The 57,671-nt window shown below is 52.4% G+C and carries 56 protein-coding genes and 8 tRNA genes (2 of these 64 cut by a window edge); 57 read left to right on the top strand and 7 right to left on the bottom strand.

Translation table 11 applies throughout. The features are described from left to right. The 10 genes from WC734_03165 to WC734_03120 form a co-directional block, all read left to right on the top strand. A protein-coding gene (locus WC734_03165; protein MFA6198126.1) for an AMP-binding protein crosses the window boundary here: on the top strand, positions 1–779 show its 3' portion. The gene continues 679 nt to the left of window position 1, outside the view; only the last 779 of its 1,458 coding nucleotides appear in the window; its start codon lies beyond the left edge, outside the window; it ends in the stop codon at positions 777–779. A 240-nt stretch (positions 780–1,019) separates the two neighbouring features. Then, on the top strand, positions 1,020–1,325 hold the full coding sequence (locus WC734_03160) for a hypothetical protein (protein ID MFA6198125.1): 306 nt from the start codon (positions 1,020–1,022) through the stop codon (positions 1,323–1,325). A gap of 459 nt (positions 1,326–1,784) precedes the next feature. Continuing rightward, on the top strand, positions 1,785–3,086 hold the full coding sequence (locus WC734_03155) for a DUF3048 domain-containing protein (GenBank protein MFA6198124.1): 1,302 nt from the start codon (positions 1,785–1,787) through the stop codon (positions 3,084–3,086). Positions 3,087–3,444: 358 nt separating this feature from the next. After that, on the top strand, positions 3,445–4,740 hold the full coding sequence (gene tig / locus WC734_03150) for a trigger factor (GenBank protein MFA6198123.1): 1,296 nt from the start codon (positions 3,445–3,447) through the stop codon (positions 4,738–4,740). Between the two features lie 5 nt (positions 4,741–4,745). Further along, on the top strand, positions 4,746–5,582 hold the full coding sequence (locus WC734_03145) for a deoxyribonuclease IV (GenBank protein ID MFA6198122.1): 837 nt from the start codon (positions 4,746–4,748) through the stop codon (positions 5,580–5,582). Beyond that, positions 5,579–6,901 (top strand): folylpolyglutamate synthase/dihydrofolate synthase family protein, encoded by a 1,323-nt coding sequence (locus WC734_03140; GenBank protein MFA6198121.1) that lies wholly within the window; start codon positions 5,579–5,581, stop codon positions 6,899–6,901. The genes WC734_03145 and WC734_03140 overlap by 4 nt, the downstream gene beginning before the upstream one ends. A gap of 12 nt (positions 6,902–6,913) precedes the next feature. After that, on the top strand, positions 6,914–7,765 hold the full coding sequence (locus tag WC734_03135) for a hypothetical protein (protein ID MFA6198120.1): 852 nt from the start codon (positions 6,914–6,916) through the stop codon (positions 7,763–7,765). Between the two features lie 40 nt (positions 7,766–7,805). Beyond that, positions 7,806–8,474: an MBL fold metallo-hydrolase gene (locus WC734_03130; GenBank protein ID MFA6198119.1), complete on the top strand. Its 669-nt coding sequence runs from the start codon at positions 7,806–7,808 to the stop codon at positions 8,472–8,474. Further along, the gene (locus tag WC734_03125) at positions 8,471–9,088 is read left to right on the top strand and encodes a uracil-DNA glycosylase (GenBank protein MFA6198118.1); all 618 of its coding nucleotides are present in this window, start codon (positions 8,471–8,473) and stop codon (positions 9,086–9,088) included. Before WC734_03130 ends, WC734_03125 begins: the two co-directional genes overlap by 4 nt. Before the next feature lie 53 nt (positions 9,089–9,141). After that, positions 9,142–10,071 carry a cyclic nucleotide-binding domain-containing protein gene (locus WC734_03120; GenBank protein MFA6198117.1) on the top strand — a complete coding sequence of 310 codons (930 nt, stop codon included), beginning with the start codon at positions 9,142–9,144 and terminating at the stop codon, positions 10,069–10,071. A 61-nt stretch (positions 10,072–10,132) separates the two neighbouring features. Here the strand turns inward: WC734_03120 and WC734_03115 are convergent, their stop codons facing one another. The 4 genes from WC734_03115 to WC734_03100 all read right to left on the bottom strand — a co-directional run bounded on the left by WC734_03115 (position 10,133) and on the right by WC734_03100 (position 12,461). Continuing rightward, a complete protein-coding gene (locus tag WC734_03115) occupies positions 10,133–10,681 on the bottom strand; it encodes a hypothetical protein (protein MFA6198116.1) in 549 nt (182 codons plus the stop codon). 546 nt (positions 10,682–11,227) lie between these two features. Then, a tRNA-Leu gene (locus tag WC734_03110) sits at positions 11,228–11,313 on the bottom strand. A 158-nt stretch (positions 11,314–11,471) separates the two neighbouring features. Then, positions 11,472–11,933 (bottom strand): RNA methyltransferase, encoded by a 462-nt coding sequence (locus tag WC734_03105; protein ID MFA6198115.1) that lies wholly within the window; start codon positions 11,931–11,933, stop codon positions 11,472–11,474. A gap of 90 nt (positions 11,934–12,023) precedes the next feature. Then, positions 12,024–12,461 (bottom strand): NUDIX domain-containing protein, encoded by a 438-nt coding sequence (locus tag WC734_03100; protein MFA6198114.1) that lies wholly within the window; start codon positions 12,459–12,461, stop codon positions 12,024–12,026. A 1,143-nt stretch (positions 12,462–13,604) separates the two neighbouring features. On the opposite strand from WC734_03100, the gene WC734_03095 reads away from it, so the two are divergent. The 31 genes from WC734_03095 to WC734_02945 all read left to right on the top strand — a co-directional run bounded on the left by WC734_03095 (position 13,605) and on the right by WC734_02945 (position 42,271). Next, positions 13,605–13,829: a hypothetical protein gene (locus WC734_03095; GenBank protein ID MFA6198113.1), complete on the top strand. Its 225-nt coding sequence runs from the start codon at positions 13,605–13,607 to the stop codon at positions 13,827–13,829. Between the two features lie 485 nt (positions 13,830–14,314). Further along, positions 14,315–14,905, top strand: coding sequence for a hypothetical protein (locus WC734_03090; GenBank protein MFA6198112.1), 591 nt, complete (start codon positions 14,315–14,317; stop codon positions 14,903–14,905). A gap of 1,866 nt (positions 14,906–16,771) precedes the next feature. Beyond that, positions 16,772–17,380 carry a hypothetical protein gene (locus tag WC734_03085; GenBank protein MFA6198111.1) on the top strand — a complete coding sequence of 203 codons (609 nt, stop codon included), beginning with the start codon at positions 16,772–16,774 and terminating at the stop codon, positions 17,378–17,380. 1,519 nt (positions 17,381–18,899) lie between these two features. Then, the gene (locus tag WC734_03080; GenBank protein ID MFA6198110.1) at positions 18,900–19,370 is read left to right on the top strand and encodes a hypothetical protein; all 471 of its coding nucleotides are present in this window, start codon (positions 18,900–18,902) and stop codon (positions 19,368–19,370) included. 933 nt (positions 19,371–20,303) lie between these two features. Next, entirely contained in the window at positions 20,304–20,837 is a 534-nt protein-coding gene (locus WC734_03075; protein ID MFA6198109.1) for a hypothetical protein, read from the top strand. After that, on the top strand, positions 20,834–21,289 hold the full coding sequence (locus WC734_03070) for a hypothetical protein (protein ID MFA6198108.1): 456 nt from the start codon (positions 20,834–20,836) through the stop codon (positions 21,287–21,289). The genes WC734_03075 and WC734_03070 overlap by 4 nt, the downstream gene beginning before the upstream one ends. Positions 21,290–21,580: 291 nt before the next feature. Continuing rightward, entirely contained in the window at positions 21,581–21,823 is a 243-nt protein-coding gene (locus WC734_03065) for a hypothetical protein (protein ID MFA6198107.1), read from the top strand. A 13-nt stretch (positions 21,824–21,836) separates the two neighbouring features. Next, positions 21,837–22,238 carry a hypothetical protein gene (locus WC734_03060; GenBank protein ID MFA6198106.1) on the top strand — a complete coding sequence of 134 codons (402 nt, stop codon included), beginning with the start codon at positions 21,837–21,839 and terminating at the stop codon, positions 22,236–22,238. A 274-nt stretch (positions 22,239–22,512) separates the two neighbouring features. Continuing rightward, positions 22,513–23,223, top strand: coding sequence for a hypothetical protein (locus tag WC734_03055; protein ID MFA6198105.1), 711 nt, complete (start codon positions 22,513–22,515; stop codon positions 23,221–23,223). Positions 23,224–23,390: 167 nt separating this feature from the next. Further along, on the top strand, positions 23,391–23,582 hold the full coding sequence (locus WC734_03050) for a hypothetical protein (GenBank protein MFA6198104.1): 192 nt from the start codon (positions 23,391–23,393) through the stop codon (positions 23,580–23,582). 286 nt (positions 23,583–23,868) lie between these two features. After that, on the top strand, positions 23,869–25,242 hold the full coding sequence (locus WC734_03045) for a hypothetical protein (protein ID MFA6198103.1): 1,374 nt from the start codon (positions 23,869–23,871) through the stop codon (positions 25,240–25,242). A 165-nt stretch (positions 25,243–25,407) separates the two neighbouring features. Then, positions 25,408–25,875, top strand: a complete 468-nt coding sequence (locus tag WC734_03040) for a hypothetical protein (protein ID MFA6198102.1) — start codon at positions 25,408–25,410, stop codon at positions 25,873–25,875. Continuing rightward, positions 25,862–26,101 carry a hypothetical protein gene (locus WC734_03035; GenBank protein MFA6198101.1) on the top strand — a complete coding sequence of 80 codons (240 nt, stop codon included), beginning with the start codon at positions 25,862–25,864 and terminating at the stop codon, positions 26,099–26,101. The genes WC734_03040 and WC734_03035 overlap by 14 nt, the downstream gene beginning before the upstream one ends. 415 nt (positions 26,102–26,516) lie before the next feature. Further along, positions 26,517–26,705, top strand: coding sequence for a hypothetical protein (locus WC734_03030; protein ID MFA6198100.1), 189 nt, complete (start codon positions 26,517–26,519; stop codon positions 26,703–26,705). A 30-nt stretch (positions 26,706–26,735) separates the two neighbouring features. Further along, a complete protein-coding gene (locus WC734_03025; GenBank protein MFA6198099.1) occupies positions 26,736–27,209 on the top strand; it encodes a hypothetical protein in 474 nt (157 codons plus the stop codon). Next, on the top strand, positions 27,134–27,736 hold the full coding sequence (locus WC734_03020; GenBank protein ID MFA6198098.1) for a hypothetical protein: 603 nt from the start codon (positions 27,134–27,136) through the stop codon (positions 27,734–27,736). The genes WC734_03025 and WC734_03020 overlap by 76 nt, the downstream gene beginning before the upstream one ends. Before the next feature lie 84 nt (positions 27,737–27,820). Next, positions 27,821–28,087, top strand: coding sequence for a hypothetical protein (locus WC734_03015; protein ID MFA6198097.1), 267 nt, complete (start codon positions 27,821–27,823; stop codon positions 28,085–28,087). Between the two features lie 368 nt (positions 28,088–28,455). Then, positions 28,456–28,911: a hypothetical protein gene (locus tag WC734_03010; protein ID MFA6198096.1), complete on the top strand. Its 456-nt coding sequence runs from the start codon at positions 28,456–28,458 to the stop codon at positions 28,909–28,911. A 10-nt stretch (positions 28,912–28,921) separates the two neighbouring features. Next, positions 28,922–29,449 carry a hypothetical protein gene (locus WC734_03005; protein ID MFA6198095.1) on the top strand — a complete coding sequence of 176 codons (528 nt, stop codon included), beginning with the start codon at positions 28,922–28,924 and terminating at the stop codon, positions 29,447–29,449. Between the two features lie 563 nt (positions 29,450–30,012). Beyond that, the gene (locus tag WC734_03000; protein ID MFA6198094.1) at positions 30,013–30,759 is read left to right on the top strand and encodes a DsbA family protein; all 747 of its coding nucleotides are present in this window, start codon (positions 30,013–30,015) and stop codon (positions 30,757–30,759) included. 325 nt (positions 30,760–31,084) lie between these two features. Next, complete coding sequence (nrdR, locus tag WC734_02995; protein ID MFA6198093.1) at positions 31,085–31,537, top strand: transcriptional regulator NrdR; 453 nt, start codon at positions 31,085–31,087, stop codon at positions 31,535–31,537. Positions 31,538–31,562: 25 nt separating this feature from the next. Beyond that, positions 31,563–33,851, top strand: a complete 2,289-nt coding sequence (locus WC734_02990; protein ID MFA6198092.1) for a vitamin B12-dependent ribonucleotide reductase — start codon at positions 31,563–31,565, stop codon at positions 33,849–33,851. Positions 33,852–33,855: 4 nt separating this feature from the next. Beyond that, positions 33,856–34,392: a cob(I)yrinic acid a,c-diamide adenosyltransferase gene (locus WC734_02985; protein MFA6198091.1), complete on the top strand. Its 537-nt coding sequence runs from the start codon at positions 33,856–33,858 to the stop codon at positions 34,390–34,392. Positions 34,393–34,423: 31 nt separating this feature from the next. After that, on the top strand, positions 34,424–34,882 hold the full coding sequence (locus WC734_02980; protein MFA6198090.1) for a DUF4430 domain-containing protein: 459 nt from the start codon (positions 34,424–34,426) through the stop codon (positions 34,880–34,882). Between the two features lie 8 nt (positions 34,883–34,890). Then, a complete protein-coding gene (locus tag WC734_02975) occupies positions 34,891–35,472 on the top strand; it encodes a DUF6580 family putative transport protein (protein ID MFA6198089.1) in 582 nt (193 codons plus the stop codon). 24 nt (positions 35,473–35,496) lie between these two features. Next, a complete protein-coding gene (locus tag WC734_02970) occupies positions 35,497–35,679 on the top strand; it encodes a ferredoxin (GenBank protein MFA6198088.1) in 183 nt (60 codons plus the stop codon). Between the two features lie 221 nt (positions 35,680–35,900). After that, positions 35,901–36,440: a hypothetical protein gene (locus WC734_02965; GenBank protein MFA6198087.1), complete on the top strand. Its 540-nt coding sequence runs from the start codon at positions 35,901–35,903 to the stop codon at positions 36,438–36,440. A gap of 428 nt (positions 36,441–36,868) precedes the next feature. Continuing rightward, positions 36,869–37,396: a hypothetical protein gene (locus WC734_02960; protein ID MFA6198086.1), complete on the top strand. Its 528-nt coding sequence runs from the start codon at positions 36,869–36,871 to the stop codon at positions 37,394–37,396. Positions 37,397–37,834: 438 nt separating this feature from the next. Continuing rightward, a tRNA-Cys gene (locus tag WC734_02955) sits at positions 37,835–37,909 on the top strand. 32 nt (positions 37,910–37,941) lie between these two features. Continuing rightward, positions 37,942–38,016, top strand: a tRNA-Gly gene (locus tag WC734_02950). A gap of 352 nt (positions 38,017–38,368) precedes the next feature. Next, positions 38,369–42,271, top strand: a complete 3,903-nt coding sequence (locus WC734_02945; protein ID MFA6198085.1) for a 6-bladed beta-propeller — start codon at positions 38,369–38,371, stop codon at positions 42,269–42,271. 79 nt (positions 42,272–42,350) lie between these two features. On the opposite strand, the gene WC734_02940 is transcribed toward WC734_02945, so the two are convergent. Next, positions 42,351–42,923 (bottom strand): hypothetical protein, encoded by a 573-nt coding sequence (locus WC734_02940; protein ID MFA6198084.1) that lies wholly within the window; start codon positions 42,921–42,923, stop codon positions 42,351–42,353. A 237-nt stretch (positions 42,924–43,160) separates the two neighbouring features. On the opposite strand from WC734_02940, the gene WC734_02935 reads away from it, so the two are divergent. The 16 genes from WC734_02935 to WC734_02860 all read left to right on the top strand — a co-directional run bounded on the left by WC734_02935 (position 43,161) and on the right by WC734_02860 (position 55,495). Next, complete coding sequence (locus WC734_02935) at positions 43,161–44,414, top strand: S1 RNA-binding domain-containing protein (GenBank protein MFA6198083.1); 1,254 nt, start codon at positions 43,161–43,163, stop codon at positions 44,412–44,414. Between the two features lie 174 nt (positions 44,415–44,588). Then, positions 44,589–46,433: an ATP-dependent zinc metalloprotease FtsH gene (gene ftsH, locus WC734_02930; protein MFA6198082.1), complete on the top strand. Its 1,845-nt coding sequence runs from the start codon at positions 44,589–44,591 to the stop codon at positions 46,431–46,433. Positions 46,434–46,505: 72 nt separating this feature from the next. Beyond that, positions 46,506–47,480, top strand: coding sequence for a hypothetical protein (locus WC734_02925; protein ID MFA6198081.1), 975 nt, complete (start codon positions 46,506–46,508; stop codon positions 47,478–47,480). 231 nt (positions 47,481–47,711) lie between these two features. Further along, positions 47,712–47,787: transfer RNA gene (locus WC734_02920), tRNA-Ile, on the top strand. Between the two features lie 186 nt (positions 47,788–47,973). Beyond that, positions 47,974–48,050: transfer RNA gene (locus WC734_02915), tRNA-Val, on the top strand. Between the two features lie 358 nt (positions 48,051–48,408). Further along, a complete protein-coding gene (locus WC734_02910) occupies positions 48,409–48,744 on the top strand; it encodes a hypothetical protein (GenBank protein MFA6198080.1) in 336 nt (111 codons plus the stop codon). Positions 48,745–48,856: 112 nt separating this feature from the next. Beyond that, positions 48,857–48,930: transfer RNA gene (locus WC734_02905), tRNA-Val, on the top strand. A gap of 328 nt (positions 48,931–49,258) precedes the next feature. Continuing rightward, positions 49,259–49,483 carry a hypothetical protein gene (locus tag WC734_02900; protein MFA6198079.1) on the top strand — a complete coding sequence of 75 codons (225 nt, stop codon included), beginning with the start codon at positions 49,259–49,261 and terminating at the stop codon, positions 49,481–49,483. Next, a complete protein-coding gene (locus WC734_02895) occupies positions 49,476–49,808 on the top strand; it encodes a hypothetical protein (protein MFA6198078.1) in 333 nt (110 codons plus the stop codon). Before WC734_02900 ends, WC734_02895 begins: the two co-directional genes overlap by 8 nt. 84 nt (positions 49,809–49,892) lie before the next feature. After that, entirely contained in the window at positions 49,893–51,398 is a 1,506-nt protein-coding gene (locus WC734_02890) for an HD domain-containing protein (protein MFA6198077.1), read from the top strand. After that, complete coding sequence (locus WC734_02885) at positions 51,349–52,269, top strand: RluA family pseudouridine synthase (protein MFA6198076.1); 921 nt, start codon at positions 51,349–51,351, stop codon at positions 52,267–52,269. The genes WC734_02890 and WC734_02885 overlap by 50 nt, the downstream gene beginning before the upstream one ends. A 115-nt stretch (positions 52,270–52,384) precedes the next feature. Continuing rightward, positions 52,385–52,744, top strand: a complete 360-nt coding sequence (gene rplS / locus WC734_02880) for a 50S ribosomal protein L19 (GenBank protein ID MFA6198075.1) — start codon at positions 52,385–52,387, stop codon at positions 52,742–52,744. 99 nt (positions 52,745–52,843) lie between these two features. After that, positions 52,844–52,931: transfer RNA gene (locus tag WC734_02875), tRNA-Leu, on the top strand. A 974-nt stretch (positions 52,932–53,905) separates the two neighbouring features. Then, a tRNA-Ala gene (locus WC734_02870) sits at positions 53,906–53,978 on the top strand. Between the two features lie 274 nt (positions 53,979–54,252). Beyond that, on the top strand, positions 54,253–54,771 hold the full coding sequence (locus WC734_02865; protein ID MFA6198074.1) for a hypothetical protein: 519 nt from the start codon (positions 54,253–54,255) through the stop codon (positions 54,769–54,771). Positions 54,772–54,844: 73 nt separating this feature from the next. Continuing rightward, entirely contained in the window at positions 54,845–55,495 is a 651-nt protein-coding gene (locus WC734_02860) for a histidine phosphatase family protein (GenBank protein MFA6198073.1), read from the top strand. Between the two features lie 96 nt (positions 55,496–55,591). Here WC734_02860 and WC734_02855 read toward each other — a convergent pair whose 3' ends face one another. Together WC734_02855 and WC734_02850 are read right to left on the bottom strand one after the other, a co-directional pair. Next, positions 55,592–56,698 carry a hypothetical protein gene (locus tag WC734_02855; protein MFA6198072.1) on the bottom strand — a complete coding sequence of 369 codons (1,107 nt, stop codon included), beginning with the start codon at positions 56,696–56,698 and terminating at the stop codon, positions 55,592–55,594. Between the two features lie 247 nt (positions 56,699–56,945). Continuing rightward, on the bottom strand, positions 56,946–57,671 hold the 3' portion of the coding sequence (locus tag WC734_02850; protein MFA6198071.1) for a DEAD/DEAH box helicase. 738 nt of this gene lie beyond the right edge of the window; 726 of the gene's 1,464 nt are visible here — the last part of the coding sequence; its start codon lies off the right edge, out of view; it ends in the stop codon at positions 56,946–56,948.

The following is a 57,671-nucleotide window of genomic DNA, read 5'->3' as shown; positions in this document are numbered from 1 at the left end:
GCTACCACTTACTACGCGAAGCGGTGCATCAGAACCGAGATTTTTCCAGTGTTAAACAAGTCGTGTTCGGTGGCGAACGGGTCAGCCAGGGTTTACGCGATAAGGTGCGCGAATTGTTGGTTCAATTAGGCGCCAAAGAGCCCAGCATTCTGGCTACGTACGCTATGACCGAAGGTAAGACGGCCTGGATTCAATGCCACGAGAAATCCGGTTATCACACTTATCCCGATACCGAGTTTTTTGAGGTGATAGATAAAGAGGGTAATCGTGTTAAAGACGGTGAGCCGGGTGAATTAGTCTACACGGCTTTGAACTGGCGTGGCTCGGTAGTATTGCGTTATCGCACGGGCGATATGTGCCCGGGCATGGAATACGGACCGTGTCCGTATTGCGGTAAAACCGTTCCGCGAATTAAAGCCGACATACAGCGTACCTCCGAGATCAAAGAATTTCATCTCACCAAAGTAAAGGGCGAGCTGGTAAATATGAACGCGTTTTACCCATTGCTGTCCGGCATTCCCGAAATCGAAGAATGGCAGGTGACGATCCAAAAGAAAAATAACGACCCGTTCGAAGTCGATGAACTCGTAGTTGAGGTGGCATTGAAAGAGGCGGCGCAGTTTGATCAGTACGCGTCCAAGCTGCAGAAAGTGATTGTAGATGAAATTGGCGTTGGCATCACGTTAAAACAATGCCCCATAGAAACGTTGATGCAGAAGATCGGCTTGGAAACGGAATTGAAAGATAAGCGAATAATAGACGCTAGGCCGAAACATTAACTAACCCTCGTAACAACCGCCCCCTATTCTTAATAGTTGGTTAGTAAGACAGTGGTAACGTAAATTTCCAGTGTGCCCCCTCCTTAGAGAAGGAGGGGGCCGTTTGTAGTTGATGTCGGTCCTGGGAATTGTTGCTGGACATATTAGCACGGGGGCGGTTGAGATTATATTCAATACGGACATCTTGACACTTACTGTGATACACATCAGCTGGAAATGTCGGAATGAGGTCTAGCGACATTGGCGAAGGCAAACCCGGATCGCACCCGCGGAAAGGAGGCGCCGATGGATCTTGATGAGTTCCTGGGCACTTTACCCGAAACGCTAGAGCAGATTCGGGATAGAAATCCCGACTGTCGGGGCGAGATACGCGGACTGTTGGCGATACTCCGGCAGTACCAAGCCAGCCCGACCAACACGCGCCTGCGGTCACAGGTTTACGACAAACTACTGGCTCTCGAAGCCGGTTTGGAGCCTGGCACTACCGATCAGCGACTTGTCGCCGGCATTCTGACAACGTTGCAGAGCGGTCAATTGATTTCGTGATTGAGCGAGTAGTCCCAGTCTGTCTCCAATATCCGGAGCGCGGCTCTGACCCGGACCCGGTTTTGACCGGTCCGCATCGTGCGCAATCTGCTGTACGACCAGATGAGGTCTGGTGTCTTGTTCCATGGTGGTTTGGCATATCCCATCGTGGCAACAAACAAGCCCAGCCCGCGTACGTGCGTCGGGCCGCGCCTCCACTTGTTCGGGCGGGACGTGCAAACCAGCGGGAAATTCCCAATGGTTGTAAGTCTACCCAACCGTTCCGCCCGTTCACTCCCTGCCGTGCGTCTACTCCAATGGATGCGCGGCATTTTTTTGAAGTGGAGAAATAATAACCGATTTCACCACAACTGTCTTAGATATATCATCGTCATTGCGAGCGAGTCGGCGAGCGTGGCAATGACGGAATTAAACACGGGGTAGGGGCTTGAAATATTCTGGAAAACGTGCTACACTTAGATGGTGATAAAACAAAAAGAAACACGAAACAATTTGCGCAGAATAACCATTAGCGCGATAGTGCTAAGTGTTTTTGTTGTCTTTTGGGCTAAACAGGCGCTGGCACTATCAGCTCCCACAATTCTTTCGCCTAAGAATAATCAGCAGATAGTCCGGGATCAGCCGATTATTGTCACCGGCTTAGTGGCCAATAACAGTTCGGTATTCATTATCATGGACGGTAAAGTGATCGGCGGTACTAAAATCGCCAACGGTAAAAAGGGTACGGCTAGTTTTCGCTATCAGTCGAAATTGAAATACGGTCCCGGTAAGCACACCATTCAAGCCCAGGCGATATCCGGTAAAATCAAGAGCGCCTTTACGGCCAAAATAACCGTGCAGGTGCCGAAAGTCCTACCCAGTCGGTTAAACGGGGTAATGATGGATTCTAACCAGGCCAACGAGCCGCCAGTGGCGGTGATGATTGAAAATACCCCCGAAGCCCGGCCGCAGGCGGGGCTGGCGTCGGCTGGTGTCGTGTACGAAACGCTGGCCGAGGGCGGTATTCCCAGGTTTGTCGCGCTGTATAATCGTGATGATATGCCCAAGGTCGGCCCGGTGCGCTCGGCTCGGCCGTACTATGTCGATTGGGTGAAAGAATACCAGGGCGCCTACATGCACGCCGGCGGCAGTTACGACGCGTTTCAGGAAATTGGCCGGTTGAAAGTGCGTAGCTTGGACGCGCTGGTAAGCAAGACGGCTAAATATTTTTTTCGCACGAAAAACGCGGCGCCGCACAATCTGTATACCTCGGGCGCCAAGATGAAACAGGCGAAAGTTGATTATAAAGTCAACACGATACAAGCGACATATGAATCGTGGAAATTCAAGAACGATCTGGAGCTGAAGAAAAGACCGAATGAAAAAAGACAGCTGATCGTCGACTTCAAGTCCGGCGCGGCTTTTATTGCCACCTACAAATACGATAAGGCTAGCAATAGCTATCTGCGTTACAACGGCGGCCGGCCGCAGTACGATGCCAATTATTCCAAGCCAACCCAGGTCAAAGCTAAAAACGTAATCGTCCAGCTGATTCCCAAAGAGAAGATTTTGGACAGAAAAAAACGTATCCAGCTGGATATCACCGGTACCGGCAAAGGCTATTTGTTGATAGACGGCAAGCTGCAAAACATTACATGGAAACGTCCGAACATGAATTACCGGACGAAGTACTATTACGCCAATGGGAAAGAGATTGAGCTGAACCGCGGTAACATCTGGATCGAAGTGGTGCCGAAGGATCGGACGGTTTTATATAAGTAACAAGTAAGAAGTAACAAGGAAAAAGGCCGGTAGCTCCCGAAGGGAGCTATTTAGGATTATTAAATTATTTGATAGGGGGCTGGTTAACTAAAGAGATGTGGCGGGGACATAAATGTTTCTATCAATAATAATCGAAGATTCCTGAGACATGAGTTTTTGTGTTTCCGAAGACCTAGCTTAAGCTAGGGTTTGTCGGTTTTAGCCGTTCTCGGTTGTTTTCGGGCTAGAGTCCTATTCACCAGCACTCAAGTGCTGTCTTAGGAAAGAGAAGAACAAACATGTCGGCATCTTTACAAAGAACGCCGATTACGCTAGGATAAGTTAGTTATTTATTACTTATTACCGTATTATCACCATCATGAATGTCCAGATCGAACACCTGCACAAGAATCAAATCAAGCTGACTATTGAGCTGCAGTCTGACGAAATAAAGTCGGCACTCGAAAAAACCGCCCAGCATATTTCCGAACACGCCAACTTCGCCGGATTCCGACCGGGCAAGGCGCCTTATAATATGGTAGTGCAAAAATACGGTGAAGCGGCGATTTACCAAGAAGCGGCTGAAGAGATCGTGCGCCAAACTTATCCTCAGGCGGTGATTGATAATAAACTGGAGGCCATCGGCCGGCCTGAAGTGGCGCTGGTGAAGGTGGCGCCCGGCAACCCATTCGTTTACACGGCCACAGTGGCGCTCATGCCGGAAGTAACACTGGGCGACTATAAAAATATCAAGGCGCGGAAGAAAGATATCAAGCTGGACGAGAAAGAACTCGAGCGGACGCTGGAAGATTTACGCTGGATGCGTTCGAAGGAAGCGCTGGTGGATCGTCCCGCCCGCAAGGGTGACCGGATCGAAGTCGATTTGCATCTCTCTCTGGATGGGGTGGCGCTGGAAAACGGCCAAGCCCATAACCAGTCGATAATATTAGGCAAACAACAAGTGGTGCCCGGCATGGAAGAACAACTCACTGGCATGAAGAAAGGCGACGTCAAGGAATTCAAGCTGTCCTACCCGAAGGATTACTTTCAAAAACAGCTGGCCGGCAAAGAAGTGAACTTCAAAGCCACGGCTAAGAATATCTATCAGATCGATCTGCCGGAAGTGAATGATGAGTTCGCTAAAGCGGTCGGCAAGTTCGAGAATCGGGCGGCACTAGAAAAGCAGATCAATGCCAATTTGCATCATGAGCACACCGAAAAAGAACAACAGCGATTTGAAGTGGAATTGATCAAAGAAATAGTGGCCAGCACTAAGTTCGGCGAAATACCCGACGTGTTGGTCGAGTCGGAATTGGATCGAATGCTCTCGGAATTAAAGCAGGGCGCTGTACAGCAGGGATTGTCCTGGGAAAATTATTTGCAGCAGCTGAAAAAAACCGAAGCCGATCTGCGCCAGGAGTTTGTCGAGCAGGCGCATCATCGTATCAAGAGCGCCTTAGTACTGCGCGCGATCCAGCAGCAGGAGCAGCTGACCGTGTCACCCGACCAGATTGACGCCGAGATCAAGCACCAAAAGGAGCATTACAAAGACGACGTGGAGACCTACGGTAAGATTGATTCACCGCAGTACCGCGACTACCTGGAAAATGTTATGCTGAACCGGAAGGTATTCGAATTCTTAGAAGGGTTAGTTTACCCAATCGCAGCTAAATAGTCACTATGCAAATCGGAGCCCATGTCTCCACGGCCGGCGGCTTAGCCGAAGCACCAGCCCGCGCCCAGGCGCTGGGTTGTGAGTGCTGCCAAATATTCAGTCGGTCACCCCGGGGCGGTGCCGCGCCGGCTTTGACTGCCGAATCAATCAAGCAATTCCAACAAGCCATGACCGCAGCCGGTCAGTCGGCTTGTTATATTCATACGCCTTACTATATTAATCTCGCTTCACTTGATGAGCGGATTCGCGGCAACTCGATCCGGATCATCCGAGAGGAATTAGAACGAGCCAGTGCGTTGGGCGCGGCGGCGGTGATGACTCATCTTGGTTCCGCCAAGGACGCCGGCGAAGCTGAGGGGCGGCGATTGGTAGTGGATGCGGTAAAAAATATACTGAATAATTATACTGGTTCATCGCAGTTTCTGATTGAACTATCAGCCGGCGCAGGGGCGGTGATCGGTGATACGTTTGAAGAAGTCGCGGCTATTATCGAACAGTCGGGCCACGATGAGATTGGCGTCTGTTATGACACCCAGCATACATTTGCTTCGGGCTATGACATTCGAACGCCGGCCGCGGCGCGGGCGACATTCGATGCATTTGACCAGATATTGGGATTGAAAAGGTTGCGATTGTTTCATATCAACGATTCCATGGTGGAAATTAATTCGCACAAGGATAGGCACGAACATATCGGACAAGGGAAAATCGGCCGGGCCGGTTTCGAGGCGATAATGTCAGACCCGCGGTTACAATACTGCGATCTAATTCTGGAGACCGAACCAGATGGCGTGGTCGCGGATATAGCCGTGTTGAAAGAAATCCGCGAACAGATGACATGAGCCCATCAAAGTCAGAACAATCGGCCATTGATCAATATATTGAATACTTAAGATCTTTCCCGCGGTTCGGCGCTAAAGAGTATTTAAAATTGGAACGCGTTCGATTATTGCTAAAATATCTCGGTCAGCCGCAGCGTAAATTAAAAGGTTTCCAGGTGGCCGGTACGAACGGCAAGGGTTCAACTACGGCGATGATCGCCAGCATATTGCGAGCTGGCGGGCATCGAACCGGTGCGTTTTTCTCGCCACATTTGGTGTCATACACCGAACGGATCCAAATCAACGGCCAGCCGATCGCGGAACGAGACATGGCGCGAATTTTAAAACGCATCCAGCCAGCCGTGGCCAAAGTCGAGGCCGAACTTAAAGATCGGCCGACGTGGTTTGAGGTACTGACAGCCGCGGCTGCGTTGTGGTTTGCCGAAAATAAAGTCGCTTGGGTAGTTTTTGAAGTTGGTTTGGGCGGCCGGCTGGATTCAACCACGGCGCTGGGTTTGAAATACAAAGTGATTACCGATATTGACTTAGATCACACGCACACACTGGGCCGGACGATACGGGTAATCGCGGGCGAAAAAGCCGGCATTATCCAGCCAGGCTCGGTGGTGGTAACTAGTAATACTGGGACAGCGTATAAAGTTATCCAAAAACGCTGCCGACAAGTAGGCGCACGCTTGCTGCTGACCAGTCGCGTTCGGTTAAATAGCGTCTCGTTAAAAGGCATCTGTTTTAATCTGATCAACCAATCAACTAATCAACCAATTAGCCTGTCTCTCGTCGGCCTAAAACAACCAGCAAACGCCTGTTTGGCATTTGATATTACTCGGCGCGCTTTACGATTACCCATCCGAACAACTATTCAGGGATTGGAACAAACCAATCTGCCGGCAAGATTTCAGATTTTACGTCGTCGACCGTTAACCATCTTGGACGGTGCGCACAACCCTGCGGCTATGAAAGAGTTGATAAAAACGCTTACAAGGTTGCACATAACAAATAACAAGTTATGTAATGAAGGAAGAAGTATTGTTACTATATTCGCAGCCAAAGACACCAAGGACTATGCTAGGATGATAAATATGTTAATAAAATTATCCCCGGATATTTACTTCCCCAGACTCACTATCCCAGGTATGGTTCCACCAAGTAGATTGCGCAATATATACTCTCGTAGTCGAGTCGTACCAGACTTGAAAACCGCTCTCAAACAGGCTACACTCAAGGCGGGATCGCGGGGAATGGTGCTAATCACCGGCTCGCTGTATCTCGCGGGAGAAGTCTTGAGAATGGACCATTACCGACCTAAGTTAAAAGTATAACATCCGATCATTATGCCCGAGAATCAGAACAAACCAGCCGCGGTTCCCAAGCCATGGAGCATGGAGACGTTTAATGCCTATCTTAGGCGGACCAGCCGGACGCCCCTGTTGCTGTTAGTAGTGGCGTTGGTTCTCGTGACAGCATTGATCGTCTTCAATCGAAATGACGCTGTATTTCTCACGATGACGACCAATGGTCTGCCGTACTTGATTGTCGCATTGGTTTTGTACATGGTATATCGTCGAAATGAATACCGTCGACTGTTTTGGATCGCATATTCGCAATACCGCGGCTGGACATACCTGCCCTATGGCCAGCCCGATGTTGAAAGTGCCATGATGTTTCATCAGGGTAACTATCGCGTTATGACGGACGTGGTCAACGGCCGCATACTTAACCACCCAATGACGCTGTGCAACTATAAATTTCGGATTGGTTATGGTAAAAATGCCAAAATATATTCTTATACGGTGGTAATGGTTACTTTCACCGGCAAGTTTCCGCACGTGTATGTCAATCGGACGGACATGGGTTATGGCATGAGTTTTGGCCGCGCGCTGCCCCTGCCAACCGAAGTAGCCAAGTTATTCAAGATCTATACTCCGCCGGAATATGAGATCGAAGCGTTGGCGATATTCGATCCGCAAATATTGGAGCACCTGCTGGATTTGAAATACAATTACGACATGGAACTGATTGACCAAAAGCTCTATGTCTTCATGCCGCAAATGATTAATACCAAAGAGGCGCTCGAGCAAAAATTAAATCAAGCCGAGGCGCTGTTGGAGCACATGATTCCGCAGCTCGATCGGACCAGTTATCAGCCGATTCCAAATACGCCGGACAAGCTAGGTAACAAATAACAGATAACAAGCAATAAGTAACAAGGAAGAAGTACTGTTTATGAAAATCACCAAGTATCCCCAATCATGCGTACTGATAGAAATTAAAGGCAAGCGAATCCTGATTGACCCTGGCTCGTTTGTGTATACCCAAACAAGCATGACACCGAACGATTGGAAGGGTATCGATGTGCTTTTGTTAACCCATCAACACAGCGACCACTTTGATCCGGCCGCCGTGGCCGCTATCGTGGCCAACAATCATCCGGCTATTATAACCAATACATCGGTGTGCGACATATTATCCCAACAAAACATTGATTCGGAAATAATCCGGCCGGGAGGAGAAAAGGTCATTCAAGGAATAAGTATCAGGGGTGTCAATGTTTACCACGGTCCGCTGCCGGCCGGTCTGGAGGTCAGCGGTTCGAAGCCGCCCGAGGTGATCGGCTTCTTGATTGATAATGCCATACTTCACCCTGGTGATTGCATTTACATTGATCCGGAAGTCGGCGCCCGGGTGCTATTGCTGCCGATGTGCGATACGGTCACGTTCTCGCCTCATCAAGCCGCGGCATTTTCACTGATTGCCAAACCGAAGCTGGTTATTCCCATCCACTATCATAACACGCGATTCAATGTCGATACGGATGAATATGCCCGAGTATTCAAAGAATACGGCGTACCTTACCGCCGGTTGAACGAAACCGAAACGATTGAACTAGAATGACGATGCCATCTAATAATGAAGACCAATTGAAAGAAGTTGCCGCACAAGTTCAGGCTTGCCAGCGGTGTGTCCTGCATAAAACTGCCACCCAGGGCGTGCCGGGTGAGGGGAGTGCTACCGCCCATGTATTTTTCATCGGTGAAGGACCGGGCGCGGAAGAAGACAAACAAGGGCGGCCATTTGTGGGCGCGGCCGGTAAATTCCTCACACAGATGATCGAGCTGGTGGGCTGGAAGCGGGAGGATGTTTTCATTGGCAACGTAGTCAAGCATCGCCCGCCCGGCAATCGCGACCCCGAGCCCAATGAAATCGACGCCTGCTACCCGTATCTCGAGCGACAATTAAGCGTAATCAAACCTAAGTTGATCGTACTATTAGGCCGGCACGCCATGGGACGTTTCCTGCCGTCAAATTTCAAAATCTCCCAAGAGCACGGCCGGCTGTTCCGACGTAACGGTCGTTATATCGTACCGCTATACCATCCAGCCGCCGCGCTGTATCAGGGCAGCCTTAGAAAAACCCTGGAAGCTGATTTCCAGAAACTCCCCAAGATGCTGATCAAGATCGCCGAAGCCGAGGCGTCATCGATTTCAACGCCGGACGCAGATCTCTAACCAAGTATGCGGCTTGGTGGTATAATAAAGCATATTACCAAATCAACAACAATATGATCGACACAAAAATCTTGCGTGAAATTCCGGTTTTCGCATCTTTGGCCGACCCGGAATTAGCCGCGGTGGCCAAAATCGCCCAGGTGAAACGTCTGGGCAAGGGTGAAATGCTATTTGAAAGCGGACAGAACCGGACAACCTTTTACGTTTTGTTAAGCGGTCAGGCGCACATCTATCGAATATTCAATGATGAGCTGCAAACTTTGGCTATTTTGGATCGATACAATTTCGCGGTCGAGAGTGCCCTGAGCGATCCATCGCAAAAACACGACCACAATGGCGAAATGAGCGGACCGGGCGATGTGTTGGCCATCGAGGGAAAGGATTTTCTCAAACTGACCAAAGACTATCCGCAGGTCACGCTCCGAATCTACGCCAACATCATTTCAAACCTGACTAGGCGGCTGCACCACGCCAATAATAAATTAGTAACAATTTATAGTACGGGTAAAATTGCTTCGGTTTACTCGGACTTGGATCATTTATCGGTCTTGATTCTGGATACGATACTCAAGGTCATTATTGCCAAGAAAGCGCTATTTGCATTGTTTCATCCTGAAGAAGGCCAGATCACCATCCAGGAGGCTCGAGGGTACGGCAATAATCAGCAGGTGCGAAATATGAAGATTGATCTTTTCAAGGATCCGATTTTCGGGCAGGTTTACCAGGCGCATCAGCCGGTAGTCGTTACCAGCGAACGGTATAAGAAACAAAAATCTCTTCATACCGAATATGCCAGCCCAACCATGCTAGCCGTGCCGTTACAAACCGGCGCGAAAGTAATTGGGGCAATCCTGCTGGGCGACAAAGCCAACGGGGAAGACTTTAGTTACAATAATCAATTGCTATTAGATATTATTGCCCGGCAAATCACAGCCGCGGTGGCGATGGCGCAAACAACCGAAAAAGACGTACCGGTCATGTAGTAATGGTGCTATATAAGAAAGAAAGCGCCCCACTCAGCCGAAACTGGGTGGGGTGTATTGGTCAGGTGTGAGCGGCCATGGCTGACGATCTGTGCTCGGCGTGGATCGACGTGACCACACCGTCGCACAGCCACTTGCGGGCGGTATCACCTTCAGGACCACCGCGGCGCCAGGTCTCGAGAATGGCATCGAACACATCGCTGGGCTCCATCGGCCGAACCAAGATACTGTGGGGCACAGTCTCGTCGCTGTGGTAGACGAAGCCTGACCCGTCGGGCAGGAACATCAGCAGGCTGTCGAATCCCCAGTAGAGCATTCCGTTGGTCAAGCTAGATACCAGCAGGCTACGGATCTGGTCTACCAGCCAGCGGGTCATTTCGGTTCTTGGTCCGGGGAGCGGCCAGTTGATGTGATTGGACCAGGTACCGAATCGAAGTAGCAGCGCCGCTTCCTGGTCCCGAACCAGATCCTGCATCGCCGGATAACCAATCAGGCTCGGCCAGATGACCAGATCAGGTTCGGAGGCGACACGCTGATCATCGAACCACTCGGACTCGAGCCCGATGGACCGTCCGAGCGTCGGCGCAGTGGTGTCAGGAACTGAGCTCATAACAGTGTTCCCTCCGTTTGAGCCTGGCGCGACCCATCGAATCTTTTCCGATGATACGGCTACGGTATACAAAAAACACCTTTTTGTCAAGGGTTGATAGTTTAACAGATGTTGATAAAATTTGGTAACGAGGGCGGAATTGTTAACAATGTGCGGATATTCAACCCAGCACCTTACACGGTGCTGGGCGAACCCGCATGAATTGACAACAAGCTCTCACGATACATTAAACGTAGGGTGGTGCGCCCCTTGGTGGTTTTGAAATACCGCTCACGTCTAACAGCGTCATCCTTAGAATTAAATGCCTCGTAACCTATAATAATAAACTCACCCATACGTGATGTGGTGTAGCATTTACCACGAAGGTGTTCGTTAATTCGCCTAGGAAGATCATCTGTTCGTCCGATATAAAATCGTCGTTGAGATGGAGAAAACAAAAAGTACACAAAATGCATGATTGCTCCACCTTTCTCCCTGACGTCTTGTATTCAACCCAGATGGTACTGGAGGTGGGATTGTCAACAAAGTATGGTTATTCAATTCAGCTGGTACCGGGAGTGGGACTCGAACCCACAAGACCTTGCGGTCACAGGATTTTAAGTCCTGCGTGTATACCATTCCACCACCCCGGCCCGTCTATTGATTCGTAGCGGAAACCCTTATGTTTCCACAACGGTTTATGATGGAATCCTACCACCACCAAAGGCGGGATCCCGCCTTCCTTTGAATATGCATACATTTGGTGGCAGGAAAGGATTCCGTTACGCTTACTTTAACACCTACGCAGATATTATTTCAATATGTGAAAAATAGCAACCCCGGCCGCCACCGATACGTTAAGCGATTCCTTCCGACCGCGCATGGGAATGTCGATCACGGTGTCGCATAGACTTAGCCATTGTTTTGGCAGACCGGTAACTTCATTGCCCAGCACCAAAGCTATTTTACCCTTTGGCCGAAAAGATGTATAGAGAATGCTGTGCGCGGATTGTTCGAGCGCCACAATATGATACGAAGCATTTTTCAAACGTTTCAATAGTTGTGCCGTTTGACGCGCGTATTCCCACGGCACAGTAGTTTCGGCGCCCAGGGCTACTTTGGCAATTTTATCATGTGGCGGTGTGGGCGTGATACCGCATAAATATATTTTATTTACACCCGCGCCGTCAGCGGTACGGAAGATGGAGCCAACGTTAAATCTACTCCGAATGTTTGGTAACACCAATACAAGTTCAATCTGTTTCGATGGCATAAAAGTAACAAGGAAGAAGTAACAAGTAACAAGGACGGAAGCTCACGAGGCGCGAGCTTTGATTAGAATTTAAATCCACGAAAAATAGAATTAAGCCGGCAGGAATTTGGAAACGTATGCGTCTACAACCTTATTCTGACTTCCAAAATTGCACGAATGATAAGTAAGATTGTTTAGCCATTCGTATTTTACTGATTCTTCGTTGAGAATAATATCTCCAGATTGAAATGTGGCCGTATAAAAAACCAAAAATAGATTTAGGTTAGGCGCGATTTTATTATTTGATTGGACGCGGAATTTGCAGACATCAAAAAGCTCGTTTACTTCTATACATAGATTAATGCCTAACTCTTCCAGTAATTCGCGGCGTAGGCACTCGGTTACCGGTTGATCGATCTCCGAACCCTCGATCCGGCCACCGGGAATATCCCAGAATTCACTATAGGCATCTTTAAGGGCCAAAAATGAATCACCTTTTCGAATGAATGCCTTCAAGCCGACGTTGAAATTATGATCTTTTTTGGGCATGGAAAAATACTCATTAATCCGTGAATGGGGTGACGCTTATTTGCCAACGATAGCACAGAATACTCAACCAGTAAACCGTGAAACACACCGTGTGACACCCCCCCCTGTCATTGCGAGCGAGTCGGCGAGCGTGGCAATCCCATTGTCCATTGGCACGAACCAGGGGGTTGCGTCGTCCCGATTCAGACATCGGGACTCGCAATGACGGGCGCTTTACTTGTGATTGGTATAGGTACATACGGCTAATATTAGCCTAAATACCTGATATTAGGTACGTGAGCTCTTGACAGTTTTCAGCGGTTGCGCTATACTGCTCCATTAAGTAAGGTCTGAACGCACCTTGCAAAGAAGTGATGGAGAGAGCTTTCCAACGCCAATCGGCGATGGGAAGAAACCGACCGCCGTGAGAAAGCGGTCAACCAACAATCTTCTACCTTTATAACGGGTGGTGGTTTGCTGTGATGCTCTCTCTTTCTATTGAAGAGATCGTCGCCGCGAATCACCACCTTTTTGTTTGCTCAAGAGCCAAACAAACTACCGAAATTCGAGACAAGCAGCCGGTCATACACTTACTATGGACCGCCGCTGATACTTGTCTCGAGCTTTGGTAGGCTTGATGAAAGGAGCAGACGATGAAGAAGCAGGACAAGTGTTCCTCGGTGCCGTACATGTTCGCGATCGCGGGGTTGCTGATTCTCATCAGTGGACCGCGGTGGGTGACGCTGATTGCCCACTGGCTCGCCAAGTAGATCTTTCTAAGGTGATGGATCACCTCGTGTGTCAACGGAACACCAAACGATCCAGCCGAGACACTCAAATGTTTCGGCCTCTCACCCGAGCGTTTCTGTGCTTTTGTGCAGCAATGCTCGGATGAGGGAACAATTTAAAAGTAAGAATTCAAAATTCAAAATGAAGGAAGAAAATGGAGTTCCGCTCATGCGTGGTGTGGCCTCTGTCATAACATGCATGAGCGGGACAGGCCATACCTGATCTCGCCGCCGCTTGAACGTTGACAATTTGTTCTCCCAGAGCCCAGCACCACGAAGTGTGCTGGATTGCGGGAGAATCCTGACAATAGGGTCAGGGTTGATCGAACCGTCGATCGGAACCGAATAGGTTGTCGATCCGACAAGAAAGGAAGCGATGGGAAAGTTTACCTGTGTGGTTGCGGCGATTGGCACGGTGTGTGCGTGGGCGCTGGCCTACATATGGCACACTAATGTGCCGTTAGGACCTTGGCCGGAGGTGCACAAGTTCGTGGTGGGTTTCTACATCACCGTTTCACCGGCGATGTTCTGGGGATCCGTGATTGCTGACGCCCGGACTCGTCGACACCCCGTGGCTTGCGTCGCCAATACGGCACGCTGACCACGCCAAGGTGATGGATCACCTCGCGCTTTAAGGCGCGCTTAACGATCCACCCCGAATTTACGCTTGCGTAAACTTCGGGGCTTTCACCCGAGCGTTTCTGTGCTTTTGTGCAGCAATGCTCAGATGAGAGAACAATTCAAAATTAAGAATTCAAAATTCAAAATGGCGGAGGCTCGCGAGACGCGAGCAGACAACAATTATCCGTATCAAAATGGAGGAGAGAAGAGAGTCGGTGTGCGGAGTTGATCCGGACGGGCTTACCCTCGACCGCTTCAACGAAGTATGTCGGTTCACTGAGCTTCGGCTCAAAAGTGAACACTACTCGCCTCCAGCTTGGTGCGGGGAAACAATTCAAAATTAAGAATTCAAAATTCATAAGGAAGGAAGATTTCCAATACCAACATGTCCGCGTCAAGTGACGTGGTCAGCTGGGTGTTGGAACTAGGTCCAAGTCGGAGCCACATTGTGGCAAGGGGGATAAGATGAAGAAGGTGTCTCTGTTCACCCGTTCGCTCATCGCGCTGGGCGTATTCGCTGTGCTGACGGTCGCGGTTACGGACTACGTGCTCGCGGACAACATTGAACTGCAGAGCCGGGTGGTCGAGGGCAAGTATTTGCCCACGGTCGACTGCTTCGTCAGTCGACCGATCATCGGCACGCTGGGCTGGTCCGGTTTCTTCCTCACCTGTGGAGGGTGGGGGGAAGCTTACGTCGGGCCGACCTATAGCCCGGCGTCGTGGCTGACGCTCAGTGGTTCGCTCGGTGTCGAAACCGATCCCCAGCAGACCAGAGTCGCCACCTCGATCTGGGCGGGCAACGATGCCGGCTCGATCATCTTCATCTACGAAGACGGTGGGAGTGGGCCGTGGACCAAGCTGGTCGCGACCCATTCAGTCGTCTCGATCGGCGGCTACAATCTCGGTGCCGGCGTCCATGGACAGCGGTTCCTTGGATACGGCCCGCAGATCACCATCAAGAAGGGAGAGAAAGGGAAGCTCGGCCTCTGGGCGAGCAACCTCATGCTGGACGGTGCCAAGCCGACCCAGGTCATCGGCATCAAGCTGGACTACTAGTCCGGCCTGCGCTGATACATCGCGGTAACAATGTATCCGTGTCAAAGGAGAAGCGACTCGAAAAAAAGCTTCTCCAATCACCCGAGCGGTTCAGTGCTTCTGCATTGGATTGCTCAGGTGAGGAGGAATAATTCAAAATTAGGAATTCCCGCCTACGCGCAGACGCTTCGGTGGGCAGGCAAAATTCAAAATTGCGGAGGCTTGCGAAACGCTTAGCATTTCGGGAGACGCGAGCGATAATTTGGAGCAACGACTTGAGTTTCTTGGAATGAAATTCAAGCGGCTGCTCCACTATGAACAGCGGTCGCTACACTTCGGTGTAGGTTCAAAAACCCCCTGCGGATTATCACCGCGGCGCCCCCCAGAACGATATCTGGCGGAGGAAGTATGCAGATCAATGAGCTTCGGGCAGGTTCACCGGATGAGGGTTCCCGCTACCTCTTTCGGAGATCGCCAGTGATCATTATCTGGCTCGAGTCTGGCCTCTGTACGTGGCGAGGCGTCGGCCAAGAGCTCCCGGCGGGAAAGTTTGCCGGGTCTGCTACGGTCTACCTGTCGATCGACGGAAGTGAGGGTGGGCCCACGGAAGTGTGGCCGAGCTGTAGTTACGTGGAGTTGGATCCTGGGATGGAGCAGGTCTTTTACGAGGTCAGGTGGGAACCCCACTCGATTAGTCGGACTACTCGCCGCGTGGGATGGTGGGAGAATCCAGCCCAGTTTCAGCACGTTCGGTAAGCTCTTTTGGTTGAAGGTTATCCATGCAGCAATGCAAAAAACCTTCGTCCATTTCCCGATGTGTGTCGGGACTGATGAGCTCAAAAGAGCGAAATGGAAAAACAACATTCTCCACACCAATATGGAGGAGAGAAGAGAGTCCCGCCTACGTCTGACTACGCTAACGCTTCGTCAGACTACGGCGGGTTAGACGGCGTGCGGAGTTGATCTGGTCGGGCTTACCCTCGACCGCTTCAACGAAGTATGTCGGTTCACTGAGCTTCGGCTCAAAAGTGAACACTACTCGCCTCCAGCTTGGTGCGGATGACAATTCAAAATTAAGAATTCCCGCCTACGCGCAGACGCTTCGGTGGGCAGGCAAAATTCAAAAGGAAGGAAAATTTCCAATACCAACATGTCTGCGTCAAGTGACGTGGTCAGGTGGGTGTTGGAACTGGGTCCAAGTCAGAGCCATATTGTGGCAAGGAGGGTGACATGCGGATTGGATCGTACTTGTTGGCGGGGGTCGTTGGGCTCGCTGGCGCGGGCATGGGCAGCATTGCCCTGCTGGTCTGCGCCTTCGGGTTCTTGGGCGCGGGTCTTTGGATGACCTTCCGGCCTGCGCCGCGTCCGACCGCCTAGCGAGTTCTTTTCCCACGGCAAGATGTGGGACACGATTACGACAGCGCGGAGAAGAATCAAGCCTCTTCTCCTCTCGCCCGAGCGTTTCAGTGCTTCTGTATTGGAATGCTCAGATGAGAGCAGTGTCAAATAAGTATCGCCACAGGGGAGACCCTGAAACAAGTTCGGGGTGACAGTTTCGAGTGCAGAATGTCAGTCCGTGGTCGGCGCCGTCGAGGCCCCAACTCTCTCTCCGGGGTTTCGACAGCGTTGATCACTGCGGGCCAATTCAAAATTAAGAATTCCCGCCTACGCGCAGACGCTTCGGTGGGCAGGAAAAATGCAAAATGAAGGGAGCTCGCGAGGCGCGAGCATAAGGAAGATATAAGAATAATGACACGAGACGCGGCAAATTCAATGATGATTGAAAGTGCGACGTCTCTTGTCACAGTGGTGGCGGAGAAAGGTGTCACGTTCCACAGCGCCGGGTGGTGTTGATGTGGACGCGGCCGCACGGAAAGGAGCACGGAGATGAGATACGTCGGGATTCTGGTCATGGTGGTTATGATGTTCGTTGGAGCCGGACAGGTGCTAGCGGAAACCGTCACGACCGGCGTGCAGGGGCATCTGGTCGCGTCGATGGTGAAGCCGACTCCGGTCGGCAACGCCACCATCTGTCTGCAGAAGCTGCAGACTCCGCGCACGGGCGGAGACCAGACGTTCGTTCATATGGGATTGCGCCGGGTTGCGAAGCTTGGGCAGACCGAGTTCGCCTACGAACCGGTTCTCGGTTGGGTAGGTGGTTGGTATCCCGGCTCGGACGGATACACGGCGGGCTCGAAGTTCACCATGAAGCACGGAGCGTTCTCCGTGAACCTAGGTTTCGAGTGGTTCACCAAAGTTCGTGACCGGGAGCTGCATACGCGGTTCCATAGCCACAACGCCGGGTACACTACCCACGGCTGGACGGTCGGCGGGGTTTACCAGAACGTGGACCTAGTCCACAAGGTGGCGCCTTTCGTCGCCTACAAGTGGAGTCCGCACGTTGTGATGGAGGGTCGGTGGTACCAGTCGTTGAACGACGATCCGAAGTTTCGGGCCCGTGTCAACAACGGCAGGTTGGTTCTTAAGATCTCGTAGTCCGTGTCCCGACTGGGACAACGCGCACGAGACAAGGCGGACGGGATTGGTTCAACCCCAATCACCGCCCGCCCCTATTCCTAGGTTCTCAAAAGATTGAGGGTCGAGAGATGGGAGAAGTGGGAAATTAAGAATTGAGAATTTAGAATGTAGAAGAAAGGAATGTTGCTCGCAAGACGCGGGCAATAATTTGGAGCAACAACTTGAGTTTCTCGAAAAGAGATTCAAGCGGCTGCTTCAAGAAAGACAGAAGTAGTCGAAACCGAAAGGCCCCCTAGGGGATTGCTCACAGGAGAGCCGAGAATTCGGTTTTCCAAACAAGGTTTCTGGAGCCCGGTCTCAAGGAGATACGGGTGAGGAGATGACGATGGGACGGATCAAGATTCACGTTGAGTGTCCGAGCTGCCAGGCCCTGCTGTGCAAGGCCGAAGTCGCCACTGTTCCGCCCCCGCCGCCTCGTCCCGAAGGCGCTGTGGCACGGGAACCACACTCCAACTTCAACTGGTTGGCCAGCCTTCAGGAGTGGGCGATCTCGCTCACGCCCGAGCAGGTTGTACGGCACTCCCTCGATCATCGCATGATCGAGGTTCGGGGTGAGCACGCCTGTCTGGCAATGCCGGACAAGGCGTACGGAACCACGCGTGTCCAGCGGGATTTCCCGCCCGTGTGCGTGGCGGATAGGTTCTGGGAGCTCGGGGCGGTCGCCTACGAGTGCGTGGTCGGAGCATCCGATTCCGAGTAACGGTTCTTTCCCGCGGCAGATTGCGGGGACCTCAACGCGACGGAGAAGAAACTGCCTTTTTCTCCAAACTTCCGAGCTTGGAAGAGACTCCTCGTGAACTCGGGGCAAGCCTTGCGAGCTCAGAAGTGGTTATGAGAGCAATTAAGAATTTAGAATGTAGAATTAAGAAAGGAAGACTGAAACAGCCATCCGAGTTGTTCAAATGGACGATTTGGATGGCTGCTTCACTGATGCTCGGAGTTCGGGTTCGAAGTCTAGCGACATTAGCTGGGTGCAGTTTCTTTCCAGGGGGTACTAATCCAATCGGGGAGGTTCTGAATGCGTCGGAATGACTTCGAGGGAAAAGGACGGGCACGGAGGCCTATCAACGGTCGGCGCGGTCGGTACGAGAAGGGCAACGGCAAGGAGCGCAAGCCCATTCACCTGCTCGTCGGTCGTCGCGCGGGTCAGGGCGAGCTCACCGGTGACGCCTTGGTGCCGCCTAACGTTCACCTCTTCCACCAGTGGAAGCGGGCGCAGGCGGCCTAGACATTGAGGGTGATGGATCACCCGCGCGACACGCGCTTAACGATCCACCCCGAATTTACGCTTGCGTAAACTTCGGGGCTCTCACCCGAGTGTCGCAGTACTTCAGTATTGAAACACTCAGATGAGAGTAAATAATAAAAGCAAATATCACAATCCAGTCTCAATCGATAGAGCTCCACACTGATCCGAACGATTCGTTTCACTCAAACTGGGAGGTGTACTGTGTGTGAAAATCCGTTCTCAATCTGTGTGCGTCAGCCGGAAGGTAGGGACGATGTCATCCTTGATGCCCTGCGCGTCCGGCGGTTGACGGTTCTCGAAGACTTCCGGGGCGTGGTGCTTTGGTGCAATGGTTATCGCGGCGTCTTTGGCCTCGAATACATGGTCAACCCCGATCATCGTGAGACCGGTGGTGCTATCGAACTGTTCTGTTCGGCCTGTGGCCAGCGGGTCAAGAGGGAGCGGAACATCGGGCTGTACCACTTCCTCGACACCATCCGGTGCGCTCTCAACGCGTGGGAAGCCTGGCAGGTGGAAATGCGGATGCGGCAGGAACGGCGGGACAAAGAAACCCGCTGGATCGCTACCCAGTTGGCGCGACACTTCGTTCCGCCGACGGAGCCGGCTCCGAAAGCGCCGAAACCGCTCAGCCGTGACCAGCGGCGGGCCATCGCCAACAGGCAGAACGGGTGGGACCCGAAGCGTTACGCGACCGTGTAGTAGCGTCGCCCGATGTGAGCGTCTTCACATCCGTGCCGAGGAGCACGTGGTCGAGTCGCCTTGGCCCGACCAACTCTTCTACCCAGAACCTTTGCGCAAGCGAATGGTTCTGGGCTCACTCGAGCGGTTCAACAAGATGAAAGTCGGAAGTCGGTGTTTAGAAATCAGAAATTTCTTCTGATATCTGACCACAAACCTCCGACATCTGTTGTGTTGGATTGGTCGGGCGAGCCTAGATCGCGTTGTAGATAACAGACAACAGACACGGTTCGACAACAGAAGTTGAGCGGAGGTAGAGACATGGAGCCGAACTTTCTTGAGACCATGTTGGTGATGGTCGTTGGTGTGGCGTTCTTGCTGGGGACGCCCTACTGTATGAGGAGGGTGGAGTGTTGCCATCATCTGCGTCATGTGACGCGGGTGAAAAACCGACTTAAGGAAGCCAAGTGGATGTTAGGCGTCTTCGCCTGCATGTTCGTCAGTCTGGTTTTTCTATTGTGGGTCGTGCTTTCCGGTATTTTGCGCTGATTTTCAACCGCCGTTAGATACACGCGGCATAGTGTATCCGTGCCAAAGGAGAAGCAGCACGTACAAAAAAGTTTCTCCAACTTCCCAGAACCTTTGCGCAAGCAAATGGTTCTGGGTTCATCCGAGCGGTTCAGTGCTTCTGCATTGGATTGCTCAGGTGGGACGAAAGCAATTAAGAATTGAGCCTGCCCGCCATCGCTTCGCTTCGTGAAGCTCTGGCGAAGCGGGCGGGAATGTAGAATTATGGAAACTGGTCGGTAGCGACGACGTCGTAATAATTATGGCGTGATCGCTGCCGTCCGTGGTCAATCACACCGATTGATTCAGCGGATATCAGCAAACCCAACGGTCCCGAGCCGGACCAAATACCCATGACGAGAGAACGTCGCGGGGAGGGAGGTTCTGATGAAGGTCAAGAGCTGGAGCTGCCGATTGTTCCGGTGGCTCAATGAAAGGGAGCTTAGCCACTTCTTCGCTCCGTTGTGGGCGTGTGGAGTAATGCTGGCTCTGGCTGCTGGGCTGACCTGTGCGGTGGTCTGGCAGTGGACGGGGGTCATCCTGAACTCCAAGATGGACAATGGGCTACGCGTCTTCTCTGTGATCACCAACCCGTTTGGGTGGGCGATAGTGGCGGCGTTCGTATTTACCGGACTATCTACCTATCTGTATCGTGGACTGACGGTGATCTGGCGCTCGCGACTCGATCAGTGCTTCGGTAACGACGTTGCGCAGGCAACCAAGGGTTTCGGCTACTGTGACGACAGAGAAATCGTCGGTATAGTCGACCGGAAACTGGCCGAACTCGCGGCAACCGTACCTGGTGGCGACGCTATCAATCGTCGACGGTTCTGGCGAGCGAATAACGCCGCATGGGCGTTCGGCTTCACCGTACACGATCTGGGATACCACATGGGCATGGGGAAGGGAGGGAAGAAATGAAAACCCTCCTGCTCCTCGTTCTGGTGTGCCTGGTGGTAATCACTGGGTGCAACAAGGACAAGTCCGAGAAGGTGATCTGCAGCTACGGAACGGTCACTCGGATTCGTGTCCCGATCGGTGAGGGCGAGTGGATTCCCAGAGAATTGTACTGGGAGGTCAATTGTAGAGGATTGGTCTTGGAGACCTTACTTGTGAAGGTCGGGCCGGACACGCTCCTGCAGGTCAACTACTTTCTGACCGGAGGGAATCGACTGGATGGCACCAAGCGGTTCACCCTGAAAGAGATGACTCACGCCAGCCGCAGTCGGGATAAGGACGACATCCTCAACTACGATCTGAGCTTCGAGGGTGGGTGGAGCTTCGGTGACCACTCACAGAACAAACCCGTTGCCTGGTTCTTCCTGCGCTCTCGTGGCGACAACCGTGCGGCAGCGAAGCTGATTGGGTCATAGGAGCCATCAATCACATTGTTCATTCGACAGTTAGGCAGGAGCGAATGTTAATTCGCCCATTCGTTCTCGGAGAGTGTTCCTGCCGCATTCTCCCCAATTCCGAACTTGGAATGTATACAAACATTGTAAGCTCAGAAGTGGTTATTGAGAGCAATTTAGAATTAAGGAAATCATACAGAGTGGGAACGCTATATTTTCTATACCAATATGTTCGTGTCATGAGATGCGGACAGGTAGGTGTTGAAAACAAGGACTGTTTCCAAGTTAATACTTGTCGGCTGACACTGCGCCATGATAATCTTGGCGTGGCCATTTCGCGATGAATCAACTAGACTGGCGTTACAGGCCAGAAAGGGGGTAGAGATGTGGATACCCATTGGGTTTGCCGCGGTCGTGGCAGCAGTTAGCTTCAAGGATGGCTATGGAGCCAGAAAGCGGGGCAAATCGCTTCTCTGGTCGGTTGGAAACGGGCTAGCTGTCCCCGTTTGTGTCGTTCTGCTGATCAGTGGAATCGTCGCTGTGGTCACTTTCTAGGGGAGGAGAAGAAATGAAACAGAAGTGGATGGACGCTCTCATGGTGCTGGCAGCCGCGGCCGGCGCAGTGTTGTTCTACTGGCCGATGCCACCCATGGGTGAGCTGGTCGGTCTTGCATCGACGGAAAAGGTGGCTATGTACGGACAAAGATTGTCCGTTACCGGACCACTGATCGTTCCGCTTCTCCTGCTCGCCTGTTACTTCGGCTACTGTCGTCGGGTGGTAGTGTTGACCTGGCTGGTCAGTCTGGCTAGCGGGATCACCCTGCTGGTCATGTGTGATCTCGGTGCGGTTCGGCCATGGGGGTTCCTCATCGGATCGGCTCCGGGGTGGCTGATGGTGCTGACATTTGGGCTTGGGGGGTTGCTAAGACAAGAGACCAACCCCGTCCAGGCCACGCTCGTGATTTCGTAGTTCGTATTCGGCGCGGATCGCACGGTTCCGCTCAGCAGGTCAGGCGGACGGCATGGGTTCAACCCCAATCACCGTCCGCCCCTATTCCTGGGTTCTCAAAAAGATTGAGGATCGAGAAACAGGAAAAAGCAATTTTGAATTAAGAATATAGAATGTAGAATGAAGGAAGCTCGCGAGACGCTAGCTAAGAATTAATAATATACAATAATTCTCAATTCTAAATTGTTCTATCATGTGATAAGCGGCATTGAGACATTATCACGATGATGTTTCGATGGCTCTTAGCACTATGTGCAAGAGTTCCGATGTCGCGCTGATTATGGGCGCTGGGGTAGCGTTCGAATATAGCGCGGGTCGCACAGGGAGGGATACGATGCGGACTCTGTTGGTTCTCTCGGTGTTGGCGTTTCTGTTCACAGCCGGTACGGTCGCGATGGCGGCCGAATGGACCGGCACGCAGATGATGGTCGGGGCCGACGCATCAGCCGTGCTCTGGTCGTCTGACCGGTGCTACTACCCTACTCCGGGGGCTCCGGAGGATACCCTGTCGGTCACGGGTAACGTGACGTACTACGACTGCTCGAAGTCGGACAGCGGCCCGATCTACTTCGCCTACGCCGGGGTCAAGCGCACGGTGGGCACGTTCTACATCCACCCCCGCATCGGTTACGCGGGGGGTTGGTTCAAGGATGACGCAGGTATCGGAGCCCTCGAGGTCGGTGGGCCGTTCGAACTCGGATTCGGCGGTCCGTCATTGAAGGTGGACTGGTCGCTGGACGAGGAGTACATCTTCGACCGACATCTTCAGACCTGGTACACCTTCGCTCAGGTTACACGAAAGGTCGGTGTGTTCACGTTCGGTGTCCACGCCGAGGGCAACGACATGCACTGGCAGTTCGGCCCGTCGGTCAAGTACGATGGGTTCAAGATCGCCGGATACGGAGGTGAGGGTCGGTTCGCGACGCGAATCAGCTTCACCCTGTAGCTGGCGATGATCGTGCGGCATCTTCACGGATCGCCGCCCCCAAGGTAACCCGGGGTTAATGGGTTACATCGGAGAGACCACGTTACTATGCACGTGCGTCTCTCCTTCCTCCGAGTCTCGATGAAAATCGGAATTCAGAGGAGGCGACATAACACAGGAGGATCGCAATGGGACGTTGGATTCGGTTCTTCTTCGGTACGCCACGTCGGTTATTGGTCACCGTCGGTGTGCTGGTGGGGTTGAAGGTCACGGGCTTGCTTCAGCAAATCCTCTCGGCTGGCTACCACCTCGGAATGACGATAGTCATAATGGTTGTGGCTGGCATGTTCGTAATCGGTCTGCTGCCTAGGAGGAGGTGAACGGTGCCGACGGTCAGATTGCCCGCCGAAGCTTTTGTCCCTGACAGAAGCTAGGCGGGTTTCATCCAGATATCTGAATCAAACGATTGAGATCTCTGAGTGGAGTAATAAAATGGAAGGTGTCGGAGTGGAAATATGTTAGTATTTTTTCACCCCGATCCTTTCCAGGATCTAAGTGGCAACGAACCAAATGAGTTTCGTGCCGCGAGATTAACCGACAGTGGCTTCACTCCAGCCCATGGAGGGCTGGCCTTGAACGGGGGGATCTTTCGAAAGGAGCACGGGAATGAGGAAGCTCATCCTGCTACTCGCACTGGTCATGCTGACTTCCTTCGGGATGGTCGGCGTGGCCACGGCACATGGCACCCCGATGCCGCATGACCACTATTATCTCCAAACGCCCGATAGCCTCGGGTTGTGGGGGATGGCCGGCGGGGACAAGGGGGTCTGGGTCATTCTCCGGTACTTCAACCCGGGGGTGACTAACGAGAACGACCGCCATCTACGGATGGGGTTCCAGGTCAACGTACCGCCGGGGTTCGAGATCACGCACGGGATTGCCCGTCCGGTCACGACCCCAACCAAGCCCGTCGAGGGCGGTGGTGCGCCTCCTTCGCCAGTCCAGCAGGCGGGCATCGGCCTGCCCGGATGGCTTTGGGCGCTGCTCATCGGCATCGGCGTGATCGTGCTGCTGCTGTTCGCGCTTCTGAGTCGCATGGGAGGCATCGCCGCCCGACACGCCGAGGAAGCGGGCAGACTCCAGCAGACGCTCGTGGATACCCACCGACAGCATCAGATTGATCTGGTGGAGGCCGAGGCGGATGCGATCGAGCAGGAACGTCGGCAGCGTCGGACTCGTGTCCGACAGAATCCCTACGCTGGGCCAGCCGTGATTGCCTCCGGTCTTCCGACGGGCAACATGGCTGCGAACTACCTGATCGATCTCTATCGCCGGCGTTATCCGAACCCGGATGGTGCCGATCGCCTCGTGCAGCTGCTGCGTGTCGAACCTATCTGGGTCCGGGGCGCGAACATGCAGGTCGGTTACGCAGGGGATGTCACGCGCCGTCGGGATCTGGTCAGTGAGCAGCCTTCCTGGCGCGGCATCTTCTCCAACGGCGTGGTGCTGGATGTTCTCCAGCGCTGTGCCAATGGTCTCTTCAGCGAGATCGGACAGCAGCTGCGTGACGACCAGGTACGTCAGCGCGATGGCGTGCCGGTGGTGGAAGTCAATCGGTTGGTCTGGCCCGAGCCGGTCAATCAGCCGGTGGTCTCCGAACCGCCGCCGACTCCGCCGGTCGTTGCCACTGTGGTGTCGACCGAACCGCCGATTCCTCCGATCCTCCGCACCATCTTGCCAGTCGACGACTCGTTGCCACCGAACCTGGTCACGGTCAACGAGTTGCCGGTCTATGACGGCATCTCGAGCGACGAATCTGGTACGCGACTTCATCGCGTCGGTACGGAGGTCTGGGATACGTTCGATTCGTACACGTTCCCCGGTGCGGAGATCGCAATCGTCGATGGAATCGTCGGCCTTCGGGTGGGCGATGGAGCTAGGACGATCGGACGCTGGCAGAACCCGCCCGAAGTCGGCAACGATGGCGATCACCCGGTGATCGCCGAGGCGCCGACCAGCGTCCCCGGGACGAACGGTTAGCCATCGGGCTACTCTCACTTCGAGTCATTCGACTCGAGGCAGATGTGAGAGCTGTTCTTTCTACTTCAGTTGGAGAAGTTCTGCCGCTTCTCCCCCTTTCTTTGCTCTCGAACAGTTCGTAAGCGAAGAGTCGGAAGCAAGAACGCAATCGACGAGGAGGTAGTCATGTGGCTGGGTGTGCTAGTGTGTCTGATGGTGGGCGTCTGGCTGGGTTTGACCAGCCGAATCCGCCGACGCTGGAAGGTGCTCGGCGTGGTGGGTTACTGTCTCATTATGAGCGCGACGCCGCTCTGGAAAACAACCTGGGCGTCGGTCACCATGGGCGGTCTTTTAGTCGGGTTAATGCTGTCACGAGCCCGGTTCTTCCGTGCCCTGGCCGGTAAGCCCGTCCAACAGCCACCAGCCGGCCAAGCTGACCAGCGCGATGGGTCACGCCAACAGCGCCGGCCACGCAAGCCATCTGGCAGCCAGAGAATGGCTGGTGATCTGCACCGAGCTGGATCCCAGTTCGGTGATCGTCTACGTGAGATCAGTCAGCACTACCGCGAGTCCTGTGCCGTACGCAGTGTTCATGTCGAGGATAACTTAGAGCCCAGAACCAATGAGGAGGACAGGTCCGATGAAGAGGCGTAGCAGTGGTAGGGGTGCCTTCGGTCGTTCGCGGTGCAATCGTCCGGCTCACCGGCGCGCGTCGCTCGGCTTCAATACGGCTGCGGGGATCGTCCTGATCGCCGCCGCCGTGCTGGGCGTCCTGCTCAGCGGTCCCAAGGCGGGCGTGATCACGGCCGGCATCGGCGGGGTGATCTGGGGCGGTGCGGTGCTGTACCGGGCCCAGCGGCGGAGTCTTCAGCAGTCGTAGCGTTTTCTGGGAGAACGCGGAATCCGCCTACGCTCCTTCGAAGCTTCGGTGGACAGGTCTCCCCAACTCCGAGTCGTTTGCGCGAGCAGATGATTCGGAGATCTTTCCGAGATTGTCACATTGGTGATAGTCTCAGAAGGAGAGCAACCAAGCAACAAGTAACAATTAAGAAATAACAAAAAAGAATAATACACATAGAGCAGCTTTTTCCCGCTACCGAATATATACATATTCAAAGGAAAGCGGCCTGCCCGCCAGACTTTCTGTCAGGTATAGGCAGGCGGGGACCCCGCCTTAGGCGGTGGCAAAACTGCGACGCTGGTCATATGAGCCATTTCTTCCGTATCAATTGGCATTTGAACCATCGAATGCGGATCGATACGGAAGAACCCGTAGCTTCATCAGGGAGGTAAGCATGAAGAAACTGTTATCTTGGCTGGTGATTCTGCTGCTCGTGGTCGGTGGACTAGAAGTTCTCTGTTGGCAACAGCAGATGGAACGGGAAAAGCTGCTGCGTGAGTGGCAGCGCCAGTTGGGATTGTATCGGGATCAGCTGGTGCCGGATTACATCTGGCGCAAGCAGGACCGGGTAATCTCGGTGTAAGGGTCGGTTCGAACGGACAAGGAGGAATGTATGAGGTGGCGAGAGTTGTTGGTGGGAGCGGTACTGATTCTGTTGTGCGCCGCAATGATTAACCATTACGGCGCCAAGATGCCTCCGGTGAGTCGGGATGAACCGGCTCCGGCGCGGGTGATCACCATCTCGAACGAGTTCTTTGATCGCCAGGCGGAGTTCGACAATGCGTTAGCTCATCTCGATGGTACCGCGCCTGTGCAAGCGGAAGCTTCGCGCGGCCATCGGATCGATGAGTGCATGGCGGCGGCCAAGTCGATGCTTAACATCGTCGAGGTCGGCAACGACCCGAAGGATCAGGCGTCAATCGTGGCCGGTCTCATCAGGCGATTGGACGCACTCTACGTCGAGACGCGCGTCGGCAGTGATCGACGCAATCTCGAAGAGGTCTATCGCCAGTGTACGAGAATGTTGGCACGGCCGGTCGACAAGAATGTCGAATTCCAGCCGGTGTCGACACACCATACCAGGTAACGAACGGAAAAGAAGGAGGAAGGGTTATGAAGTTTCGTGTTGTTCACGTGCTGGCGCTTGGGTTGGCTATCGTTCTCGGTGGCTGCATCAAGCATCGGGAGCCCAATCAGCAAGCCGAACAGCCCCAGATCGTGGCGGCCGACACGGCCACCTACGGTTACCCGGTCGTCGAGGCCAAGGTGAAACGTTGTCTAGCCGACTACGACAGTCTACTCGCTCTCAAGGGAGCCAGGCAGGACGGTCCGGGTGGCAAGTACATCGCCACCGGGATCTACAGCTGGAGCGGACAATACTTGCTCGAGGCGATCGATACCATCGAACAGGCCGGCCACGTGGTGCCGCCGGACTACATCGGTCTGGCAGAATTGGCCAGAGCCACCTTCGGGCCGCGGTATCGCGAGTTTCTAAGCTTCATCACGGATGAGCAGAACGCCGGCAACGGCAAGGATCAGTACCTGCTGGCACTGATGGGTGCCAAGTATGCCACCGTGCTCGAGCGCGGACTCGGCCAGGCTACCCGCAAGTAACGGCAGAGCACTGGTCAACAGACCGGCAGGTCGAAACAAACAGGAGGAAACGTGGATACGCTCTTTATTCGGGTACTACGCGAGATGCTCAACGAGATCCATGCTGGTCTGACAGCAGGTCATCCTGGGATCATTGACATCAACGAGTGTTCTTTCCGGCGTGTCGAGACAGCACTTCGGGAGCAAACGCCCGAGGCATTCGCCGCGGCCCTCGGCGGCGGTTTCTTCAGGACGGGCAGGTCAGGGGTCGGTGAGTTGGACGACGCTACAACGCAGTCGATGCGCATGATGCTGGCGGCCATGGTTGCCAACCTGTCCATGGGCGCGCGGTCCAATCGGCCCTGTCCGTAACGTCAAAATGGTTGTAGGTTAACCATCATCTCCTAGCAACAAAAACCTTCGCTATCCCAGCACCAGTCGTCTCTCGAGACTTCCAGTGCTGGGCCTCTTTCCGAGATTGTCACAAAAGTGATAGTCTCAGAAGGAGGAATAAAGCAAGGAAGAAGTAATAAGGAAGAAGGAAGGACGTTCATTTCAATATTCTCCGCGCCGATACATCTCTCAACTGCTGGGATGTGAATCGGTTCGGAGAATGCACACAGGCAGAACAAGGCTGGATCGAATCCAGCGGGAGGTAGGAAGTGTCGGATAACGGTATCACAAACAGGCAGTGGGCGGGCGCTATTGTCGCCCTTTCGTTGATAGGATTGGTATTTTGCGTGGGTCTGCGGGTGGTGTTTCCGGTTCACACCCCAGCCACGACGGTTCACGCCAGCTCGATCGTCGAGTCGCCTACGGTCAGCTCGGATTGTGAGTGGCCGCCCACCTCTCTCTACGCCGGGTTCGATTCGACGTTGGCGCAGGGGCAGATCGGGAAGACGAAGTTGATTGACGCGCTCACAGCCAATGTCTGCATCGGCTATCTCGAGTCGATGCTGACGGAGTACGAGTTCGTGGGTGATCTGATCCCCGTTACTCCCGTCATGGTCAGTCGGGAGGCGCGCGCCCAGTTCTGCTCGCGCTTTAGCCGACTCGAGGAGTTCAAGACCATCAACATGGATGGTATTTCGATCGATGCTCGGCTGCGGCTGTTGCGTCGGTACGTCAACTTGGTCAATCGGGGGCTCGATGCCGCCGATCAGGCGTCTCGAACGGAAGTCAACTTTCCGAACTAAGGGGGATCTCATGGATGGTCTGTTCCTGATGATGCTGGCGTTCGGAATTTTCACCGGCGCATCTTTCTTCACGGCGAACATGCATATCCGTCGGAACCAACCCGAGGCGGCAATGCAATGGTTGCATCGGGGCGGGTGGTTCTTCATTCTGATGGCGCTAGGGGTTCTGGCGGGCATCTTGTCTCGCCATGGCCTGATCAGCCGACATGTGGCGGGGGCGTACTACTTTTTCCTCCTGTTCGCCTTCTGGGTCGCGGCTGGCATCGGTCGACTGATTACCCAGATTCCTGGTCTCAAGTTCGGACGGCTGCCCACCGTCGTTCTCTCGGTCTTTCTGTTCGTCCTGGGAGGGTTCATCTGCTACTGCGTCGGTATTGTGGCGGATATGATCCTCCAGGTTTCGCTGGTCTGCCAGGGTATTGCCTGGTTGCTTGGCTTCTGGCTTGGCCTGAAGCCGGCGATCCAGCGGTACCGAGTAGCGCGAGCAATCGTGCGAGCACGGCTGGAGGAACGAACGGCCCGATTTATGGGCGAGTAGAGCTTCATCCGGCGCAAGCGGCATTGCGTCAATCCCCGTCGGCCAAACTCTTCGGAGCGATGGCGGACGGGGCTCTTTCTGAGATTTTCATAACCTATGGAAATTTCAGAAAAAGGTTGTATGATAATAATAAGTATCTTCCCTCCTAGCCGGCGGAGTGTCTATCCCTGCACCATGGCTAACGCCAGATGCGGGACACGCGGATCTGACTGTACGAGATGAACGCAGCTTGTTTCTCAACAAGTTGTCCCCTAAAAAAGGGCTGGCGGCTCTCTCCCCAGCGGTCACAAAGCACAGTTGGCATAATCCCGTGTGGCTCCGTCGGCCAGGGAGGAAGAATCAAGTTGTATAACCGGGTCAAAATTTGAGCCGGCTTTTTGGCGTACATTTTAATGCAAGGAATATTTAAGAACAAAACGTAGGCGAGGATGCCTGCCCGCCATCGCTTCGCTCAGGCGTAGCGGGCGGGATCATCCTCGCCTACGGAGTTGATAAATACTAGCCAGCCAGGTGGCAATTTTCCAATGCTCGGGCTATAATATACGGGCAATCACATTAAACCCATGCCAACGTTATCCGCACCAAAACCCAAATCACCACAATCAAATCCCCAACCCGTCCACTGGTATGCTTCCGGCTGGGGGGTGGCGTTTATAGTATTGTTGGTTATTGTCATCGCACTAATCGGCATACTAGCTTGGCAGGTCATTATATTCATGCAAAATGAGATAGACAATTCTTCCAACACCAATACCCGGCCGTCAAGTCTGGTGGAAGAATCGAGCACGAACTATATCGTGGCTGATGCGCCCAGTACCGGTTCACCGGCGGCTAAAGTAAAGGTGGTCGAGTTTGGCGATTTCCAGTGCCCCTACTGCCGGCAGATGTATCAGATCATCCGCCGGATTCAAGCCGATTATGGCGACCGGATCTACTTCGAATTCCGGGATTTTCCGGTTAGCGACATCCATCCCGAGGCCGAAAAAGCGGCCGAAGCCGGGCGGTGTGCTTTTGACCAGTCCAATGCCATGTTCTGGGCATTGCATGACAAAATGTACCAAAACCAAGAACATCTCGCCATCGCTGACTTGAAGGAATACGCCATTCAAGTTGGGTTAGAGCCGGTACGTTTCGATTCCTGTCTGGATTCAGGGCGGATGGCAGCGCGGGTGGCGGCGGATTTTCAGGTCGGGTTGGAGGCCGGGTTACCGGGCACGCCGACATTCTTCATCAATGGCTATCAGTTGTCCGGCGTATTGCCTGACTCGGTGTTACGCCAGGCGATTGATTACATTTTGGCTAAGAACTAAACGATTTCATAGTCCACCGTTTGTTCTCGATCAAATGCATCGAGATTTTTTAATTGGCTACTTGCGCGTTTGTGAAAAAAAACGTATGGCAGCGCAATTGTTATCCACACCTGGAGAACAATGCGTGGCCAAAGGAAGATTATTGATGAAATATAAAGCAAAACTCGAGAAAATGATTTTTTTGACGACGCTTTCGCTTGTGATATACTTCACTTGCTGCCACTAGATATGGTATTTGATCGATCATCGGTCCCGAAGCAGGCGGTTTTTTTTGCCCCTTGGTCAGCCACGAAAAATATAACTTTTTACGACCCAAACACGTCGTATGATCTGCCCACTGTGCCACTCCGAAACAAAAGTGATCGATTCCCGCGCCGTTAACAATGATATGGCGATTCGCCGCCGCCGGGAATGCATCAAATGTCGATTTCGTTTCTCCACCCACGAACAGATTGAGCTGCTCGATCTTTTGGTTATCAAAAAAGACGGCAGTCGGGAGGCTTATCGGCGTTCCAAACTGGAAGCGGGCTTGCGGCGGGCGCTGGAAAAACGCTCCGTGACTGAAGAAAACTTCCAAAAATTGGTGGCCACGATCGAAGTCGAGATTCAGAAGCAGAATGGCAATGAAATTTCCAGCCAAACCATCGGCCAGATCGTGATGGACCAGCTGCGCGACTTTGATTCAGTGGCTTATATCCGGTTTGCCTCGGTCTACAAGTCTTTTGACGACCTGCAGAGCTTCCACAGTGAGATTAACAAGATAAAAAAAGTCGAATAAATAACCAGATATCCAAAATACCAACATGGCCTCAACGTCTACCCAACCCAGTCCGCTCGTATCAAAGCTAAAGCTGCCCTGGAAGCGTTTCAAACAGCCGCCGATGCAGATTCTTAAGCGCGACGGTACGCTGGCACCGTTCGACCAGACGAAGATTTCCAACGCGATATTCAAAGCCATGGTCGAATTGCGCCAGCCCAACAAGGCGCTGGCCCGCCGCTTGGCCGAAGAGGTAGTAACGATACTGGCTGAACGCATGCCTGAGAACGAAAACCCGACCGTCGAAGGCGTTCAGGACATTGTTGAGGAGGTGTTGATTCGGGCCAAGCTGGTTCAGGTGGCCAAGGCCTATATCATCTACCGCCAAAAGCATAAGGAAATCCGCGAAGCAAATCACATGCTGAAAGAGTACCGGGGCGAGGTGGAGTCAACGCCGAATGCCATGGTGGTGCTACAAAAGCGCTATCTCCGGCGGGACGAAAACGGCCGCGTCACCGAAACACCGGAAGAAATGTTTAAACGCGTGGCTAATAATATCGCCTACGCTGATAATCTCTACAAGACGCTGTACCATCAGGATGTGAACGTCGAAGAAACCGCCAAGGAATTCTTTGAAATGCTGCGCCACTTTGAATTTCTGCCCAATTCACCCACCCTGATGAACGCTGGCCGCGATCTGCAGCAGCTGTCGGCCTGTTTTGTGCTGCCCGTCGAAGATGATATGACCAGTATATTTGACGCGATCAAGAATACGGCGCTGATCCACCAAAGCGGCGGCGGCACCGGATTTTCCTTTACCCGCATCCGGCCGGCCGGCGACATCGTCAAATCAACCGGCGGCGTTGCCTCGGGTCCGATTTCGTTTATGCGAGTGTTCAATGCCGCTACCGAAGTAATCAAGCAGGGCGGCACCCGGCGCGGCGCCAATATGGGCATATTACGGGTTGATCACCCCGACATTATCGACTTTATCACCTGCAAGGAAAACAACAGCGAGCTCAACAACTTCAACATTTCGGTGGCTGTCACGGAAACTTTCATGGAGGCGGCTGACAAGGACAAAGAATACGACTTGATCAATCCGCGCAACAAACTACCGGCCAAGAAAATGTCCGCCCGCCAGGTGTTCAATCTGATGGTGACCATGGCCTGGAAGAACGGCGATCCGGGCATTGTCTTTATTGACCGGATCAATGCTGATAATCCCACGCCAGAGCTAGGTGAGATCGAGTCGACCAACCCATGCGGCGAACAGCCATTATTGCCCAACGAATCATGCAATCTCGGGTCGATCAATCTGGCTAAAGTGGTCAATGACCAGCAGGAAATTGATTGGGATAAATTGCGGCATATCGTGCACACGGCTACTCACTTTCTGGACAATGTGATCGATATGAATCGGGCGCCGCTCCCCCAGATCGAAGAGATGATCACAACCAACCGGAAGATTGGCCTGGGCGTGATGGGCCTGGCTGATTTATTGATTCAACTGGATATCCCATACAACAGCGGCGAAGCGGTTAAGCTGTCGGAAAAGATTATGAAATTTATCAACGAAGAGTCCGCTGCCGCCTCTGAAGAGCTGGCTAAGGTGCGCGGTACGTTCCCGTCGTACGCCCAGAGCGTATATGCCAAGGATGGCCGCAAGTTGCGCAATGCTACACGCACCACCATCGCTCCAACCGGTACGATATCTATTATTGCCGGTTGCTCATCCGGCATTGAACCGCTATTTGCCATTTCATACGTTCGAAAAAATATCCTCGATTCCGGTGATGAGTTGATTGAGGTCAATCCATTCTTCGAGAAGAAGGCTAAGGAGCTGGGTTTCTACAGTGAGGAGTTGATGCGGCGTATTGCCCAGGAAGGCACGATCCAGCACTTCAAAGAAATTCCCGAATCAGTCCGCAAAGTATATGTGACGGCTCACGATATTACGCCCGAAGACCATATCAAAATGCAGGCGGTTTTCCAAAAACACACCGATAACGCCGTTTCTAAAACCGTTAACTTTCCCCACGATGCCACGATCGAGGATGTCGAGAAAGTTTACATGCTGGCCTTCAAACTGGGTTGCAAGGGCGTCACGATCTACCGCGACCGTAGCCGCGAGACCCAGGTGCTGAACATCGGCTCCGTTACCAGCCCAAAGAAAGGGGACGATTCGGTGGGCAACAGCATGGTAAAACAGGAAGTGGCGCTCAACGAAATCGTGGACAAGAACAAATGCCCCGAATGCAAAGCGGTGATGGAGATTAAAGAAGGCTGCAAAACCTGCCCCAACTGCGGCTGGTCGGCCTGCAGCATCGGTTAACGCCATGGCCAAGCGAACCGCCAACGGACTAGTGATTGTCTACACTGGGAATGGCAAAGGCAAAACGACGGCGGCGTTGGGTCTGGCGTGGCGGGCCCTGTCTCACGGTCGCAGAGTGGCGGTGGTACAATTCGTTAAGTCGCCCCAATCGTCTGGAGAAATGAGATTGCTCAAGCAGCCGGTAGCTGGATTGACAATAGAAGCATGCGGGCGCGGTTTCGTCGGTATCATGAACGATCGCTTGACGCACCGGCAGCATCAGCTGGCCGCCCAAAAAGCCTTAGCCACGGCCCGTCGACAATCCCGTCGCTGCGATGTCCTGATTATGGATGAAGTCAATGGCGCGATGCATAGCCGATTGGTTTCACAGCGCGAGGTGCTCCGATTTATATCGGCCAAACCTAAGTCGCTCACACTGGTTTTAACCGGCCGCCAGGCGCCGCCGGCAATCATCCGGCGAGCCGACCTGGTTACCGAGATGGTGGAAATTAAACATCCGTTTCAAAAAGGTCGGACAGCCGAAGCTGGCATCGATTACTAGCAAATATTTATTACCATATAAAATTAAGACAATGAAACAATCAAAACTCTATCTTGGGATCATGATCCTAGTAGCCGGTATCGCCGGCGTGGTAACTTTTACTTATCTGCAATCAACCAATCGGTATTTTGCCGATGCCAGCACAACCGACGCCAAAGTGGCCGGGGTCACTACCGCCCGCCAAACGGTGACAATGGTCATCAATGACGGTCAGTCGATCAAGACCTACAGCCAGATGTTAACTAACACGGTTAGCATGGCCGGGCTTGATCTTTTACAACGGGCTGCCGCAGCCGCCGAATGGGATTTGAAGACATCGACCAGCTCGATGGGTACTTTGGTGGAAGAGATTCATGGCGTTAAAAACGGCACGGATGGAAAATATTGGATTTATTACGTCAATCGGCAGATGGGCTCAGTCGGAATTGATCAATATCAGGTTCAGCCCGGCGATATTCTGGAAATGAATTTTGAAAACAGCGCTTTCTAACCACCACCATGAAAAAAATCCAGCCATTTAATCTGAAAGGAATATTACGGACCAGCTGGCTGCCAGCGGTATTAATAGCATTGGGAATTGCCAGCCGCGTGCTGATGCATGACTGGAGTCGCCTGCCGAATGTTGAGCTGGTGACGGGCTTATCGCTATTGGCCGGCTATTATCTGCGCGGGTGGCGGTCGGCCATTGTGCCGTTGGCGATCATGTTTGGTTCGGATATGCTGATTGGCAATACCAATATCTTCTTGTTCACCTGGACGGCTTATTTGCTGGCGGTAGGCGGCGGCTGGATATTACGCCAACCAAAATTAAGTCGGCATATTGTTTGGACCGGACTGGGTGCCGGCATGCTGTTCTCGCTATTCTTCTATCTCTACACGAATTTCGGAGTCTGGATGATCACACCCTGGTACCAACAGAACGCCAGCGGTCTGCTCTATGCCTATTATATGGGCTTGCCATTCCTGAAACTCAATCTGGCTGGTAATTTAGTACTAGTGCCGCTGTGCTTCACAGTGGCGGAAATGGCTCGACGCGGCTGGCGAATGGCCAAGCCGACAGCGAAGGCCGTCCGTCCGTAAACTTACTCACTAACATGCATCATTATGGTAGCAGTTGATAAAACCAAATGCCTCGGTTGCGGCACTTGCGTCAGCCTTTGTCCCGGCGTGTTTACTCTGGGAACGGATGGCAAGTCAGAGGTAGCCCATCCGGAAGCATGCGGCACGCCTGGAAATGACTGCCAGCAAGCGGTTGATGGCTGTCCGACGCAGGCTATTAGTAAGTAATAAGTATCAATTAACAAATAACAAACGTATTTAATGTAGCGGAAACCTTTAGGTTTCCATTTTGTTGGTATTGGTTTGGGTTCCAGCCGGAAATTAGTGTGTCGCACTATATATTGACAGAAAGGGGCTTCTGTGATAAGATATGGGTCATTGAAAAAATCCTGATAAAACACAGGGTTTTTTTGAATCGGAACCGCTTTTAGCATCTAACTGGGGAAACCATGTCAAAACGAACCAAATATGCCGCCCTGCGCCGCTGGCAATTCGCCCTGGCGTGTTTGGCTTTGATTGAGTTCGTCTACCCCCATTCAGTATTGGGGCAGGGAGTCAACTCGGATCAATCGTTCGATCAGGTGGCAACATATCAAGCTATGCCCGCTTTAGCCACTTTGACGCAACCCGATACCGATCACAAGGTTTGTGAAAATAATGTCGAATGCCGCTTGCCGGACGTAGCCAGTCGGCCGAGTAAGAAATCATTTTATGTCACCGTGACCGCTTACTCCAGTTCCATTGACGAAACCGACAGCGACCCATTTACCACTGCCTCGGGTTCCCAGACCCACCAGGGCGTGGCGGCATATAATTACCTTCCGTTCGGTTCGAAGTTCCGTCTGCCGGACAAGTTCGGCGACCAGGTGTTTACGGTCGAGGACCGTCTCCGGGCCGGTGCCGGTAAATATCACATCGACATCTGGATGCCCAGCAAAGCCGAAGCCAAACAGTGGGGCGTGAAAGTCATCAAGATCGAAATTCTCTAAGTGCACATTACAAAGCCCGATCAATTCAAATGGTCGGGTTTTGTGTTTCAGTGGGATTGAGCAGGGCTCATGTTCCAATACAAGAAAAACTCTGGACGAGTCCAGAATTGGGGGACAGATCGGACGGTACCGATCGAGGTTTGTCTAGCGTTCGTGAACTGGCATTCTTCAGCGCTTGGGGGCCTTACCGACATCCAACTTAGTCTTCCTCATTGTGTCCTCCCTTCAGCTAGAGCCATAGGCGACGCAACCAGCGTGAGTATAGCGGGGTATTGGTTTATGTCAAGACATTAATGTTGACAACGATATGTTTGTCTTAGTATTATTAATTCAGGAACAGCCCTACAAGTTGTGGGGTTAGCCGGAAGTTCTTCCAGATACACACCTGTTCCGCACGGGGCAACCCTCATGAAAGGAGGACCCTTCCCGTGAAAAAGTTCCTCTTCCTCGGAATCCTGGCGGTGGTGCTGGTGCTGTTTCTGCCGGTCGGGCAGACTCAGCAGGCCAATACCGCCAACACGCAGTCGGTTATGTTCGCGGAAGACGTGATCTTCGCGCCGCAGACCATCCTGGCCACCACCGCACGAGCAAACGCGGCGGAGCAGGTCGAGCAGACGATCCAGATGAGCAGCCAGGCCAATACCGCAGTCGACGAAGCGGAGCAGGCGAACACGGCGGAAGCATGGTACCACCGGACGGCAAGCGGGGTCGACCGTGGTGAAGCGCCGGTGATCAACGAGACGGCCAATCTTAACGAAGGAAACCACGGCACACGGAACGGCGGCGTGATCAAGACGTGCACGCCGGCCCAGCTGAACAACACCAACTTCGACGAGAACCCGCGGACTACCTGGACGGAGCGCGGCGCGGCGCCAATCAACGCGACGACCAACGCCACCGCCGACGCCAACGAGAACACGACGATCGCCGACGTCCCGACGGCTCTGCTGATCTGACGGACGAAGACACGCCCGCGGTCACAGACCGAGGCCCTAGCCCCAAGCGCGCCACAGCGTGCTCGGGGCCTACTTATTTCTACAAATATATTCACGCTGGTTGATGATAATAAACGCAACACCCAGTTGACCAAGAGCAATGTTTTTGTTATATTCCCTGATGCATCAAGGGTCAGCGATCCCACACCAAGGCGTGGTAGCCGAGCCCCCGACATTCGTCGGGGCAGGATCCAGGCAGAGGTCTGTCTCGCCACATTTATATAATGTTTTAGAGGAAGGCGGGATCCCGTTCTCACTCGTTGGAGGCTACTGGCCAGGTAGCCAAGTGGGTCGCGTAGCGACGGGCAGAAGCGAGGCGTAGCCGAGTATCGATTGTTCCGAGTGCTCGCAGGAACAATCGCTGCCCCGGAAAGGCGAGGGTCTGCAACCCCGCACTACGGCGTGGTAGCCAAGCAGTAAGGCAGAGGTCTGCAAAACCTCTATACGCGGGTGCAATTCCCGCCCACGCCTCCAAGATGTATTTGACAAAGTAGTCTATACTCCATGCGGGAGTAGTTCAGTAGTAGAACGCTTCCTTGCCAAGGAAGAGGTCGCGGGTGCGAATCCCGTCTCCCGCTCCACGCTGAGCGTGGAAGTCGTGACGCTAAGCGTCACCCTACACGATAATAATTCTCCGTCTGATATGCCAAATACTCAAGGCGAATCCCAAATAACACGACTTCATAAAGTCAGCCGAAACGCCCGCTACACGGGTTTATTTGCTATGATTGCCGGAGCCGGACTGTTCATAATTTCATTTTATACCGACGATAAATCCTACAGTGCCGGCGCATTGACGTTTGTGCTCGGGGGGACGCTTTTCCGCGTCAGCGAGAGTATTCGGCGCATACTGAGATAACCGCGATATTTTACATAATAGGCCACAGCGGCCAACTCGCAATGAATAAGAGGGGGGCATTTTCATCTACTCATATGGCACATCCAGCCACTAGCCGGGCAATATCGGCGAGTATCCATATCCCAACCCACCGTGTTTCCAAGCTTAAGGTGGTGGCTTTTGTAATTGCACCGGTGATCGCGGGCTTGATAATCGCGCAACCAAAGGTAACCGTTTCGGTGCCTACGCAAGTAGCGGCTCGGATACAGCAAGGTCGCAGTGAGTCGCTGCCGATGTTTTCTTTGCAAAGCAGCGGCAATGTTTCAGACTGGCAGGTTAATCGAGTATTAGCGGATGGTGATACGATACCATTATCGGTTGGGGCGATAAAAGGACTAAGTCTATCCGGCGAAGCGACAGTGGCGGCCGGGAACTATGCGCGTGTTATTCTGACCGATCAGTCTGGTCAAGAGCATTTGGTCTGGTCGGTGGAATATCCCCAGTCGGGTACGATCAAATTCAGCCAGGCGTGTGCCGAAACCTGCCTACTCGATTCCGTTAGGCCGAGAAAACTAACCATCGAACTTTCCAACGGCGGCCAATTGCGTATTTCCGACGTCATCTATGTTGGTAAAAAAGACCAACTCAAGGCAGTGGTTGCAACCGAGGGGATAGAACCAGCTGCTCGTTTATTGCGTCAGCAACAGAACACTTACACCAAGATTGCGATTGATCAATTGAATAAAAAACAGGGCAAGCTTTGGGTCGCCGAGTCCACCACGGTCAGTCAGCTGCCCTATGCGGAACAAAAAAAACTATTCGGTGGTCGGTTGCCGGCAACCGAGGGGTTGCTCTATTATCGTGGCGGGTATTTTGAACTGCCGTCAGATAATTCAAGCTTGCCCAGTGCAGAAACCGTCGCAGCCACGCAAGCCCCCGAGTCGGTTATCGTTTCAGACCAATCGGTTGACAGGGTTCAACCAATCGCAAATGAAATATCATTGGACATGGCGCCGTTTGTCTTTGATTGGCGCGATCGCAACAATGAAAATATTATGACCCCGGTGCATCATCAGTGCGGATGCTGGGTCGGCGATCACCTGGAGGACAGCTGGAGCCTGTCTCGGTGTCAAGACGCCGGTTACACCTATCGCTGTTGCGGCTCTTGCCAGATTATGGCATCGGTGGGAGCGTTTGAAGCGGATCTGAATCTCTATTATCACCAGCCGGCGAATTTGGATTTGTCCGAACAACATTTGATGGCTTGTTCCAACGGCAACTGTCAGGTCGGCTGGTCGAATCCGTTCAGTTTCATTGTCTCGGATGGCCTGCCACCAGAATCAATTCTGCACTACACTGCTGCCAACAGTACTTGTGGCAAAAGCGTCCCGCTGGGTGTGCCGGATAATGTGTATGTAAAAAACGGGCGTATGTACATCCTGGAACGGGGTACGCTGCACATCGCCGAATTTATGGGTAATTCCCTGAATCTGATCAAGACGATTACCGGTCTGTCCACCACAGCTCAGAGCGTATCGGCTACATCCGACCGGATTTACGTGGCCGATCGGGATAATAATCGAGTGGTAATTTACGACTCTAATGGGAATTATCGCACTACTTTTGGCAGCTTGGGCAGCGGTAATGGCCAATTCCAACAACCGAGCGGGGTCGTCGCAACGGCCGACCGGATTTACGTGGCCGACTCGGGCAATAATCGCATCCAATTATTCAGTTACTCCGGAGATACGGCTACCTATGTCTCACAATTCGGTGGGCTGGGCACGAGCGATGGTCAATTTAACACGCCCAAAAGAGTCCAATTGTTCAACAACCAACTCTATGTAACCGATAGTGGCAACAACCGAGTACAGGTATTTACACCAGCGGGAGTGTTTATTGAAAAATATGGCGCTTACGGAGCGTGGCCGGGTGAGTTCAGGAGACCGACCGACATCGCGGTAACGACCGACCGGATCTATGTTAGTGATAGCGACAATAATCGAATCCAGGCTTTTGATTTGAACTGGGGTCTCAAAGCGGTTACCGCGCCCGACGTGGTCAGGTATCCCCAAGGAATCAGTTGGGACGCCAGCGGCTTGTACGTGAGCAACGGCGCCTCGGGAACGTTTCCCTCATTAGTATCGACCACCAACGATGTATTTACGAGGGTGCGTAATTATACGGAAATAGGCCGGTGGCTCGATCTGGTCTGGAAAAATACAGCATATATTAATTCATTTCCACAAAGCACGCCATTGCAGGTGAAAAATGCCCTGATGAATTACGGTCCGTTGATCGGCCTATTCAACAATTGGAACCATGCGATGACGGTGGTCGGATATGGCGAAGTTGCTCCCGGTTGCTATCAAACATCAATCAGTGGCAGTTGCGATATCGACATACCCCAAAACGATCCGCTGGTGGGCACGACCTATTGGATCGTCAAAAATAGCTACGGTACCGACTGGGGTGAAAACGGATACGCCAAGCTGATTTTACCGTTATCAACCTTTGATTACAATACAAATTATGTTGCTCTGACTCCGCCACCGATATCACCCAGCGCCAGCGAGGGCCAGTACACGGTTGCCTGTACCGACGCCGATAACGATGGTCTATGTTGGTGGGGTTCGGGTGCGACCAAGCCGACAACCGGCTGTCCCGGAACGTGCGCGGCTAGTCAGGTTAAGGATTGCAATGATGCCGACGCTACTATTCATCAGTGTTCGGAACACTATGCCTGCGGGACACATTCGTGGTTACCCAGCGGCGAACTATTACGTTCCTTCGGTGATTACACTCCAACCAACACCCAGGCTTGTTGCGGAGATGAAGCGGGCGAGTATCAAGCCAGGGGCGCAAACGTGTGTTGCGATGCGTCGCAGGACCGCTACCTGCCCGGGACATTCTACGCCTATTCATCTAAGTTCGGGGTTAACGGTTCCGGTAATGGACAGTTCAACCGGCCGACCGGCATTGCCAAGGCGGGTGACTATATATACGTCGTCGATAGCGGCAACAATCGCGTCCAAATATTTCGCCGCACCGACGGTGTGATTGCGTATTTAAGCACGTTCGGTTCCCAGGGTTCGGGTGATGGTCAGTTTGTCAGTCCAACCGGGGTAGCGGTGAACGGCAACACGGTTTATATAAGTGACACCGGCAACAATCGCGTCCAAATATTTTCTTTCAACGGTACGACAGCGGTGTGGCAAGGTAAGTTCGGTACGCTCGGTAGCGGTGCCAATCAGCTCAATAGTCCGACCGGATTGGCTTTCGTCGGCGGCCGTCTCATTGTCAGCGATAGTTCCAACCATCGTTTGGCGGTTTATCAGATCAATCCGGACCTGTCAGCGACTTTCCGCAGTAATTTCGGATCACTGGGAACGAGCAATGGCCAGTTTAATGCGCCCACCGGACTAGCCGTGCTGGATCAATTCATTTATGTGGCCGATACGTTTAATCAGCGGATTCAGATTCTGCGCCCAGACATTAACGGCACATTGGAATACTGGGGACAGTTTGGATCCTCTGGCACCGAACAGGGGCAATTTATGGAACCGCGCGGAGTAGATCGGGTAGGCAATTCCATATATGTTACCGATCAATCCACATCACGGCTGTCACAATTCGATATTGACGGCTATCTTAAAGCAACTTTTCAGAACTACGTTGCGTTATCGGGCACCGGCAATGGTCGGCTCTGGCAGCCAGCCGATCTGATCATCGAGACCGATGGCATGTATGTTGTTGACAAGATGTATCATCGGATACAGATCTTCACGCCTCAAGCCGGTCAGGCTTGTACGCCGACATGCGATGATGGCACGCGATTCAACACTTGCGCAACGACCAAACCGATTTTTTGCCAGGGCGGTAGATTAGAAGCAAAGTGTAGTCTCTGTGGTTGCCCCGTCGGCGGTATCTGCGAACCGAAGACTAATAAATGCGTAAAGGCTCCGATGTCTGGTGAAATTACAGACGGCGCTCTATAGTTAAAAATCTGCCGCAGCTAAATCCAAAACCCAGCCGAGCAGTAATTGCTGGGATGCTATAGTTTAATGCACGCAATGTTTACGATAGCATCTGCGTACCCGACACCTCTTTGGCCTTGTCCTGGAGCTTCTTGAATTCCTCGTCGCTGATGACCGATTTGTCTTCGGGTATTTGTGATCCGTTATTGGTTAGCTCGTCGATTTGTGACGGCTGATGATTGGCTGGGTCGGCCAAAACCATATCGGGGTGCAAACTTTCGGCCCCCGTTGCTTTCTTCAGGACGGCGTTGCCGCCCGTGGGCACGGCGTGCAACGTGGGAGTGACCGTAGCGACTCTAGCGCTACCGGTTTTGCGCTCATTTTCAATTTTGCTTCGGGTGACGCGCAATTGACTACCCTGCAGGGCTTGTTCGTCACCGACTTTTTTTCGGAATACGCGATTCTGCAGATCGATTAATCTTTGGGATACGCTGCGTTGTTCCTGCTTCCGTTCCGCGGCTAACTGATCGTGGGCGGCGAAAGCTTTGTTGGCCATTGAGCCTGCCTGCCAGCCCGTTTTGATAGTAGTATCGAGTTTTCGGGCGATTTTGAAACCCTGTCGTACCTCATCGCGACTGTACGACTTGTTTTTGCTAAGTTTGAAACCCTCCACTTCCAGAGCTTTTTGGTATCTGAAAAAGCACCCTTGGAAATACTTTTCATGGTGTTTAGAACGGCCTGCCCGCTGATTCTGTTGGCAAACTTTCCCATTGACATAATAATAACATAAATAGGCATAAAAGTCAATAAAACAGGCACTTATCACGCAGCCTTGCCAAGAAGGCCAGTCTGATATATACTGCTTGTATTCCGTATTTATTGACGCTTTATTATTAATCAAGGCAATGAATTGAAAGCTAAATTTACCGCTACCATCCCAGCCCCCTCCCCAGAGATGGAGCAGCTATTAAATGAGCAGGGGCTTGTTAAAATTCCTAAGGTCGGTGATATCGTCGAGGGCAAAGTCCTCAGTGTCACCAAGACCGAAGTCCATGTCGATATCGAAGGCATCAGCAGCGGCGTAGTGCGCGGCCGCGAACTTTACGATGAGTCGGGCGAGTACACCGACCTCAAGGTTGGTGATCCAGTATTGGCCACCGTGGTCGATTTAGAAAATGAAAAAGGCGTATTGGAACTGTCGTTCCGACAAGCCGGACACAAGAAAGCCTGGGATCTGCTGACGCAGTATCTCAACGATGAGTCGATTGTCGATGCGGAAATAACCGAAGCCAATCGCGGCGGCCTGATGATTAAGGTTGGCCGTGTGGTGGGCTTCCTGCCCGTTTCACAGTTAACCGTGGAGCACTATCCGCGCGTTGAAGGCGGCGACAAGGAAAAAATATTAGAACGGCTGGCAACATACATTGGCCAGGCTTTTAAGGTCAGAGTGATCGATGTCAACGAGGCCGAAGAGAAACTGATCGTATCAGAAAAGATGGCCTGGGAAGAGAAGCAAAAAGACGCCTTGAAAAAGTACGAGATCGGCAACGTGGTCGAGGGCAAAGTTACCGGAGTGGTGGACTTTGGCGCGTTCGTGGAATTTGGCGACGGGCTGGAGGGATTGGTCCATATCTCAGAGTTGGCCTGGCAGCGCATCGATGACCCGCGCCAGATCGTCAAAGTGGGCGACACGATCAAAGCCAAGATTATCAGCATTGAAAATTCCCGCATCTCGCTGAGCCTAAAGCAGCTGATTGACGATCCCTGGAAGAAGGCAATAAATAAGTATAAGATCGGCCAGGTGGTCGAAGGCAAAGTCCTGAAACTGAATCCATTCGGCGTGTTTGTTGAATTGGATCAAGATATTCACGGATTGGCCCATATTTCAGAACTGTCTTATAAGCTGGTGCGCCATCCGGGTGAAGTAGTCAAAGTGGGCGAGACCAGGCCGTTCAAAATTCTGACCATCGAACCGGATCATCATCGGCTGGGATTGTCGCTCAAGGCGCTGGAGCCAAAACCAGAGCCAACCAAGCCAGCCGAGACGACTGCCGAAGGTGAAACTGAACCACCGGCGAAAGCCGAAGCCGCGACCCCGTCTGACGCAGATCATAATCCAGAAACACCTGAAAAAACCGAATCCACGACCGAATCAAATTCGTAGCTCGAGTGCATATCCAAATCCTGCCCGGCGTCTGGCACGTTGAGGCGGGGTTTTGGTATGTTGGTGCCAATTAACCGGAATTGCGCGCGGATGCTGCCAAGTATTTGTCAAAACCGCCAAAAACAGATATAATATTGATTGAATTAGCCATTAGATAACCACTTAATATATCCCATGCGATCAGCCCTCAAGAGCTTCATCATATTCGTCATCATATTTCTGGCTTTAGGCGGCTTGTTTAGTCTGTACCAAACCAGTACCAAGAAAGTCACTGAAATAAGCCTGAACCAAGTAGTGAAACAGATTGATAATGCCGAGGTAAACCAGATAATTGTCGAAGGGTCGAAAATCAATGTGGTGCTCAAAGATGGCACCAAAGAGGTGTCGCGCAAAGAAAGCACCGAATCTTTTGGTGATGTCCTGAAGAATTATGGCGTCAGCGCTGAAAAAATCCAAGCTCTGAACGTTGAGATACGCGAGGGTTCCGGCGGTTCGTTCTGGATCAATACGCTGCTGCCGTTCTTGCTGCCGTTCTTGCTGATTGGCGGATTCATTTACTTCATGATGCGGCAGGTTCAGGGTACGAATAATCGAGCGATGATGTTTGGTCAGAGCCGGGCCCGCGAATCACAACAAACCAATCCCAACCGGCAGATATTATTCAAGGATGTCGCCGGCGCCAAGGAGGCCAAAGAGGAGCTAGGCGAAATCGTCGAGTTTCTCAAAGCCCCTAAGCGTTTTTTATCGCTGGGCGCCAAGATTCCCAAGGGTGTGCTGTTAGTCGGACCACCCGGTACGGGCAAGACGCTTTTGGCACGAGCGGTCGCTGGTGAGGCAAATGTGCTGTTCTTCCACATCTCCGGTTCGGAGTTCGTAGAAATGTTCGTTGGTGTCGGTGCTTCACGGGTGCGCGATCTATTCAAAAAAGCCAAGCGGGCCGCTCCCTGCATTGTCTTCGTAGATGAGATTGATGCGGTGGGTCGGCAGCGCGGTTCTGGTCTGGGCGGTTCGCATGATGAACGCGAGCAGACGTTAAATCAGATTTTAGTTGAAATGGACGGATTTGAAACCGATACCAACGTGATAGTTATCGCAGCCACCAATCGGCCCGATGTGCTGGATCCCGCATTGTTGCGGCCGGGACGATTTGACCGGCGCGTGATGCTGGACATGCCCGACCTTAATGACCGGGAGGCCATTCTCAAAGTGCATGCTCGGGGCAAGCCATTTGCCGAACAGGTGTCGATGCGCACCATTGCCGAACGCACGCCCGGATTTTCGGGCGCGGATCTGGCCAACCTACTTAATGAAGCGGCCATATTAACTGTGCGCCGGAACAAGAAAATTATTGGCACCGACGAATGTCTCGACAGCATTGACAAGGTTCTGCTTGGTCCAGAACGGAAAAGCCATATCCTCAGCATCGAGGAAAAGAAGATTGCGGCCTATCACGAAGCCGGCCATGCTCTGATTGCCCACGAATTGCCGAATATGGATCCGGTTCGTAAGGTCTCGATTATTTCTCGCGGCATGGCAGCAGGATTTACCCTGAAGCTGCCTAGCGAAGATAAGCACATGCATAGCAAGTCATATTTCCTGAACGAAATATCAGTGATGATGGGCGGTCACGCCGCGGAACGAATCATATTCGGCGAGGTGACCACCGGAGCCAGCAATGATCTAAAGCAAGCCACTCGATTGGCACGGAAATTGGTGACTGAGTACGGCATGAGCGAAACAATGGGACCGCGCACATACGGCGAACGGGAAGAGATGATTTTTCTCGGCCGTGAAATCCACGAACAGCGAGACTATGGCGAAGAGACGGCGACTCAGATTGATCACGAGGTGACCAAGATAATTAAACGCTGCTACCAGGTGGCTAAGGATACGATTATCAAAGCCCAACCGAAACTCGATGAAATTGCCGAGCGTCTGATAGCCAAGGAGACGATCGAACAGCAGGAGTTCGAGGAGCTGTTCCGAGCGCCAGCCGTTCAGACTGCCGGCGCATCATAAAAAACGCAGTGCCGTAGTATTACTGCGGCCAGCGCTATAAAAATATCTAACAAAAATTGACAAGGAGGCGGTATGACACAGAATTTTCAACAGATTCTCGCTCAAACATGGCGGCTAATCTGGCGCAACAAAATACTCTGGTTCTTTGGATTGTTTGTCGCGTTAATTACCCAAGAGATTGAAATAGTGCTGCGCAACCAAGTGGTCTTTTCCGACCAGACCCTGTCGGTTAGCAGCTGGAAAGAGCTTTTTACGAATGGCTTTGGCGGGGTATTTTCCAGTATTTGGTCATCGCTGACTGATTCCACGGCGTCAGCCATTATCGGATCGCTGATCGCCTTGATGATACTGGCGCTGTTTGTCTGGCTGATGGTCGCATCGGTCGGTGCCCTGACGCATAGCATTGCGCAGCTCGACGCCGGCAAAAAGATATCATTCAATGGCGCAATGGCTAATGGGCACAAATACTTTTGGAAGAATATTGTTATCATTCTACTGGCCAAAGTGGTTGACTATGGCGTGCTGATACTTATGGCCGTGTTGGTCTCTTTGATGCTGTTGCACGCGGTCGGGTTATGGCTAGGTGCGTTATTGGCCGTAATATCATTCATCGTTTCTCTGATCGTTTCTTTTGTAGCCCGATACGCCGCCGGTTATGTGGTGGTAAATAACGAAAACACCGGCCGGGCCATCCTGTCCGGTTGGAAATTGTTCATTAAAAACTGGGTCGATAGTATCGAAATGGCCATATTGATCTTTCTGATCAACTTAGTGGCCAATCTGGCTATCTTGCTGGTAATTGCGCTGATCATCTTGCCGTTCTTTATCATCATTCTAGTGATGAACAGCGGTGGCTACACCACCACGGCCAACTTTATCTTCGGGGCTGCCGTTGCTCTGGTGTTGGCCATTGTGATAATTACTGGTTCGCTATTGTCCAGCTTTCAATTTTCAGCCTGGGTGACCACATTCCTTCGTCTGAAAGAAGGCCATAAACCCAGCTGGATTCTACGATTAGCCGGTCGCGTGTCTGGACAAAAGAAGTAAAACAAAGTAAAGTAGCACCGACACTGACAGCGTCAGCGAGCCCGGACGCTCTGCGCCCGGCTTTCGGTCTGGTGAAAAAGTACGTTATACATTATGGGCGTGTTGATCCCACTTTTGTTCGGTGCCCAAGTGAGTAGGCGAAGGTTACCCCACACCACTCACTGCGTTCGGGATGCGGAGCTGGGAGCACCGTCTTTATAGCGACGATTTCAAATATTAATATCCCGTGGTGGGCGTGTAGCTCAGGGGTTAGAGCACTGCCCTTATAAGGCAGGGGTCGATGGTTCGAGACCATCCACGCCCACCACGGGATAAATACTGATTGTGAGGTCGTTGATATATCAGCCACAATAATCAATGTCAGGTCGGAGGCTGATATAAGATGGGTCGAACCCACAAGTAGACGCAACTGTTTGCGTCTACGAGGGGTGAGACGGGTGTGCCGTTGTTCTGACCGGCGCATCCAGGTTCCGCTATTTATATCAACATACTCGGGCGGTTAGCTCAGTTGGTTAGAGTATCTCGTTTACACCGAGAGGGTCGGAGGTTCGAGTCCTCCACCGCCCACCAAGAGTAAAGCATTGCCGTGCAGCTCGTTGTTACAAGTATCAAATAATATAGTATAATGAGAACCGAAACAGTACTCGGTATACATCTTAACGTTAGACCTGATATCGCTAAGAAGATTCGGGGTATACAGAAAGCGTTTGGTTTGGTTTATCCGGGTAATTTTCAGCATGAACCGCACGTAACTATATATTTGTCTAAATTTAGGCAAACCGACTTTCCAATTCTTCAGAGGCAAATTATACGCACCCAGCTCAAATCAATACGATTGACTATAACCAAAGTGCGTCTGGCGCCGCACCGTAAGGGCACATTCATTAGCTTGGGCATAACCGAGAGGCCGTTGCTAAAAAAATTCCATATGAATATTATCAGAATCGCTAATCAGTTGCGCGGGAATCGAATCAGAAGCAAAGATATGCAACGGATTCGAGAGAAGATATTTACACCGATAGAAATTAAAGCGATACTAAAATACGGGTATTTACGTGTCGGTAGTCGGTTTCATCCTCATGTAACGCTGGGTAGTGTCACGGCTCAGTATAAGCATGTTTCTCGAATCCAAGCGGAAGCCCGTACGCTGAGAGGCAAATCATTTGTGGCTAACGAGGTAGTTATCGGACTGTACGCGTATGATAAATCGCGTCACGATTATGCAAGAGTAATTCGCGAACACGTCATTCCACTGGGGGCTTGATAAAGCTAGGGCAGTGTGTTAATTTGTAAGGGCATTTTGAAAATATTATTTTCTTGGTGGGCGGTTAGCTCAGATGGTTAGAGCGCCACATTGACACCCGCGCGCCGCTTGTGGGCGGCTAGCTCAGTTGGTTAGAGCGCCACATTGACATTGTGGAGGTCACAAGTTCAACTCTTGTGCCGCCCACAAGCTTTGGCGGGCGGGTTGTGGAGGGTTGTGGTGACAAGCAAAGGCAACTGCTTGCCTTTGCGCGGGCCACGACGGGTGTGCCGTTGTTCTGACCGGCGCACCCCGGACAGAGGTTCGATTCCTCTATCGCCCACCAAGGATAATATTTGCCCACATTCACCCCCGAGCGGGGTGTTTTGGTGTTGACGTTAATCCAATTCGGTGATAAGGTTGGCGCAGGTTTCTGGGCGCCAGTCGTGGAAGGGAGGTATAAACCATGGCTGATGGACAGGAGGATCGCAAGACCGTTGGCACGGTCGTTCACGATTGCGGAGACGGCCGTTTCATGATGAGTTGGGTCGATAGTCACCAAGAGGGTGCGCCATATCCGGTAGTTGTGGGAACCCCACTCGTACTGAACGTCAAGGGCGGGCCGCAGGTGCATGCTGTTGTTGCGGAGATTGTCTACTCTGCCAACGGCGATTTGAAGGGCGGCTTGGTACGCATCCAGCCGCTACGGTTTGAGGGTATCGTACAGGTGGTGGTGAAGCCGGCGGTGAGTCATGCCTGACCTAGGTCTGACGGCGGACGAAACTGGTGACTACGACGAAGTACATGCACCCAACGAGAAACATTTACCGGTGGCGAGGTTTCTAAGCGGCAGTGAAGTTTTTCTAACGCTGTTGGTGCACACGACCCAGCCGCTTTCCTCGGGGACACTTCTTCTCGAAGGCCCCGCTTCGTGTCGGGCTTATCGAGTCATCAGAGAGGAGGGCACGTATCCTGGAGACGATGTGCCAGAAGGGTGGCGCAAGGTATTAGTTTGCGCCAGGCCAGACTACACCGAGCAGCACGAGTTTCGCGTCAATCTGCCTGCTCCAGAGGCGGCCGAGTGACACCGTACAGCAGAGGGGCTGTACGGATTTTCTTACCCAAGCACCCTTGTCAGTTTCCCGGTTATTACGTATGCTCAAACTATCATGATTACCATCAAACAACATATCAAGCGGGACGCGCGATTGAATTTTGCCACGCGCCTTTTGAAGTTGTATCCGAAATGCCGGATATATATTGTGGGCGGTGCGGTGCGTGATTGGCTGATGGGGCGTCCGACCAAAGATGTCGATATCGTTGTGTCTGGCTTACCGCCCAAGGAGTTGGAAAAATATTTAAATCGTGTCGGTCGGGTCGATTACGTCGGCCGAGTATTCGGTGTATACAAAGTGGTGCCCAGAGACCAGAGCGGTGCGGATCCGATCGATGTGGCACTACCTCGCACCGAGCATTCGCTACACATGTCCGGCGGGTACCACGATTTCAAAGTCCAATCTGATTATCGTCTGCCGATCGAACAAGATTTGAAGCGGCGTGATTTTACGGCCAACGCGCTGGCCTGGGACATGGCAGCGGAAAAATTAATTGATCCCACGGGCGGTTTGTCTGACCTAGCGGCCAAGAAGATTCGGGCAGCCGGTTCACCTACACGTCGATTTCAAGAGGACTATTCACGGCTGTTGCGCGCCCTGCGTTTCAGCGTGCAATTGGGTTTTGATATTGAACCAGCTACCTGGCTGGCGTTGGTCCGACTAATGCCCAGGGTTAACTCGGCGGTCGTACCCAGGGAGGCGGTGGCCAAAGAGTTGATAAAAACGCTAACTGCTCAGCCAGTGAGAGCTTTTGACCTTTGTGAGCGTAGCGGCGCGTTCAAGGTATTATTACCCGAACTGTTGAAAATGAAAGGTTGTCGCCATGACCCACGGTTTCATTTGGAGGGCGACGTCTGGACGCATACACGGCTAGCTTTGGAGGTGTTAGCATCGCCAGGATTTAAAAAAGAATTTCCGGACACCGCCCAGTTGCATCCCGAACTGATTCTGGGAGTGTTGCTGCATGATGTCGGAAAGCCATACACAGCCAAGAGTTTACCTAATGGCCGGCGGTCTTTCTATGGTCATGAAATCGTTGGCAGTAAAATCGCGGGTGATGTTTGCCAACGGCTAAAACTAAGCAGTTATCAGGGTTTGATAGACTGCGACCGGTTATGTTGGTTGATTCAATCCCATATGGTGGTGCTCCATGGTGAGCCGGCTAAGATGCGCCCGACCACGCTGGAGCGGTATTTTCTTATTCCACCCGAGCGCGGGCAAAGACTGCTCCAGATGCTATACGCCGATGGCGGGGGCAGCCGGACAAAAAATAATAAACCCGCATTGCAAAGATACCAGGCGACAGTCCGGTCAATTCAGCGTATAAAAAAAACAGGTTACAGCCACTCCGCTACCCCCAAATTATTGCTGGATGGAACCGAAATAATGCGCCTAATAAAATGGTCACCCGGACCGCAGGTTGGCCTGGCGCTGGAAGATCTGAGATTGCGCCAATTGCGAGGACAAGTTACCACCAAGGACCAAGCGCGGACCTACTTAAAAAAACGCCATGGAACACCTCACCATCGCACCCGAAGCCATCGGGCAGCGCCTAGATAAATACTTGCACAACCAGCATCCGGAATATAGCCGGTCCTGGATCCAAAAACTGATTCTAGATCAGCGAGTTTGGGTTAATGGCGTGATAGCCAAGCCACATTTGGCGTTGTGTGTTAATGACAAAATAAATTTTGAACCAGTCGCTCGGCCAATTATGAACACATTACCCGAACCGGATATTGATTTTAAAATACTGGCCGAGACAGCAGATTACGCGGTAATCGTAAAACCGGCTGGCTTGGTGGTACATCCGGCCGAAGGTGCGCCGGCTCATACACTGGTCAACGGGTTGACACATCGTTGGCCGGATATCATAAAAGTCGGCGACGATCCGATCCGGCCCGGCATTGTCCATCGGTTGGATAAGGAGGCCAGTGGACTTATTTTGGTGACATTGAATCAAGCGTCGTTTGAATATTACAAAAGCCAATTCCAGGCTCATAAAATACACAAACATTATTTAGCCCTGGTGTATGATCCCGTTTTGCCGGACGAGGGCGCAATTACTTTCAATATTGTCCGAACCAAAGAAGGCCGCATGTCGAGCCGTCCCAGCGAACAGGCCGAAGGGCGATCGGCGCATACCGAGTATGAGGTATTGGAAAGATTCAACCACATGGCGTTAGTGGGAGTAAAAACTCTCACCGGCCGAACCCACCAAATCCGGGTTCACTTTCACGGGCTAGGACATCCGCTAGTTGGCGACCCATTATATCGGATCAGCCGGTTTAGCCGTTTGGCTAGCACCGAACATCTGATGCTTTTAGCCGACCGCCTGGAGTTTTCCGACCGTGACGGCCAGAGCCAGTCTTTCAAGATAGACCCGCCAGCCTGGTGGCAGCAGACCCTAAAAAGCCTGAGAAAAGGCTAATGTTTGGTCGGAGCGTGGGTTAAACCCTTCACGCGATAGGTCGTCGGCACAGTTGACATTCAGGGGCAATTTAGCTATACTCTCGGTAGTCTTTTTATTTGTAACGCAGTATATCATGGACGTTATTCACGCTTTGGAGCAAAGCAAAATCAAACCGGATATGCCGGATATTAAGTCTGGCCAAACCATTCGAGTCCACCAGCGGGTCAAAGAAGGCGAAAAAGAACGCATCCAGATTTTTGAAGGCATGGTGTTGGCTCGCAATAATGGAATTGGTTTGCGCAGCACTATCACCGTACGAAAAGTATCGGAAGGCATCGGCGTGGAACGCATTTTTCCGGTGCATTCACCCCAGATTGCCAAGATAGAAATCGTGCGCTCGTCCGACATTCGCCGTGCCAAACTGTATTATTCTCGCGACCCCAAGGCCCGACCGTTGAAAGACAGCGCCAAGAATAAAAGACGGAAACAGTAACATTGCCGACAGGCGCGGGCGCCCAGCACCATTCGCTTCGCTCGGGTACTGGGTTACATACCTACCGATGTTTTCGTAGTTTCAAGTTTTATGTAACATGCGCGGGTGGCGTAATTTGGTAAACGCGCTAGCTTGAGGTGCTAGTGGTCGCAAGGCCGTGGAGGTTCGAGTCCTCTCCCGCGCACCACGCAGAGCGTGGCGCGTTATAGTAATTGTTTGCAATACAGTCCCGTCGGATGGGGACCCGTTCAGATAGAATTTGAATAAACAAATGAGATACATTATTGCGTTGTGTTTTATGGCTGGTGGGCTATTCTTTGCCCTCAAACCCAATTGGATTATGAATATCACCGGCCCAATTCAGTGGGTGGAAAGGCGTGTTTTCAAGTTGTATGGCGGTACCAGCATTTTTTATCGGGTGGTTGGGTTGGTATTAATTTTGGTATCCATAGTAATCGCGTTCGGACGTATACGCCTGGGTTTTTTGGAGCAATTCTTCCCGGTATCAGGAACTTAATCGCGGTCCGTTAGTCTCGACGTCCCGATGACGGGAGTCGGGATCCCGATTGGCCTATAGCCACATCGGGATTCATCTGAGATACATAAATAGGTTCTTAGACACGAGAACAACAACTTGGGCCGTTAGCTCAGCTGGGTCGAAGCCGTCACCGCTGTAAGCGGGGAGCGACACAACCGCTTGTGTCGCGACGGCTGAGACGGGCGGGGCGATGTCTCTGACCGACCCGCCCAGGTTCTCGCAGTTATATCAACCAAAGCATCTTAGCAATGAGTAACAACAGGATCACGGGCCGTTAGCTCAGCTGGTAGACCCGCCCGGCATGCCGTCGTGGCAGGCGGGGCATCGCGTTTGTTCCGATACTTTGCGACGACATGTACGACACATACATATAACAGTCGGTCGATAGTAGACGGTACTATATTGGTAGTGCTGAAGATAGCGATAAACGTTTGGCCCAACATAATAGAGATGCAGTAAAACAACACGTTTGCATAGACCATGAAAGTTAGTATATAAGGAAAGTTTTCGACTTCGATCTGGGGCGTTGAGAAGGGAGAGGCAAATTAAATCATGGAAAGAGCGCGCAGCAGTTGAAAGATTGAAAGGCGCGCAAACTATCGAGGATCCTCGATAGTTTGGGTGGGCCCTTAGCTCATTTGGTAGAGCGCCGCGTTTGCAACGCGGAGGTGACCGGTTCGAGCCCGGTAGGGTCCACCCAAACTATCGGGACAACGCGGAGGGTCTTAGCCACGAGTAGACTGAACTGCTTTAGTCTACGAGAGCTTAGACGGGTCGAGCGGTGTCACGCGTAACTTTAGCGAAGTGTGGCCAGCGAGACCCTGGAGACCGGTTCCCCCGGATCAGAGTCCGGGGTCGGTAGGGCCGACCAGCGAAACTCTTCTCGTCAAACGCCTGTAGTAATTACATAGTGGGTGACACCGGCCAGAGCCTAAATTAAGGTGTGTAATTGGAAAAAGTATCTAGAAATATGAACAATCTACGTAAAGCAAGAGTGCCGTTATTTCTGTTTTTAGTGGGATTGGCGTTGACTGTTCTGCTGATGCAAATGCCTAGCACCAAGCAGCTGATCGTCAATCTTGGACAATCGAGCATCGTGGGCGCTCTAGTCGGTGGCGTACTTTATGCCTTTGCGTTTACCTCAAGCACGGCCACGGTTATATTTCTTAATATCCCTAAAACTGGCAATACAGTGCTCTTGGCCATTTTAGGCGGGCTAGGGGCGGCTCTCTATGATCTGACAATTTATAGCATCGTTAAAAGTGGATCACGGAAGGGCGTGTTTGAAAGGATGAGTATCCTGGTTTCGAAACGACGGATTCCAAATTGGTTATCGATAGCTGTCGGAGTCGCGATACTCGGCTCTCCGCTTCCAGACGAATTTGCTGCTGGTTTTTTTGGATTCTTGCGATTGTCGGTAAAACAATTTATCGGACTCGCCCTAGTCTCCAATACTGTTGGTATATTGGTCATACTCTTGATGCGTTAGCGCAGAGAATATTTCAAGATTGGCGCAGAAGAAACATCGCGATTGGCGCAATAATTATTGATCCAACAAGCTAATGAATGAGCAGCCAGAAAAAATTGTTTACTTTGTCCGTCACGGTCAAAGCGAGGCAAATAGTTTGCCCATCTATCAACCGCTCGATTCGCCGCTAACAGAGCTGGGTAAAAAGCAGGCGCTGCACATAGCCAAACGCATCGCCAGGCTTTCGTTTGAAGTGCTAATTGCTAGCCCCCTGACGCGGTCAAAACAAACCGCCGAAGTAATCGGTAGAATAACTGGGCATAAACCAGAATATTCTGACCTATTCGTCGAACGTGCAAAACCCGCAAGGCTCGTGGGCAAATCGCACCTTGATGAAGACGCAAAAAAGTTATGGAATGAGTGGGAAAAAAGCCTATTTACTTCCGGTATTAGGGTTGAGGAGAGTGAAAATTATGACGACCTAGTTGTGCGCGCGGGTAAGGCGCTTGATTACCTTAGGGCTAGGAAAGAGAAGGAAATTGTGGTCGTGACACACGGGTTCTTTCTGCAAGTCATTTTTGCGCTGGTTCTATTAGGTGTCTCACTAACGCCCGAAACATTCAAATACTTCAAATCGCGAATATCAATGGAAAATACCGGTCTTTCTGTATTAAAGTATTGCAAAATGCGGGAAGGCATAGGATGGCGCGTGTGGATATACAACGATCACGCGCATCTGGGTTAGTTGCAATTGGACGAGCACACTATATTCTTTTAAACAAATAAGAAAACGCACACTCGCGAATGGGTGTGCGGTAGTTGTCGTTGGGTGATGCCGCGGTCAGATCGCAGTAGCCGACGACACAGCGGTTGTGTGGTGTGCGGCCGGTTCAACGTTGAAAGGTATCTGAGTGAAACGGCGAGTATTCAGGTTCACGATGCCGGGCAGGATAGCCAAGCGCTCCCTTAGCTGTGGTACCGTACGACTAATGGTAGTCTCGGCAAATCGAGCCAGCGAGAGGGTTTTTTCAATCGCCCGAAACCTTTGCGAGCCAGCCTCATCGCGATATACCGCTGAGGTCATAAGCACGAAACCTTCATTGGCCGGGACGCGCTCTTCCTGCAGATTGGAAAGCAGAATACCAGCGGCGGTGGCGACTGGTTCAGCCAGGTCGTAGGTATACGGTCCGATAATGAGCGCCTTATTTGGCAGGTGCAGCCAGTCAAATCCGCGTCCCACCGCCAGAACCTGCTCCTGGTGGTGTGCCTCCTCGATTGGTCTCTGTTCGCGCCGGACATTGGCGATGTGCTCCAGGTTGCCCAGCAACAACGGCAGAAGATCGTTCACCATCTGCGGTTTCATGTCGGGGTAGAGCGCTTGAACCCTTAGCTGGAGATCCTCGGGCAATGTCTGACCAAGCTGAGCCAGGTTCAGATAGTCGCCATTGTTACCGTACAGCACAAACGCGTCCTCGTCGGTCTCGATGCCGAGACGGATTGGGTAGACCACCACGTGTCCGGAGCCGAATACCCGTTCAATCTGGGCTTTGAGTTCGTGGGTGTAATTAGCAGCCGACCCGGTGTCGTATTCGAAGCCGCGGCAGCCCCGATGCCGTTCACCCTTTGACCAGTGATGGGTGACCAGGATCAGGCAGTCGCGCCCCATGCTCATGGAATAGTTCACCCAGTCTTCCAGCAATTCCCCGAAGTACGGCCAGCCGATGTCGAATTTGCCGGCAATATTCCGAAACGGTTGGATGATGCCCGGCGGAGTGTTGCTCATAATCGCCAGGTTTAGCCGGCCATCCATGCACTTCAACGCCGCAATCTCAGTTGGATGCCGGCTGCGATACTGTTTGCGCCAGAGCCGAGCGTCGGGACTGCAAAACGCTTCGCTTTGACGCGCGTTGTGCTCCAGTAGAAACTCGACCAGTGAACTTGATGGCATTTCTGAACCCCCGGTGATTAGTGATGCAAACTCTTGTCGTCGATCGAATGGCACCCCCTGCCATCCGCGCCAACTGCCCAACTTAACAGTCGCGAATAGAAAACGAAAGACCCGCGCAAACGACCCTGTTTGCCTGGATCTCTGTCAGGTATTATAGATTATTTATCCGCAATGTCAAGTCCGTCAATGCCAATAATGTGCAGCACAAAACCGACCCACGGATACTGAGCCGGTCTGGTATTGCTCGTTAGGGCCGTTTGGAACGTTGGGGTCGAGCGGAGCGGCTCCGACCATGACTACCGCCGCGTCGGTTAAAGAACCGTTCGCGCGGCACTTGGCCAGTCGACTTGATGCCAGTACGAAGGGCGAATTCAGCTGGAGTAGTAAAAGGTATGCCCTGGGTGTCGTCTGTGGATCGAACATGCTCTGTCTGTGGTCTGGGAAATTGGGGGCGCGCCGACCGATTATTCCGATTGAAACGTGAACCGGCAATGGGTTGTTCGCGCTGCAGCTGGTATTTTTGAAAGCGCGAACGTTCCGGCCGAGACTCGCGCGTCATCGGTTCAGATGGTGTGGTTTGCCTCGGGAAATCAGGCAGGGGTGTTACCGGGATTTGCGATCGAATCAGTCGTTCAATTTGGCGGATATCTTTGACTTGATCCCGGGTGGCAAATGATATCGCCTTGCCCGTCAATCCGGCGCGTCCGGTGCGGCCAATCCGATGTACGTAGTCGTCGGAGTTTTGTGGCAGGTCGTAGTTAACTACCACTTCGATGTTTTTGACATCAATGCCACGAGCCGCAATGTCGGTGGCAATCAGAATCCGATATTTGCCTTTTTTAAAGCCGTTGAGCGCTTCCAGACGTTGTGACAGCGATCGGTTCGAATGTATATCTGTAACTTTGTGATTGAGCTGGCTCATGGCGCGGGAAACCTTTTTAGCCGTGAACTTGGTGCGGGTGAACACCAGGAC

Source organism: Patescibacteria group bacterium (genome assembly GCA_041661625.1).
Lineage (GTDB): Bacteria > Patescibacteriota > Patescibacteriia > JAHIZJ01 > JAHIZJ01 > JBAZUB01.
This window is presented reverse-complemented; position numbering and strand designations above follow the sequence as displayed.

Bases quoted from the DNA above. Each gene is read 5' to 3' on its own strand.
- WC734_03155 (MFA6198124.1), top strand. From the start codon at position 1,785: ATGGTGATAAAACAAAAAGAAACACGAAACAATTTGCGCAGAATAACC.
- tig (MFA6198123.1), top strand. From the start codon at position 3,445: ATGAATGTCCAGATCGAACACCTGCACAAGAATCAAATCAAGCTGACT.
- WC734_03145 (MFA6198122.1), top strand. From the start codon at position 4,746: ATGCAAATCGGAGCCCATGTCTCCACGGCCGGCGGCTTAGCCGAAGCA.
- WC734_03140 (MFA6198121.1), top strand. From the start codon at position 5,579: ATGAGCCCATCAAAGTCAGAACAATCGGCCATTGATCAATATATTGAA.
- WC734_03135 (MFA6198120.1), top strand. From the start codon at position 6,914: ATGCCCGAGAATCAGAACAAACCAGCCGCGGTTCCCAAGCCATGGAGC.
- WC734_03130 (MFA6198119.1), top strand. From the start codon at position 7,806: ATGAAAATCACCAAGTATCCCCAATCATGCGTACTGATAGAAATTAAA.
- WC734_03125 (MFA6198118.1), top strand. From the start codon at position 8,471: ATGACGATGCCATCTAATAATGAAGACCAATTGAAAGAAGTTGCCGCA.
- WC734_03120 (MFA6198117.1), top strand. From the start codon at position 9,142: ATGATCGACACAAAAATCTTGCGTGAAATTCCGGTTTTCGCATCTTTG.
- WC734_03115 (MFA6198116.1), bottom strand. From the start codon at position 10,681: ATGAGCTCAGTTCCTGACACCACTGCGCCGACGCTCGGACGGTCCATC.
- WC734_03105 (MFA6198115.1), bottom strand. From the start codon at position 11,933: ATGCCATCGAAACAGATTGAACTTGTATTGGTGTTACCAAACATTCGG.
- WC734_03100 (MFA6198114.1), bottom strand. From the start codon at position 12,461: ATGCCCAAAAAAGATCATAATTTCAACGTCGGCTTGAAGGCATTCATT.
- WC734_03095 (MFA6198113.1), top strand. From the start codon at position 13,605: ATGGGAAAGTTTACCTGTGTGGTTGCGGCGATTGGCACGGTGTGTGCG.
- WC734_03090 (MFA6198112.1), top strand. From the start codon at position 14,315: ATGAAGAAGGTGTCTCTGTTCACCCGTTCGCTCATCGCGCTGGGCGTA.
- WC734_03085 (MFA6198111.1), top strand. From the start codon at position 16,772: ATGAGATACGTCGGGATTCTGGTCATGGTGGTTATGATGTTCGTTGGA.
- WC734_03075 (MFA6198109.1), top strand. From the start codon at position 20,304: ATGAAGGTCAAGAGCTGGAGCTGCCGATTGTTCCGGTGGCTCAATGAA.
- WC734_03070 (MFA6198108.1), top strand. From the start codon at position 20,834: ATGAAAACCCTCCTGCTCCTCGTTCTGGTGTGCCTGGTGGTAATCACT.
- WC734_03065 (MFA6198107.1), top strand. From the start codon at position 21,581: ATGATAATCTTGGCGTGGCCATTTCGCGATGAATCAACTAGACTGGCG.
- WC734_03060 (MFA6198106.1), top strand. From the start codon at position 21,837: ATGAAACAGAAGTGGATGGACGCTCTCATGGTGCTGGCAGCCGCGGCC.
- WC734_03055 (MFA6198105.1), top strand. From the start codon at position 22,513: ATGGCTCTTAGCACTATGTGCAAGAGTTCCGATGTCGCGCTGATTATG.
- WC734_03050 (MFA6198104.1), top strand. From the start codon at position 23,391: ATGGGACGTTGGATTCGGTTCTTCTTCGGTACGCCACGTCGGTTATTG.
- WC734_03045 (MFA6198103.1), top strand. From the start codon at position 23,869: ATGAGGAAGCTCATCCTGCTACTCGCACTGGTCATGCTGACTTCCTTC.
- WC734_03040 (MFA6198102.1), top strand. From the start codon at position 25,408: ATGTGGCTGGGTGTGCTAGTGTGTCTGATGGTGGGCGTCTGGCTGGGT.
- WC734_03035 (MFA6198101.1), top strand. From the start codon at position 25,862: ATGAAGAGGCGTAGCAGTGGTAGGGGTGCCTTCGGTCGTTCGCGGTGC.
- WC734_03030 (MFA6198100.1), top strand. From the start codon at position 26,517: ATGAAGAAACTGTTATCTTGGCTGGTGATTCTGCTGCTCGTGGTCGGT.
- WC734_03025 (MFA6198099.1), top strand. From the start codon at position 26,736: ATGAGGTGGCGAGAGTTGTTGGTGGGAGCGGTACTGATTCTGTTGTGC.
- WC734_03015 (MFA6198097.1), top strand. From the start codon at position 27,821: ATGCTCAACGAGATCCATGCTGGTCTGACAGCAGGTCATCCTGGGATC.
- WC734_03005 (MFA6198095.1), top strand. From the start codon at position 28,922: ATGGATGGTCTGTTCCTGATGATGCTGGCGTTCGGAATTTTCACCGGC.
- WC734_03000 (MFA6198094.1), top strand. From the start codon at position 30,013: ATGCCAACGTTATCCGCACCAAAACCCAAATCACCACAATCAAATCCC.
- nrdR (MFA6198093.1), top strand. From the start codon at position 31,085: ATGATCTGCCCACTGTGCCACTCCGAAACAAAAGTGATCGATTCCCGC.
- WC734_02990 (MFA6198092.1), top strand. From the start codon at position 31,563: ATGGCCTCAACGTCTACCCAACCCAGTCCGCTCGTATCAAAGCTAAAG.
- WC734_02985 (MFA6198091.1), top strand. From the start codon at position 33,856: ATGGCCAAGCGAACCGCCAACGGACTAGTGATTGTCTACACTGGGAAT.
- WC734_02980 (MFA6198090.1), top strand. From the start codon at position 34,424: ATGAAACAATCAAAACTCTATCTTGGGATCATGATCCTAGTAGCCGGT.
- WC734_02975 (MFA6198089.1), top strand. From the start codon at position 34,891: ATGAAAAAAATCCAGCCATTTAATCTGAAAGGAATATTACGGACCAGC.
- WC734_02970 (MFA6198088.1), top strand. From the start codon at position 35,497: ATGGTAGCAGTTGATAAAACCAAATGCCTCGGTTGCGGCACTTGCGTC.
- WC734_02965 (MFA6198087.1), top strand. From the start codon at position 35,901: ATGTCAAAACGAACCAAATATGCCGCCCTGCGCCGCTGGCAATTCGCC.
- WC734_02945 (MFA6198085.1), top strand. From the start codon at position 38,369: ATGGCACATCCAGCCACTAGCCGGGCAATATCGGCGAGTATCCATATC.
- ftsH (MFA6198082.1), top strand. From the start codon at position 44,589: ATGCGATCAGCCCTCAAGAGCTTCATCATATTCGTCATCATATTTCTG.
- WC734_02925 (MFA6198081.1), top strand. From the start codon at position 46,506: ATGACACAGAATTTTCAACAGATTCTCGCTCAAACATGGCGGCTAATC.
- WC734_02910 (MFA6198080.1), top strand. From the start codon at position 48,409: ATGAATATTATCAGAATCGCTAATCAGTTGCGCGGGAATCGAATCAGA.
- WC734_02900 (MFA6198079.1), top strand. From the start codon at position 49,259: ATGATGAGTTGGGTCGATAGTCACCAAGAGGGTGCGCCATATCCGGTA.
- WC734_02895 (MFA6198078.1), top strand. From the start codon at position 49,476: ATGCCTGACCTAGGTCTGACGGCGGACGAAACTGGTGACTACGACGAA.
- WC734_02890 (MFA6198077.1), top strand. From the start codon at position 49,893: ATGATTACCATCAAACAACATATCAAGCGGGACGCGCGATTGAATTTT.
- WC734_02885 (MFA6198076.1), top strand. From the start codon at position 51,349: ATGGAACACCTCACCATCGCACCCGAAGCCATCGGGCAGCGCCTAGAT.
- rplS (MFA6198075.1), top strand. From the start codon at position 52,385: ATGGACGTTATTCACGCTTTGGAGCAAAGCAAAATCAAACCGGATATG.
- WC734_02865 (MFA6198074.1), top strand. From the start codon at position 54,253: ATGAACAATCTACGTAAAGCAAGAGTGCCGTTATTTCTGTTTTTAGTG.
- WC734_02860 (MFA6198073.1), top strand. From the start codon at position 54,845: ATGAATGAGCAGCCAGAAAAAATTGTTTACTTTGTCCGTCACGGTCAA.
- WC734_02855 (MFA6198072.1), bottom strand. From the start codon at position 56,698: ATGCCATCAAGTTCACTGGTCGAGTTTCTACTGGAGCACAACGCGCGT.